Origin of the sequence: Anabaena azotica SJ-1 (assembly GCF_047275885.1) — a bacterium.
GTDB lineage: Bacteria > Cyanobacteriota > Cyanobacteriia > Cyanobacteriales > Nostocaceae > Trichormus_B > Trichormus_B azotica_A.
This window is the reverse complement of the sequence record NZ_CP178454.1, coordinates 115,343-173,013: the sequence shown is the minus strand read 5'-3', so window position 1 is coordinate 173,013 and position 57,671 is coordinate 115,343. Positions and strand designations below refer to the sequence as shown.

The following is a 57,671-nucleotide window of genomic DNA, read 5'->3' as shown; positions in this document are numbered from 1 at the left end:
GTAATTATGATATTGAATCTGGGGATGATGGCATTATGACTGACTTAGGATCTTACGAAGCGAAAGTATTTGTCTGGCAGTAAGATAGCGATTTTAAAAATTAATTCCGCCCTTCTTCTGACTCCTGAATTCTTACAAAAAGGTTTTAGTATGACTCTTATTGCTTGGATCGTATTAGGTTTAATTTCAGGTGCGATCGCTAAAGCGATTGACCCGGCTGCCAGAGGAAGTGGTATTCTGGGAACTCTAGTTCTAGGTATCATCGGTGCATTTGTTGGCGGTACGCTAACCACTCTGATCACGACTGGAAAGTTTGTACTGGTTAGTTCTGATCTCAGCCCTTCTGGTATTTTCATTGCCGTTATAGGTGCTGTTATCGCTGTATTTGTTTGGCACAGAATTAATAGCAGATATTCTTCCTAGACTCAATTAGTAAGTTTAAGTCCCAATTGTCGGGGATCAGGAACACTAGGCACAGGAGAGGTTTTGAAATTAAAAATCCCCAGCCTAATAGGCATGGGGACTGGCAAGAATAAGTTTAAATCAGTGGTTGATTAGGCAGCCAAATTTGCAGCGGCAAATTCCCAGTTAACCAATTGATCTAAGAAATTCTTGATGAATGCTGGACGAGCATTTCTGTAGTCGATGTAGTAGGCGTGTTCCCAAACATCCAAGGTGAGAAGTGCCTTTTTACCATGAGCTAAAGGGTTTTCTGCGTTTGGTGTTTTGATGACCTTGAGTGTGCCACCATCATCAATCAACCAAGCCCAACCGCTACCAAACTGGGTTGCAGCCGCAGTGGAAAATTCTTCTTTGAATTTGTCAAAGCTACCAAAATCTTTGTCAATTCTAGCAGCCAGTTCACCTGTGGGTGCGCCACCACCAGCGGGTTTCAAAGAGTTCCAAAAGAAGGTGTGATTCCAAACTTGAGCCGCGTTGTTGAAGATACCAGCTTTAGAGGAGTCTTTGAAGGAAATTTGGATTACTTCTTCGAGGGACTTATCAGCAAGTTCTGTACCATCGGTGAGTTTGTTGAGGTTATCTACATAAGCTTTGTGATGCTTACCATAGTGATATTCAAAGGTTTCACCTTTCATGCCATAAGGCTCTAGAGCATTAAAGTCGAAGGGTAGTGGAAGTTGTGAAAATGCCATGTTTTTAAATCCTCTCTTTACTGTTTTCCAGTTAAGACTTTTGCCGAAACTCAGGAAATTACAGGTTTTGTATTCAGCAGTTTTACATCCTTAATGCTGGGATATAAAACTTAACATGGTTATTCTACTACTAAATTGAACCACCTCAATCTAAAATCTCAATACCAATTAAAAATTAAAAATTGAGAAAGTACGATTTCATCAGGGTTTGCGGTTTTTTATCTGCGGCTTTCTTTTTTTCAACTAGGATAAAATCCAAAATTGGTACGTTTAATTAGCTTTTTGCTGAATATTATTCATAAATAATAATTCCCAAAAATGCACGTATCCAGTATAATCACTTTTTCCCAAGCATAGGTTAAAAATGAATTAAAGAGCAGAAGCACATTCTTGTTATTTGGGAATTTTACTAACTTTAGTAAGGATTTGAATGTGGGTTGATAGTTAATTTCAATTTATATGATGGAGAGTTATTTATAGTTGCTGATTTGGGTATTTTTTTCATCTATCTTTGGTTAGATGAAGGATAATTTAAACTGTTTGTATTGTTGAATACAACACTTAATTTATAGGCTATTGAATATTTTAAATTTTCACCTGATATATCCATAACAGGGAGCAGGAAATAGGGAACAATTCAAAATTCCTGCTTCCTGCCTATTCAAATTTTAGCAACAAGAAATTATTACAATTCCTGTATCGGCGGTTATTCTACCTGAAACAATTGAATTATACCAAAAAGCCGTCCTATAAAGACGGGGCTTTAAACCCAGTTTTTTGGTAATAATTAACAATTTGCATTGCTACTTCACCAGGTGTAAGTCCATCGGTTTCAACTTCTACTGCATCTGCTGCTTTTTGCAAGGGAGAAATTTTGCGAGTGCTATCTTTGTAGTCGCGTTCTGCAATATCTCGTTCGAGTTGTTCTAAACTCACTTCAGGTTGACCTTGTTTTGTAAAGTCTTGCTGACGACGACGTGCGCGTTCCCCAACAGAAGCTGTTAAGAAGATTTTGACTTCTGCATCAGGGAAAACATGAGTACCAATGTCCCGGCCTTCAGCTACTAAACCACCTCGTTTACCCCAGCTTTGCTGTTGTTTTACCAGTGCTTTGCGGACTGCACTTTGAGCAGCGATCGCAGATACTTGTGATGTTACCTCAATGGTGCGAATTTCTTGAGTCACATCTGTATCATTAATCCACACTCGCACAGGAGTTTCCAAATTATGACTGGGAGTAAGTTCAATTTTACACTGGTTGGCTAATTCAGCGATCGCACATTCATCATCAACAGCAATGCCTTTTTGCAGCACCAGCCAGGTGATAGCACGGTACATAGCACCCGTATCTAAATACACTAAACCTAACTGGGTTGCCACTTGACGAGCTACCGTAGATTTGCCAGCACCAGCTGGCCCATCAATAGCGATGATAGGTTGGCGTAGCCCGTCGTAGACATCGCACAAAATGGTATTATCAATTAACCGTGTAGAACCTAGACGAGCTGCGATCGCCAGCATTCCTTCCTCCTCAACTGTTGCTAAAAACATCAATGTATTCGGTTCAACCAATTCAATATATTCAACATAGATAGTGCTGACCTTTGCAATTTCTTGCCACACCAATGCCATCAGCTGGCTGCTGTTGCGATCGCCAGCACGAAACGCCGCTTCAGCTTGCTGCAAGCCTTTATATAACACTGTTGCCTGCTCTTTTTCTGTTGCAGTCAAATATTGATTACGAGAACTCAAAGCCAAGCCAGACGCTTCCCGCACCGTTGGACAAGCAACAATCTCAACTGGCAAATTTAAATCAGCCACCAGACGCTTAATAATTGCCAATTGCTGGCCATCTTTTTGACCAAAGTAGGCTCGGTCAGGCTGTACCAAATTGAAAAGCTTGGTGACAATTGTCGCCACACCTTGAAAATGACCCGGCCGATATCTACCACACAAGCTACTTATCATACCAGATGGAGGGATTACTTGTGTAACTTGAGTTTCTTGTATATTCTTCTGAGGAATTCCCATTTCTTCCGGAGTAGGGGCAAAAATCGCATCAACTCCAGCTTTTACACACAATTCTTGGTCTTGCTCTAGAGTCCGGGGATAGCGTTGATAATCCTCCTTCGGGCCAAATTGCAGGGGATTAACAAAAATACTCACAATCACCGTAGAATTCTCTTGCCTAGCCTTATCAATCAGACTAAGATGACCTTGATGTAACCCTCCCATAGTCGGCACTAAACCAATCTCTGAGGGATACCAAGTAGTCTGATCATCAAATAATAATTCGTCTGAAAGCTTGAGATTGCTCTCCCAACGACGTTGATTTAAATAACAGCGTAAAGCTGCAACTGTAGTCAGCAGGCGCACAAAATACCCCTAGTTCTTGATCCTCTCACCCGTTAGTTTATATCTGAAACTGGGTTTAGGGATTAATCAACTAGGGGTATTTAAGTGAAAAGCGAAAAAAGAGTAGAGATTGTAGAAGGGTACGGGGAGATAGGGGAGATGAGGGAGATGGGGGAGATGAGGGAGATAGATAATAATCTATTCTTCCTGAACTCCTGATAGCGATCGCCATACTCCTGATAGCGCAGCTTGGCGCAAGTCATACCCCTAAAGATTATCTTCCCAACACCTCAAGCCGCACTGGCGCAATACCACTGCCAATCATCCCTAAAAGTCGGGCTGCACCCGCAGAAAGATCAATAATTCGACCACCAATGTATGGACCTCGGTCATTAATTCGCACAACTACCGAGCGGCCATTACGAGTGTTAATAACACGCACCTTTGTACCCAAAGGTAAACTGCGATGGGCTGCTGTCATCGCTTCGGGATTGAATCTCTCACCACTAGCAGTTTTATTCCCAGACCAATCATAGCCATACCAAGAAGCCATGCCTTTGAAGTTAATTTTCACTCCACCGATAGCAATTTGTTGGGACGGCTTGGGTATAGATCCTGATGTAGTTTCTGGTAAATTAGCAATTTCGCTGATGGGAGAGGCATTACCTATCAGTCTCCGCAGACGATTGGTTGCCTGTAGGGCATCTTGGGCAAGATTTTGGGTAGTATCTGCTAATCGCGTACCTTCATTGACTTCCACCAATTCTTTACCGTCAATTTTGATGGTGTAGCGATCTAATTGCTGTACAACAGAGAAGCCTTTATCCTGGGCTTTATTGTTGACTGAAGATTTTTCCTCTGTTTTCCAGCTGACGGTAATTTGGTTTGCGTCTGCGTTTTCGCGAATCAGCTGATTAATTCTAGAGGCTACTACGCTGGCTCTTTGAACTGGATCATTGGCAATGGGGCTGGAAAATTTGCCCACATCCATAACATTTCCCATGCTTGCAGCTTTTGCTGAATTACTAGCAACAAGGGCATAAGATTTTACGCCTCCAGCTTTTCCAATTGCTCCCATTTTTGTATCTGTGTTAGCAACTGGGGTAGAACTCAGAAAAGTAAGAACGGGAATATCCCGGATGTAAAGGGTTGCCGCCTGATGGCCTTTAACGCTGTGAGGAAGAATTTCTGTCTTCACAGCATCCAAGGTAGGTTTCTGTTCAGGGGATTGGTACTCTCCTACTTTCACTGCATCAGCCATAACAGATGCTTGGGAAGCGGGAGGGTTGTCCTTAGCGGTTTGAGTACGACCCACTGAAGGTAAACCTGAAATAGCCACAGACAGGGCGACAATAGTCCACAAATGTCTTTGATTCATGCGTCCGATTTTTAAAGCGACTGTAGAACTTAAGTTTTATAATGTGTGGGTTTTTCACTAGTCATAGTGATAGCCCGGAAAACTCGAACTCGTTCCGCTTTCACTTTTTGTTTATAACTGCAACAGAGTAACACGAACCATTTGGGTTGGGGATCAGGGTTTTAGCGTACGTCTTGAGTCAGGCTCTCAAATTTCCATTCGCCTTTCTAGGGTCAAACCTTTTTCAAATCAGGTTTCTGGCTTTGTAACATTTTTTTTCGGGATATCAATAATTTTTTATGAAGGTTTAATATAAAGTCAGATTTATCCAAGCTGAGTAATATCTTGATCTTTACGTAAGAAAATTCACTTAGCTTGTGATTAATTTAACTTGCGCTTGATGCTCGTTTTGGTCAAAATTAACTTTATTAATTCCAATTTTCCGATTTCAGAGAGTTAAAAAATATTTATTAAAATTCCCATAATCATCATTTTTAATTGATTTATGAGCAAAATTATCCAATTTTACAAGTATTGATTTTTGAATAAGTTGAATTTAGTTAGGTTGATGAAGGTCACGCAAACGTATTGCTATAAAATAATACTTTTTATTATAGTATTTATTCTCTTGCTAAATTAGCATTTATACCCATTAGTATTTTATTTCTTCACAAAAAAATAATTCATGAGACAATAAAAAAGGCTCGCAAACTTGAAAAAGCTATTTTTATTCGTATAAAAATATATCAGTAGCCTTTTTTGCCCCCACTAATCAATCAAGTATGCTATTTATTAGCAAGTTATCAGCTTCATGATAAACGCAGGAAATTTAGACATAGTTTCACCACCATTTTCAGAAGTTCTCACAGATTTGCATTCCCAGTACAAATCTCTGCAAGCTGGTACAGTAGCGAATTACATTCCTGAACTGGCTAAGGTAAACCCCAATTTATTTAGCATCTGTATTGTTACTGTAGATGGTCAAATTTACGAAGTTGGCGATTATGAACAACTATTTACAATTCAGTCAATTTCCAAAGTATTTGTCTATGGACAAGCTTTAGAGGATCATGGACGGGACTATGTTTTAACTAGAGTGGGGGTAGAGCCGACAGGAGACGCATTTAACGCCATTATTCTTGATGAACAATCAAAACGCCCATATAATCCAATGGTAAATGCTGGTGCTATAGCTATTACCAGCTTAATCAAAGGTTCGGGTCCTACTGAGCGTCTGAATCGGTTATTAGATATGTATCGGCGCTATATTGGTCGGGATGTATTTGTGGATATTTCGGTATTTACTTCCGAACGCAGTACAGGACACCGTAACCGTGCTACAGCCCATCTGATGCTGAATTTTGGCATGATTGACCAAAATATAGAAGAATCATTAGATTTATATTTTCAACAATGCTCTGTAATGGTTAATTGTCGAGACTTGGCAGTTATGGCAGCTACACTAGCTAATAAAGGTATTAATCCCATTACAAAAGAAAAAGCGGTAGATAATTGTTATATCAAAGATATATTGAGTGTGATGTACACCTGTGGTATGTATAACTTTGCTGGTGAATGGGCTTATAAAGTGGGAATTCCAGCAAAAAGCGGCGTTTGTGGGGGAATTATTGCTGTTGTTCCTGGACAGATGGGGATTGGTGTGTTCTCACCACCACTAGATGCGCGGGGTAATAGTGTGCGGGGGGTGAAGGTGTGTGAGGAACTGTCGCAACGGTTGGGGTTACATCTGTTTGACTGTTCTAAGGGGTGAAGGGGAAATTACATCATATATATATAGATGGGGGTTGGATAATTGGGGTAATGGGGGCGATCGCTGCGGTAAGCTATCTCTATTCCTTCGGAACGCTATGCAAATGAGACGCTACGCGAACGCGGACGCTTTTTCGCGTTTTTGGTGTTGAGTACATAATATAGATAAGTAGGTCAACAGAAAAAATTAAAGGTATGTGAAGAAAAGTAAAATCGCTCAAAACTCTCTTCCTGTTCCCTGTTCCCTGTTCCCTGTTCCCTGTTCCCTTGCCCCAACGACAATTTTTAACGCCCACCTACTTATATCTGTCGTATTATGTTGTCAGTCAAGTTTATTTAACGAACCACGAAGACGCGAAGAGCGCGAAGGAAGAAGAAAAGAAGAAAACCAGTATATAAAAAAGTTATAAAACTGAGTAGATGGCAAAAAACATTTGCTTTGAACCAGGAGATAGATTAAGTTTAATTACAGGTGATAACGGACTGGGTAAAACTTTTCTGCTTGAGTGTTCTTGGTGGGCTTTAACAGGACATTGGGCAGGTTTGCCAGCATATCCAAATCAGATTTTTACTAAATATTTTTCTAACATCAACCGCACTTTTTCAATACGAATAGGCTTAGAAAGGTAATCATTCATCCCGGCTTGTAAACAAGATTGCCTGTCTTCTTCTTCTTCACTAGCTGTCATAGCAATAATGACAGGACGTTCATGAGGTTGCCAATATTTACAAATTTGGCGTGTTGCTTCTAAGCCATCCATTTCTGGCATTTGCAAATCCATGAATACTAAAGTGTAAGATTGCTGATTTAATGCTGATATTGCTTCTTTACCATTGCTGACAACATCAGCAGAGTATCCTAATGTTTGCAAAATACGCACAGCAACTTTTTGATTAACAAGATTATCTTCTGCTATGAGAATTTTTACTTGAGATGATGTGTTAAGCAAGGAAGGTGGAAGTTGTTTTTTTAGTTTAATATCATCATCGCTGTAAAGATATCTTACTTGCAAAAATTCTGCTAATTTGTCAAAAATGATTTGTGGTTGCAATGGTTTATGTACCATATCATCACAGCCAACTGCTTTAATTTCTACTCGTTCTTGTTCAAAAACGCTGGCAGTTAAGGCGATAATAATAATTGGAATATTCTGTTTTTGACTAAGTTGGCGAATTATTTTAGTAGCTTCATATCCGTCTATTTCTGGCATTCGCATATCCATCCAAATTAGATGCGGTTGCCATTCTTGCCATAATTTTATTGCTTCTTTGCCATTTTTGGCTTCTCTAATTTCAAAACCAAGGGGTTGGAGTAATTTAACTAACAACTGACGATTATTTTCAATGTCATCAGCAATCATAATCCGATAATTAGGCTGATCAGGTATTAAACCAATAATTTTTCGCGTTGATAGTGGGGAAGAAATTGCATCTATTAAAACTGAGCGGAAGCGAATTGTAAACTCAAATTTACTGCCCTTTGTTAAAGTGCTTTCAACTTGAATATTTCCTCCCATCAGTTGTATGAATTTACGACTGATGACTAAACCTAATCCTGTTCCTTGATGAGATTTGCGACCAGATGAGGTTTGGACAAAGGGACTAAAAAGGTGAGCCAATTCTTCGGGAGCTATACCTATTCCTGTGTCTATGACTGCAAATTTTAGAGTGTTTTTTTCTTGATTTTCTACTTTTAGTGTGACACTTCCCTGATGGGTAAATTTAATGGCATTACTGAGGAGATTCAGGATAATTTGCCGCAGTTTACCCTTGTCTGTGCGAATAAATTGGGGTAAATCTGGGGATAAATCAAAGCAAAGTTTAATTCCTTTTTCTGAGGCTTTAAGTTGTAACATTGCTTGAAGGGAATCAAGCAGCGGCAGAAGATGAAAATTAGTTTTATTAAATGTGATTTTTCCTGCTTCAATTTTCGACATTTCTAAAACATCATTAATTAAAGACAGCAAATGTTCGCCACTGGCAATAATAATATCTAAATTCTCTTGTTGTTCAGTATTAATAGTCTGAGATCCTTGCATTAATTGAGTGAATCCCAAAATGGCGTTCAGGGGTGTTCGCAATTCATGACTCATATTTGCTAAAAATTCACTTTTAGCACGGTTGGCGGCTTCTGCTGCTTGTTTTGCCTGTGCTAGTTCCAGTTCTGCTTGTTTACGTTGAGTGATATCTAAACAAGTTCCATGCCAACAAATATCGCCATTTTCTCGACGTTCCGGTTGCGATGTTGCCTGCAACCATTTCAATTTATTTGAAGGTGTAATTATGCGCCATTCATGACTAAAGGTTTTCAATGTAATAGCACTATTTTTAACTGCTTGCATATATCTGGAAACATCTTCGGGATGAAACTGATTGAATACAAATGTTGCATCTTGGAGGATGTCCTCAATTTTGACTTCATGAATATCTACAATTGCTTTATTTACATACTCAAAGGACATAAAACCATCAGCACGTATGAGTAGAGAATATATTACTACTGGTGAAGCGGTGGCTAGGTGTTCTAGTTGGGCTTTAGAACGGCGTAAAGCTTCTTCTGCTTGTTTCCGGGCTGTGATATCCCGTACCATAACTAAAACTTCATTGTCATTAAGGGGGGTAATACGGGTTTCTTCATATTGAATTTTTCCCTCTACCAAAAGTTCCTGTTCGTAGGTTTGGAGTTGACCTGTTTGTAGAGATTTTTCTACATAAAACATTCGCTCTTTTGCTCTGTCAGGGGGTAAGATATCAAAGATATTTTTCCCGTCTCGACTGCGTTGAGGATGGATAGGTTGAAATTCGTTTCCTATAAAGATATTCATGTAATTACCATGACGATCTAAACGCAAAAGTAAGTCTGGGATAGCAGCAATTAAAGCGCGGGTAGTTTGTTCATTTTGACGAAGAGAAGCTTCAATTTGTTTGCGTTCAGTGATGTCTTTGGCAATAATTATGGCACATCGCTGTCCATTAAGTTCAATCACTTCTACTGAACTCAATAGGGTTCTAATTTCCCCTGATTTTATGCGGAAGTTAAATTCCCAGTTGTGGATGAAACCATCAGTTTGTATGGCTTGGATATAGCGATCGCGTTCTTGGAGATTTATCCATAAGTTCAGTTCTATGGAAGTTTTACCAATCACTTCTTCTCGGCTATATCCCGAAACTTCTAGAAAACTTTGATTAACTTCTAAATAACGTCCTTTGTCTAAAGTTGCGATCGCCATCGGATCAGGACTAGTACCAAACACTGTAGTAAATTTTACTTCTGATTCTTCTAAAACATCTGCTAGCTTTGTAAAAGCTTGATGCAGTTGGTCAGACATTTGATTAAATGATTTTGCCAACTGTGATAATTCATCAATAGGCGAATTTTCGGGGATATGTTGCTTAATATTGGTCTTGGCGATCGCCCTACTCATAATACTCAAACGTCGCAATGGTCGGCTAATCCAAGCAGACATAATTGTTGCTAGTGCGATCGCTCCTAAAATTAAACCCACACAGAGGATAATGGTTGTGTGGCGACTAGCATTTATTTCTCCCATAAAATCATTTTCTGGGACAACTGTTACCACCAACCAATCTAAGCCATACTTATCTTGATAAGGTTGAATTTCTACAAACTTCTGTTCTCCTGCTTGGGAAAATATCAACTGTTGGGACTTTTTTATTTCTCCTAAATTTTCAAATTTCTGCTTTATTTCTTTTGCTATTTGTTGGGTCAATGGGTTTTTACTATTTATCGCAGCAACCCGAATAAATTTTTTATTACTCTGGCTGTATGGTGTTTCTAAAGTTGAACTTGCCACTAAATCACCAGACCGTTCTATAATAAAAATTTGTCCATTTACAGAAGGTTTTAAATCTTTTAAAAAAGTGCTGATATTCTGTAATTTCAAATGAACAGCTAACATAGCTTGCAGCTTTCCTTCCCTATCATATACGGGGGTACTAGTAGCAATGCCAGCAGCTGGATAACTAACCCATTGAAAAATGGGAGTCCAAGCCGATTTTTTGGCAACTTTACCTACTTGATACCAAGGACGCTGACGAGAATCTAAACTTCTCACCAAAAATATGTCACGGGGGTTTCCTTGCTTATCTACTTTATAAGCCGTATTTTTTTTACCTTCTGAACCCTTCTGAATTATTAAAAAATACTGACCAAGTTCTCTGACATAACCTATAGAATTTCCTTGTTCATCACCGTAGAGTATCACGTTGACAGACTCAAAAAGTTTGATTTGTTCCCAAAATTGATGTTTAACTTGATCAAAATCTTGTATATTCAACTGACCTAGTTTCACAGCATTTAAATTCAAGTTATTAATTAGATGTGGCGTGCTTAAGTAGGCGTTAAGACGAGATTTAACTTGGTCATTGGTACGTTCCATGACCTGAACTGCAATATCTGTGACTGCTTGTTTTCCGCTGCTAAAGGACAAATACCCGGTTACACTTACTGCAACGACAATCAATAGCACAAAGGGAATTATCAATACTAGTTGTAGTGGGATTTTGTGCCGGTGGCAAGTAAATAGAGACCAATGGTGGATTAAGCGCATTTGAGCAGGCAACAAGAATTACCAAAAACAAGACAGTAAGATTTATTAAGTTAGCTTAGTTTTACTAATAGCCTTGAGTGTATACGCTACACAGTTTGGAGAGTTGTCTGGATTTTAGCCGTTCAGTAATATACCATCTTTACTAAGTTGTGTGATTGAAAATGTAATGAGACTTGCTGAAAACTTAACAATTAATTGGGTTTTAATAAAGACCTGTTTACAGTTTGCTACTTGGGGATTTTGTTCACTGTTACTTGCAGAAATCCTCAGAGATACCTATCATGCATTGTGTCACCAGATCAATTGGCTGGCTAAATGGCATAATAAACATCATGCGGCCTATCGGCGGGATTTAACTTTAGTTTCCCAACAAGCTTATTTAGATTCTCAGTTGTATCACGACATAGTTGAGTCGGCCATACTAGTGGTTTTATTAACAATAGTAGCCTTAGTTGTTCAGCAATGGGGCTTGTGGTTGGGAGTCATCTATGCTGTTACTTTTTTGTATGGTGCATCTGTGCGCTATTTCCAAGGGACAATTGAGACAGACTATAACCATTTACCAGGGCCATTGGAAACGATTCCCTCCGTTTGGTTTGTGAATAGAACCTATCATTGGCGACATCATTTTGATGATGTTGATGCTTATTATAGTGGTGTCTTTTCTTTGGTGGATAAAATACTAGGAACAGGACTGTCTCTCAAAGGTAAAACTGTTGCTGTAACTGGTGCTTCAGGGACATTAGGACAAGCATTAGTAGCAGAATTACTCAAGAATAATGCCAAAGTGATTGCATTAAGCACGAATCCTGATCAAATACAGGCACAAACTAGATTAAAAGTGCTTTCCTGGGAATTAGGGAATGAAGAAGACCTGCAAGAAAGCCTCAAGAAAGTTGATATTTTAATTATCAATCATGGCGTGAATGTTTATAGCGATCGCACTCCAGACGCAATTAACAATTCTTATCAAGTTAACACTTTTTCTGCTTTGCGCTTAATAGATATATTCTCTACAACTGTCACAGGACCTGATGCAAAAGCAACGAAAGAAATTTGGGTTAACACCTCAGAAGCAGAAGTTTCTCCCGCATTTAGCCCTTTGTATGAACTCAGTAAAAGAACTTTAGGTGATCTTATTACCCTCAAGCGTTTAGATGGAGTTTGTGTAATTCGTAAATTAATTTTAGGTCCATTCAAGAGTCAATTAAATCCTTATGGTGTAATGTCAGCATCGCAAGTTGCACGCGGAATTTTGTTTTTAGCTAAACGGGATTTTAGAAATATTATTGTGACGATAAACCCACTCACTTATTTATTTTTTCCCATCAAAGAATTTAGTAATTGGTTGTACTATCGCATTTTTAGTAAGTCAGTAAAAAGCAAATAATGGTCTAGGGTGGGCATTGCCCACCATTTTCTCTACATGACTGTGTAAAATGTCTTTTGGTATCTAGGTTTTATTGCTGATTGCTGAATGCTTGAGGAATTAGCTAAAAATACATTGCTTTTGAAATTCAGTGAGATTTGGCGCTAGTAAAAGTAAATTTTCATAAGGCAAAGATGATACCCCATAAAATGAATACTTTTTTTGACTAGGAGTGTAATCAAAAAATATGCTCAATCTATCGGCAATCACAGGAATTTTACCACGATGAAAGACACTATTAGTGGCAGCAAAAATTACTGTTCCAGCAACACCAAGACATGATTTGTAATTGCTAATGGCTGTAAATTCCCTCATAGTTTTATCCAGAATGTAGCCAGATTTGTATTTACGAGCTTTGGCTATTTCTGAGGTTAAGGACTGGGAAATATATTGAAATGGTCCATGACCTTCATCTATATCATGTAAATAAACGATAATTTTAATTATCCTTCTAGCTTCCTTATCTATATGCCATAATCTTGAGCCTTTTTCTAATTGATTTGCAATATCTCTGCGAAAATATACACCATGATAAGCTACAGGCAGACCAATAAAATTTTCAGCAATATTGAGTAATCTTTCTTCTAGTCCCCACAAAAAAATGTCTGGATACTCCATAATCTGCTGAGAACTGGCATGAATAATAAATTGATGATTATGGACACCAATAGATTTAGGTATTTTGGGTATCAGATCTTGTGCTGCTTGGATAAATTGAGGAGTAGATGCAATTTCTAAATCTGCCAATGAAGTAATGACCACACCTTCCTGTTTAATTCTCTCGACCAAATCTAAGTCATTTTTTGTAAGATTTGGTAAATTGGGAATATATTTTTCTACCTCTGCTTGATAAGCAAGTTCTCTTTGATTGTTTATAAGGGGAATTGTGTCAATAGTTTTTAAAATTTTGTTTCCTATTTTTTGCAACAAAAAATTATACCTCATAGGATTGTTGATCATCATCAAGAAGTATATATTTTTCTAATATCTACTATTGAATTTGATCTGTATTACAATACCTACTTCAAGAATTTTCCACAATCTTTCTCTAGATATAATTTTCGGCATGATGATAATTTAAGCATAGAATGAGAACAGACATTTATAGCAGAAGGCAAAAGTAAAACCCTTGTCATCATTAAGTTTTAGCTTTTCAGAATGTTCTCATCGTCTTGTCGGCTATATCATAAAATATGGCTTACGCGACGCTGTGCTAAAGGTAAGAATTCAGGAGTCAGGAGTCAGAATGCTGATGAAATGAAGAATAGTCCAGAAGTGAGATTTTATCAAAATCATCAAAGTTGACTAAAAAAGTCTTTATTCTCCTGACGTGGAGTATTGTCTATCCTGAATACTTACTGCTAAAGACAGTGAAAAACTTTCAACTGTATAATCTGTCATCTACTATGTGGAGGATAATGTGTTCTTAAAAATTCTTCTGCTTCAATTCTATTTTTAATCACTCCATCCACAGTAGCAGTAAGCAAATGATCCAGTATAATTTTAAATAGGGGGCTTGGTTTATAACCCATTGTTTTTAAATCATTACCATTTAATAAAGGTTGTATATTTGCCAAAGTAGTTAAAAAATACCTAATTTTGCGCCTAATTTTACGCGGACTTTTTAAAGCAATCAAAATTAAAGTTGTCCAATCATATTTTCTCAATAAATGGACACTTTGACTAGGAAGTATACAATTTGGCAAAGATGTTATGATCTCTGTTTGTGTTTCTGATAATTTCTTAAATCTAGCAATAATATCATCAGCTAATTGGAGATTTTTAGCTACCTTCACTTGATATTTTGGTTCTAAGTTGGCAATTAATACCTCTAAACGCATTTGCCAATCATGTAGATTATGTTGTTGACCAAATTTTCGTAAATAAATTTCTAATAAACGTAATTGTCGTAGAACTTCCCCATCTAATTTTAAGCTATGGTGAATACATCGCAATGCACCTAATTGATCTAATAATTGTAAGGCTGATTGCCAATAAGTGGCTGCAAGAATATTTTTTAATTCTGCTTTTAAACGAGTTTGTAAAGCAGGTGTTTTGGTATTTTCTTGAGAAGTGCGATCATAAACTCCGCTATTTATAGCATAGCGAATATATTCTTCAGTTCTCTGTTCAATTTGAAATCCAAACCGCACAGCAAAACGGACACCACGATAAATCCGGGTAGGATCTTCAATAAAACTGTTAGCGTGTAAAATGCGAATTTGCTTGGCTTGTAAATCTAATAAACCACCAAAAAAATCTAATAATTCACCACTACGGGGAGATGTTAACCTTAAGGCCATTGCATTGATAGTAAAATCTCTTCTATATAAATCTTGACGAATAGAACTAGCTTCAACTTCTGGATTTGCTGCGGGATAAGGATAAAATTCAGTTCTAGAAGTGGCAATATCTACCCATAATGAATCTAATTCTGGGTCTTTGTGCCATAGTAAAGCAGCGGTTTGAAATGCACCATGAATTTCTAAACGGGCATTTTGATAAATTTGCTGGAGTGCTTTTGCTAATTCTACACCTGCACCCACATCTGCTGCTTGATGAAAACCATCAACTACTAAATCAATATCATTAATCATTAATGTGCCAGTTTGAGCTTCTGCTAACAGCAAATCTCGTACTGCACCACCAACTAAATAAAGATGCCAACCGCGTTTTTCTGCTGCTTGAGATGCTATATTTAATAATTGCCAAAGTTGAGGATTTAATTTATTTTTTAATTGCGGTAAACTAATATTTGTTTCACTGTTTGTTTCTATTTTTCCACCGACTATATCAGCTTGATGTAATTCTCTTAAAACATCGGTGCGAGTGACAATACCCACTAAATTTTCATTTGCTAAAACTGGTAATCTGCCAATATCATAAGTCACCATTAAAGATTCAATTTGGGGTAGGATAGTATCTGGTGTAATTGTTTTTAAATTAGTAGTCATATAACCTTTAACTGGTGCATGACTAAAGCCGTGATGTAAAGCAATATCTAAATCACGTCGGGAAATAATACCCACTATTTTATCTTGCTCATTCACAACAGATAAACCAGAATGTCCGTAACGGAGTAAAATTCTTTGAGCTTCAGCAATAGTGGTTTCTGGTCGAATAGTACGCACAGGAGAAGACATTAAATCTCTGGCTGTGGGAGGATGGGGAATTTGTGCTTTTAATCCATCTAATAGTTGTTGTAAAATTGCTTGTGAGTCGTTGGTGCGAATATTTAAAGATGCGGCTTGGGAATGTCCACCACCACCAAAAGACTGCAATAAGAGATGAAGATTTGTATGGGGAATTTGCGATCGCCCAATTACAGTTAATCGCCATTCATTTTCACCCAAAGGATGTTCATTTGCCAAAATTAGGGCATCAATTTCTGTCAACTCCACCAGTTCTGATGCTAAAGCTGATAACCCTGGCACAAAATCATCAGTTCTCAATGTCACCCAAGCAATAGTATATCCACGCAGACAAAGATATTCTAAATTTTCCAGCGCCTCAGTTAATAATTGTTGCAACTGTGGTGATAAACCTGGATCACGGTAGGTTGAAATTACAGATAAACTTGCCCCCTGTTGCATCAACCAAGCCAAAGCTAAAGCATCTCTAGGTGTAGATTGGTTGTACGTTAAAGAACCAGTATCAACGTGAATACCCAAGGCCATGACAGTTGCTTGAGCAGGTGTTAAAGAAATATGGCGTTTTTGTAGTTCTTCCACCATTAAAGTCGTCGTTGCACCCACACTGTCAACATATAATTGCGTCGTGGGAATATCACTATCTTGTCCGAGATGATGATCGTAAACTAAAACTTCCTGCACATTAGGTAAATCTAACCATTCAGCAGCTTTACCCAAGCGATCGCGCTGTTGAGTATCCACTATCATCAAAGAACGGATTTTTTCAGGATTAACAGAACGCCTTTCAATCAGCGAATATTCATCCCGATGCAACGCCAAAAAATCCCGTACCGGTGGATGCGCTCCCCCAGTCAAGACAATCTTACTTCCTGCCTTGAGGCAAGTTAACCCCACAGCCGCCCCTAAAGCGTCAAAATCAGCAGTTGTGTGACAAAGAATGATATCCATAAGAAGTAATGGGGAGCAGGGGGCAGGGGGCAGGGGAGCAGGGGAGCAGGGGAGCAGGGGAGATGGGGGGCAGAGGAGAATAATGTATTGATCACCTATTCCCTATTCCCTTCTTACTGTCACCTGTCACCTGTCACCTGTTCCCTAATCACTGAAATTGAGCAACTGTTACAAACCAGAAGTAAAATATTAATTGATCAGGGGATACCAAGTGAGTTCACAAGGGTCACTGAGCAACCCAGTCTGTCCATTTTATAGTGACAGCCTGGAGAAACGTTACGATTTCGCTGTGTTGGGAAAAGTAAAAATGAGCATAGTATTCCAATTTGCTTTAGTATCTCTAGTTCTGATGTCCTTCGTCCTAGTTGTTGGTGTTCCTGTTGCTTACGCAACTCCTCAAAACTGGGTTGAATCTAAAAAGCTGCTGTGGGTTGGTTCTGGTGTTTGGATTGCCTTAGTGCTTTTAGTTGGTTTATTAAACTTTTTTGTGGTGTAGACGACGGCTGCAAACAGACGTTGACACATAACATAAAAACCAGAGGAGCAGAAAAGCTGGGTTTACAGGAAAGGGAAGCAAAAATATCTTTGTTCTTTTTCTATGTTGACATTGCTTTCCTGCTCCTCTATTTCCATCCAGAAAAGAGTATTGGCTAAGAATTTATAGTTATAAGAGGCAGTCATGGCAGTTTTTGAGGGAACATTTACTCAAACAGAGCCTTTAAAGTTTGCGTTGGTGATTGGTCGATTCAATGACTTGGTTACTGTCAAGCTTTTAGAAGGATGTCAAGATTGTCTGAAGCGTCACGGTATAAATCCCGACCCTCAAGGCAATCAAGTAGATTATGTATGGGTTCCAGGAAGTTTTGAAGTTCCCACCGTAGCTCGCCAGTTGGCACTCTCCCATCGTTATGATGCCATAATTTGCTTGGGCGCGGTGATTAAGGGACAAACGCCCCATTTCGATTATGTATCTTCTGAAGTGGCTAAAGGTATTGCTGCTGCAAGTTTTCAAACAGGAGTACCTGTGATTTTTGGCATTTTGACAACAGATACCATGCAGCAAGCATTGGAACGAGCAGGGATTAAAAGTAATCACGGCTGGGATTATGCCATGAATGCTATAGAAATGGCCAGTTTGATGCGTCAGTTACGTTCTAATCTAGCAGAACCATACAGTCGTAATGCTCAGTCTTTACCAGCATCACTACAAAATCCTGTGGAGTCAGAGGTGGTTTAGAAGAGGGGTGTGGGGGATGAGGGGGAGCAGGGGAGCAGAGGAGCAGAGGAGCAGATTAAAAATTAATTCTTTTTTCTTCCTGAAATTCTGCCTCCTGCCTTCTGCCTCCTGCCTTCTGCCTCCTGCCTCCTGCCTCCTGCCTTCTGCCTCCTCTTCAAAAAAAAATAAATTTAGGGGTTGACAAACCAGAATAAATCTGACAAACTGATATTAGTCTGAAATTTGCGGGTATAGCTCAGTGGTAGAGCGCAACCTTGCCAAGGTTGATGTCGCGCGTTCGAATCGCGTTACCCGCTTTTGAATTAATGTTAATATCTTGTTATATCAAGAATTGTTATCGGGTTTGTGTAATCGCTACTAAATCTCCAGGGTTGATATTTATTCATGCCTGGATTCAAACCTAGCGGATAACTACTAAGAGCTATCTCGATGGGTATTTTGTGGGATTGAAAATAGCGGCTGCAATGCTGGCAGAAATATACTAGAACTAGAACACCGATTCATTAATCGTAAGGGCGAAGCATTCGGACAGAATATCAATGGTTTCAGTGATAAGTAATCACCCTAATGCTTCGCCCCTACTGAATCGACGCTCTATTGCTAAGAGTGGAAATATCCCCACTAACTGTTAACAAAAACACGCCCAAGTTATTTAGACTGCTTGTGCCATCTCAAAAACCTGAAAAAATAGATTTAAATACGGACTATACTTGTCCTTGTCGTCGTCGGGGGCGGTTAATTCCGATCACTCTGACAGAAGCTTTTGGTTGCGATCGCTGTCAACAAATTTTCGTTGTCGAAGATAATGGTTATGTGCTGGAGCAACTTTCTACTACCTATCCCTATAAGCGTGCTTGGCGCTGGACGGGGAATAGTTGGAATGTGATCCAACCCCGGTTAGGAGAAAGTTATTTGCCGATAGCATTGGGCATTATTTTCGTGCTAGTGATTATATGGCTACCATTAGCATTACGCTTGGCGAATGGTTCAAGTATTATTGCTTGGGCTATAGTAGCGGTGCTATTGGCTATTCTGCCAGCAATTATGGTCTGGCTTACTTACAGACGTTAATTCAATGACCACCCCAGATTTATCTGTGGAATCAACCAAAAATTCCAAATCTCAGATTCTCAAACCCCGGATTTATCTGTGGAATCAATCCAAAATCCAAAATCTCAAATCCAAAATCGGATGACTGTTGAAGTTTTTGATGATTGTCCCGAACCCATGAACAGCGCCAAACGCGCTTACCAAGCTTCCCTTAAGTTAGGGATTACCAAAGGGGCAGACCGGAGTCGTGCTGTGCTGGCGATGGCACAGGCGTTAGAATATTCATTCGACGACATTCTCGAAGCCAATACGTTGGACTTAGAAGCCAGTCGAGAAATGGCGGTATCGGAATTAATTTTGGATTGGCTGAAGTTAACTCCTTCTAGGTTAGAGAATGCTGTGGCTATTCTCCAACGTTTGGGAGAATTATCAGATCCGCTGCGACGGGTGAGAACGGCTGATTATCAACAGGAAGATTCTCAGAGTTATACCCAGTTGATGCCTTTGGGTGTGATTGGATTTATTTATGAGGCTTTTCCGGATTTGGGGGCGATCGCAGCTGGTTTTTGCTTAAAAACTGGCAATAGCTTGATTCTCAAAGGTAGTACAGAGGCTAGTCATTCCAATGCGGCGATCGCTCAAGTTCTACAAAATGCTATTAGTGAAGTTGGTTTACCACCAGGCTGTATAGAATTGGTTACAGCTGAACATGGCGCTTCTGTGCGAGATTTAGTCACCCAAGACCAGTATTTAAGTTTAGTCATTCCCTACGGACGTTCTAGCTTAATTCAACAAGTAGTTAGACAAGCAACTTGTCCAGTTTTAAAGTCAGCGATGGGTAATTGTTACCTGTATTGGTCACTAAATAGCAGCTTAGAAATGGTGCGCTGGATGATTCTCGATAGCCATGAGAGTGAACCAGATCCGGTGAACGCGATTGAAAAAGTGCTGATCCATCGTCAAGCTTTACCATCGTCCTTATCTGTGTTGTGGAACAGCTTAAAAGAAAAAGGCTTTGAACTCAAAGCAGATGCGGAACTGGTAGAAGCCTTTCCCCAATTACAGTTAGCGAAAGATGGAGAATGGGGAACGCCCTATTTAACTAAGACAGTGGCTTTTAAATTGGTGGATAGTTTAGAGAGTGCGATCGCATGGATTAATCAATATAGTAGCGGTCATGCTGATTGTATCGTCACAGAATCCTACCAAGAAAGTCGGCAATTTGCTTTAGGAGTCAACAGCGCCTCCACCTACATCAACGCATCCCCGCGTTTTTCCCGCAACTCCTCACGGGGAGATGCAGTATTTTTGGGAATGTCCAATCAAAAAGGACATCGCCGAGGGTTTATGAGTTTGGAGACTTTAACGACGGTGAAGCATATAGTTCAGGGAAATGGACGGTTTTAGAAGTTACGAGTGAGAAGTAAAACTGTTATTCATTCTTAGAGGTCAAAAGTGCAAAGTTACTTCGGAGTGAGTTCTTAAAATGTTTAATAGCAGCTTGGGATGATGGTTTTTTAGAAACAGAAAGTTATGAAATTCATAATTTGCTAAAAATGACAAAAGAAAATAAAGGTATTATTGAAATAACTGGAGGAGGAAAAAACCAAAACCGACTTAGAGAAATTCCCCATTTTAAAAAATTTGATTGTTGCTGGTTTGATTTTGCAATTTTAGTGAATGAAAATATTAAACCTGCGGAAATCATTGCATTCGATTTTGAAATCAGATTTCTAGAAGAAAATCCAACAAAATTTTTACGTTTTGATCTGAACTTACCAGAACACAATAATGACGATAAAGGAAAACGATTTCATCTACATCCAGGTAATGATGACTTGATGATTCATGCTTCCCCTATGTCACCACTGGAAATTCTACATTTATTTTTATATGACTTAAAAATGCCTGAACGTCCCCGCACCTAACAACAAACAAAAAAATCTAAAAAATGTAGAGATATTGCATTATACCAATTCCATAAAAAATGCGACAGATGCGTAGGTTGGGTTGAACAAAGTGAAACCCAACATCCACAAAGTTTTGAAGCGTTGGGTTGAGGGAAGAAAACCGACCTACATCTATCTTTAATTCTTAATTACGAATTAGCTTTATTCCCCCAAATTAATCGCGGGATTCCTGCTAAAAAATCCCCTGGGCATCAGTTTAAAACTCACTTCATGTCTAGGCATGACAGGCCAATCTTCGGGACGAGGAACGTGAGTGATACCCATTGTATACCACACCACAATATCTTCATTTGCTAAAGATTCATTATCAGCAATATATTTAGGTAAACCTTCCCCTAATTTGCTTTGGTTAGGATAATCACCACCTGCATACATTTCACCATCTTTATATTTTGTCACCCAAAAATGATGAGTTGCAAAACTGGCTTTGTCTCTAATCTTTGCACCTTCTACAGCATACATGATTGTATTTCCTCCTGGGGTTAACATATATGCTGTAGGAACACCTAAATTATTCTTTTTGTCTGCATTAGTTATCATCCATTCTCGACTATGTTTGATGTCCGAATCTCGCACAGCATTTTTTTCTGTGGTTAATTGAGTATCGGCAACAGTAATAGCATTACCTAAAGGATTTTTATCACTAATTGGTAGAGAATTAACATTCATTTCCATGACTGAATTCTTCTGTCCATCAACATCTAAATCTAGGCGATAGTTAAAAAAGTGTTGATGATTTACACCAAGGATATTTTTAGCTAATAACCGCCCCAAGGCTTGATTTTCAGTTTGTGTGTTAACATTTGTTCCCTGTGGTAAATCAATTCCTGTTAATTCATTTTTAATTTCTAAAGTTCCATCTTGGTGAAATATCCAATTCAGGATGTAATCGTAATTATCAACTGTGGTGATCATTGATATTACTAATTCCCGATTACGCCGGACATAATTTTTTTGATTATGATAATTAAAATGTTTCCAAAGTACGCCGTTATCTTTTTCATAAATACCAATTACCCGTGGCATTATATAAGATTCTCCCTCACCGTTAGCAAATACAGCATCTAATAAAACGCCATTTTCAGGAATTTCTTTACCTAATTCTAGTTTATTTGCTAATAATCCAATGTTGTATTCTCCGACATCAAAGGCGTTACGAAATGACCAATTCGGATTTGGATCACCATAAGGAACTACCATTTCCGACAGACTACCACGATAAAGAATGGGTCTGGATTTTTCACCATCGTTATAATTAACAAGATATAAAACTAAACCTTCACGGGGATGCATTAAATAACGAAAATGCCAACCTTGCCAAGAAATTTCATTACCTTGAATTTTGAAAGTTGTTCCTTCCGGTTGAGTAATTTTTAATGGTTTTGGTGCGGGAATTAGTTTTTCAAAATAGGAAAGATCATAATCCCAGTTTTCTTGGGAAATAGCTACTACACCACGATCAACAAAACTATCAACTCTACCTTTATTTAAATTAATTGTAGCTACAACTCCTTCAATGGGATGAGCGAAATAATTACCATATTGACCTCGATAATAGGATAATGCGCGACAAATACGATTACCTTTTTTTTGTTCTGCTGATGTAAGTATTCCTGCTGCCCAACAACTGATTTGGACTTGATCGAAATCTTTGATTCCCCGTTTTTTCATGGCATTTTGCCAACGTGAATCTGCTTTAACTACTTCTTCTGCAAGTTGATAATCTAGAGGTAAAATGGCTGGTTGACTCTGGGGGATTTCTTGCCACTTAGTCAGGGTATTTTTATTTAAATCTACTATTCCTACAAAGGTTTTATTAAATTCACGTTCATAAATTTGTAAAAATACCTGGCGTGGAAATGGTTGACCAGGTTGAAAATTTAAAACTGTTTTTTTATCAGGTTCTTGTAAAGTAATCATGGAAAAAAATGCGGCTTCGCTTAATTTTTTTTCCCGTTGTAATACTTCTACTGCGGTGTTAATTTCTTGTTCTGTTAAGGGGTTGAGAGGATGAGGTGTGATGATGTTCTGAGCAAATGTAATCTGAGGAGAACTTAGCCAGAAATGAAAACACACAAAGATGGCGATCGCTAATCTAAAAAAACGATGTAAACTTTGAATCATACTGTTTAAGAACAAAATACATCTATTGATTTCAATGCTTTTGCTCAAAAACAGTAAAATTACAACAATAATCAGCGGTTAGTGGTAAAACCGTTACCTGCTATATGCTGTATATGGTATTGTTCTTACTTTTTGCGTTTCTGTAGCTCTGCATGAAACAAAATTGGATCTTTACGCAGATACTAAGCGCCGTAAAGATTCAGCACGACGTTTTGCTGTAGGGTTATTAGGAGCAAATTTTAATGCTTCTTCATACATTTCCAACGCCTGAGCAGATAATTTTTTCTTCTCGTAAGCATGACCGAGATTATTCAAGGCTACTACGTAGTCAGGCTTTAATTTCAGCGCCTCTTTATACTGACGAATAGCTAAATCATATTGTTCTTGGGCGAAGTAAACATAACCCAATCCGTTGTAAACTGGGGCAATATTTTCTTCTCCTTCTTCCTCAGCAGCTTTGAGAGCTTTTTGAAATAGGGGTATGGCTTGGGTAAAAACTTTTTTTTCGGAATAAATACTGGCTAATTCGTAATATTCTTGGGCGGTACCTTTTTCTTTTGTTAATTTGGTTTTTAACTTAGAAAGAGAGTTTTCCAGTTTACGAGTTTTGAAAATCTCGCGAAAAACACTCACCGCTGCAAATGCGAGTAAAATGACGAAAATTGAGAGATAAACAAGGACTAGGTTATTATCCATTGGCTGAAATATAGACTATTAAATGTTTCTTCTTGATCTATTTTGTCAGTTGTTGGTTGTCATCTGTCAGTTGTTAATGTTTTCTCCTGACTATTACCCAATCCCCAATACTGTGTACGTTCTTTGAGCCAACCTGTAGCTATGTAACGGGCGATCGCTTCATTGACCGATCTTCTGAACTCATCGTACTGCAAACCCTTGGCCATAACTACAGATAAGGGTTCGGTTGATAACTGGCTAGGTAAGATGTGATATTGGGGATATTCTTGTACCCAACCGCTAAGAACGCTTTTATCAGCCGCAAAAGCATCAACCGCATTACTTTCTATTTTTTCTTGTGCTTGGACATACGAGTTAACGCCTATTAACTCAGCGGTTGGTATAAAATATTTTACATCAGAAATAGTGCTAGAGTGATTGAGTACAGCGATTTTACGTTTATTTAAATCTTGTAACTGATTTATAGAAGTATCTTTAGTAACTATTGCAGCGCCATCATAATAATAAGGAACACTGAAACTAACAATACGAGAACGTGATTCAGTGGCTGTCACGTTAGCAATAGCCAGGTCAACTTTATTTTCGACAATGACAGGTAAGCGATCGCTATTCAGGACAGGTTGAAATCTCACAGCATCTGGTTTACCCAGCAAATCACCTGCTAAACGCTTGGCTAAATCTATTTCTAAGCCTTGTAAATCACCGTTATCATTCCTGAATCCCAAAGGACGTAGATTATCTTTCACCGCCACAGTCAAATAACCACGCTTTTGAATTTCTGGGAGAGTTGCAGCAGATGCTATTAAATCTGTCCCCAGGGAAAAAAAGCACAAAATCAAAATCAAGGTAGCGGATAATACCAGATGTAACCGATTCATAGTAGACCTTCGCTTTGCTCCAATTAAAAATTCAATCAAAAATCCAAACAAGTTGATCATTTTTAATGTTGAACTTTTAATTTTCAATTCTCCGCAAGAGGCATCTGTTACATCCGTTATTCATCCGTCGTCACCTTTATTGGTTAATTAACCTTTAACAGAGTTTGCCAGTTCTGCAACTTTAGCAAAGCTTGCAGGGTCAAGAACTGCCAATTGTGCCAACATTTTGCGGTTAAGTTCAACGTTAGCTTTTTTGAGATTACCAATTAACTGGCTATAGCTCAAACCATTTTGTCTAGAAGCCGCATTAATACGAGTAATCCACAGACGGCGAAAATCACGTTTTTTCTTTTTGCGATCGCGGTAAGCACTGCGAAGCGCCTTCATCACCTGTTGGTTAGCGGTTCTAAACAGAGTTGAGTGAGAACCACGAAAACCTTTAGCTAATTTTAGAATCTTATTGCGGCGTTTACGAGCTACATTACCGCGTTTTACCCGGGTCATATCTTACTACCTGAAGGATGTTTTACAAATAAGGAAGCATCAAGCGCACATTGTCTGCATCGCGTTCATCAACAATTGCCATTTTAGACATATTGCGCTTTTTGTCAGCAGACTTGTGTTCAAGAAGGTGGTTTTTGAAAGCCTTGCGACGGACGATTTTACCTGTACCTGTGGCACGAAATCGCTTTGCCGCTGCTTTACGAGTTTTGAGTTTAGGCATGGGGATGGCTTTGATTCGACACAATCCATCATTATATACTAAGAAAACCTAATTTAAACAATTGAGAGTTAAATTTTTAAAGTTGTGCTGGCTTTTGGATCTAAAACGATGCGTGAGCCGGTTCGGTCTACATGATAAATCCAAGACGCTTTATTGACTCTCAAAACCACTTCCCAACCGTTAATAGGGTCAAACTGTTGAGTACAGACTTCACCAAAGTTGAACACACAACCATTACTGAAAGTTTTTTGTGTAGAACGAATGATTTTTATAGCACGAGTTTGTAAATTAGAACGTTTATAAGCATCACTCAAAACTTTTTGGGCGATTTTTTCTGGTAGTTGAGAACCCTTAGAGGTAGCAATTTTTGGGTCAAGAACGATTTGGGAACCGGATTTATCTACATGATAAGTCCAAGATTCTCCTTTTAACTTGACAATTAGTTCCCAACCTTCTACGGGGTCAAACAATTGAGTACAGACTTCACCAAAATTAAACACACAAGAATTACTGAAAGTTTCTGTTGTAGAGCGAGTAATTTTGATAGCACTATTTGGTAAACCAGAACGGCTAGATGCATCTTGGATCACTTTATCAGCAATGCTTTCAGGCAGTTGGGAAACATCAGATATATTAATTTTAGGGTCAATCACAATTTGCGAAGATTGACTAACATGATAAGTCCAAGATTGTTCTTTCACCTTGACAACGACCACCCAACCTTGAATAGGTCTGTATTCCTTAGTACAAACTTCCTTAAACTCAAACATACAACGATTTCCAAAGGTTGTGGGTGTGACTTGAGAAATTTTCAAATCAGCCATTTTCACCCCAGAACGCAGGGAAGCATCCCGTAGCACAGCCGTAGAAATGTCTCTAGGTAAGGTATTTTGGGCGATTTGTATCTGTTCAGATCCGGGAATAGCTACAGATGTATTATTGTTAGCAACATCCACTCCACAAGCCAGCAGACTGCTTAAGACAAGAGTTAAAACAACGGATTGAGATAATTTAGCGTTATTTTTCAGATGAAATAACATAGATATTTTTTCCAGCTTTTGAGATAGATACAAACTTATTTACTATTTTTATCCTGATTTTGTTCCCGATATGGATAATTGGTAATTGGTATAAGTTACTTTATTTTTTATTTTCTATTGGTGTTTTTTTGCTGGCAATCTCTGTCGTCTGCATCTGGATAGACAATACAATAATCTTTATTGATACTATCCAGCAATTTTTTATTTTCTTGGATCAGTACATTAAATTCAGCAGAAAGTTTAACTGATTGCGCTATCAAATTCTGACATTCATTCAAATCAGGTTTAGCTTTTTTGACACATTCTTCGGTTTGTGCGGTAATTTTCTCGATTTCGGCTTTTTTCTGATTCGTCTGTTGCCTAAGTTGTTCGGATTGCTTAAAAGAATTTTCTAGACGTTCTCTTATTGGTCGCTTGGCTTTTTCTAAAGCTTGTTCTGCTTGATATTGGCGATATTGATATATATTGCCAAGGATACCGAGTAAGATCAACAACCAAGATAGATAGGGAAGATATTTTTTAACTCGTGATTTGATGTCCATAAAGTGAATTAACAATTAACAATTCAATCTACTGGAACTGGCGTTTTAATGCTGCAAACACAGGACAAGGGGCTGAAGCTTGTAAATTATCGGGTTTGTTCCAAGTAAAAGGTGCTTGTTGAGCCGCAGACATCCATAAAAGTTTTTTTGCTCTGGTCATAGCCACATACAATAGACGGTATTCTTCGGCCATTTTGAGGTATTTGGCTTGTTCCCAAGCTTGGCTGACATTGGGTATTGCAGCTGTTTGGTGATGAAGTCCAGCACGAATTTGGGCGCGTGCTACTTCTGATAAGGTAAAATCGCCTAAAAATTGGCTTTGGGGTGGAACCCAAAATTTACCAGGAATTAAGTTTTCATGCAAAAACGGTAGAAAAACATAATCCCAGTCCAACCCTTTGGCTTTGTGCATGGTGATAATTGTTAGTTGTCCTGTTTTGGTATATTGTGCTTCTGAATTTTCTGTGTCTACTGGTTCAAAGCGTTCAGAATTGACGATTTCACTTAAAGCCGACAGCATTGAACCCATAGAATTATTACCCCAATTTTGCAGGTTTACCCGTTCTGCAAGTTTGTCAGCGGTGGCTAATTCGGCTTGGTCGTAATTTAAGGTTAAGGCTAAAAACGGAATAATTTGATATATGGGTAGTTCTAAACGGGCATGAAGTAAACTGCGACACAAATGAGCCGCTTTTTGTACTATCTCTGTTTGAGGAGTGGCTAGGGGTCCAGGATATAAAAATTCTTCTGGGATACTGGCTAGGGAGTTGATGTCTTGGGTGGGAATTAGTTGACGTTGTACTAAAACCTGGAGGGTGGCTTTTAAATAATCAGGGGAATGGGGGCGATCGCAAAATTGCAATAATGATAAAATTTCTTGTGGAACATGAGAACGTCTTTCCATTTCTCCCACATCATAAAGTCTAATTTGATGTGCTTGACAAATAGGTTCTAAAGCCGATGTTAACCATCTCCCTTGACGGTTTTCCCTGACTAATACAGCCGCACAGGAATCAGGATTTTGAGTAAATAATTCAATTACTCTCTGGGAAAGCAACTCAACTGTATGATGAATATCACGAGGGCTGTACAATTCCAGACCTTGACCAACTGGTGCAGGATTAGCATTTGGTTGGGGGTCGTCCATATTAACAGCCGCAATTTTCTGGGAAAGAAATGGTGTTTGTTCGTTGTTAGTTGTGGTTGACCATTGACTATTTACCCACTCCAACGCAAAGTTAGCCGCATCAATAATAATTTTGCTACTGCGACCAGCTTGATTCATTGTTGCCAGTCGTTGATTAAGATCACAATTTTTACAAAACTCCCGAAAATAAATCGGGTCAGCAGGTGTAAAAGTTGAATTAATCGCCTGATTAGGATCACCAACTCTGACTAAATTGAGTCTTGATTGATCTGTAGAGACGTTGTATACAACGTCTCTACCAACAGAATTTTTCGCTTCCCCATCTACTTCACCAGCTAATATTTCTAAAAGCTGCGTTTGTAGTGGGCTAGAATCTTGGGCTTCATCTTCAAAAACTGCGAAAATTTGATTTTGTTCAATCCGTCTGGCGCTAGGATTTTCTAACACGCGCAAAGCGGCTAAAATCATATCATCGTAGTCAATGAAATCTTGGGAAGCCATTAATTTTTGATATTGTTCATACAATCCCGCCGCAACTTGTAAAATTTGATAGGTATCTTGGGTTTTTTGACTCCATTTATAAAGTGTTTCCGGTAATATTCCCGAACTTTTAGCTTCGTGAATCACTGTATAAGCTAAGTCTGGTAATACTTCTGTACGTAGCACTGACTGACGACGCAGCTTTTCTGTTTCTTCACCGTCAAATTTTTGACCTTCTAATAAGCGTCGATAAAGTTCAGGATGTTTTGTAATCCATTGTTCTACAGCTGCGCGGATGAAGCGATGAGTTTGATTAGGGGTGATTAATGTGACGTTTTCTAACTGCAACCCGGATAAATCAGGATGACGATTGGCTATATTTAAGGCTAAACCGTGGAGGGTATAAACAACAAAGCCTGTTTGTGGTAAGGATAGTTCTTTAAGTTGGTCGCGGATTTTTAATTTTAGGTTAGCAGCAGCAGAACGGGTAAAGGTGACAACTACTAACTGACGGCGATAACTATTACCTGTAGATAGGGAATATTGATATTGACGGGCTATTGCTATGGCCGCAGCAGCAGCCATTCCTGTAGATTTACCAGCACCTGGGACAGCAGATACAGCCAATGGGCCAGATTCCCAATCAGCCATTTGCTTTTGTCCAGGTCGCAGACTATGACGAATTTTGTCAATATTTTTTTGTAACTTAGCTGCTGGTGATAGCTGAATATCTTCTATTTCCAGGCTGTCTTGATTGACTATAACCGCAAAATTATCTTTTGACATATTAAAATTTTGACTTTTATTTTAATTATGACAGTAGAGAAATGAACAATATTGATTTATGATTTATCTTTGATTAATGTTCAATACTTGTTAGTTCAGAGGGGAAGGGACAAATTCAAACCTTAATGATCAATCGCAAACTATATCTACATTATCTGGGTTTAACTGGTGTTATTACACTGGGGGCTATTTTGCGCTTTTGGCATTTGGACTTGAAACCCCTGTGGTTAGATGAAATAATTACTGCTATTTTTAGTTTTGGTAAAAATTACCGTGATTTACCTTTATATGTAGTTTTTCCTCTCCACCAGCTACAGGAAGTTTTTACTTTTCAGCCTGGGGTTAGCTGTTCTCAAATTGCCGAAAATCTGGCCAGTTATTCTACCCATCCACCGCTGTTTTTCTGTGGTATGTACAGCTGGCTGGGATGGTTAAATCCTTTGGGTACAACAGATTGGGTAACAAAGTTGCGATCGCTCTCTGTTTTATTTGGTGTGGCTGCTATCATGGCCATTTATGGTGTTAATAGTATTGCCTTTTCTCCCGCTGCTGGCATCCTTGCCGCATTGTTCATGGCTTTATCCCCTTTTGCTGTGTATCTTTCTCAAGAAGCAAGGCACTACACTTTACCTATGCTTTTGATAATTTTATCATTATTCTTGCTCATTAAAATTCAGCAAGATATTTTTACCAAGCAGCGTGTTAGATTTGGTGTTTGGTTATTATGGTCAATTATTAATAGTCTTGGTCTTTATATTCACTACTTTTTTAGTATTGCTTTTAGTGCTGAAATTGCCACACTGTTACTAATAATTTATTACGGCAGAACCAAAATTATTAACCTGCGTCAAATTTGTTTATATTTAATTATCTCTACTTGCGGCGTTATTATTAGTTATATTCCTTGGCTATTGGCAGTATTCAGCCGTTTTCGCAGTTCAGATACTAATTGGTTGCCATCTCCTCATCATCTTGAACCCATATATCACACTTTGATTAATTGGGCATTAATGATCATTTCTCTCCCTGTAGAAAATCAACCTATAGGAATTGTGGTTATTTGTGGATTTTTAATGGTGGTGTTTACAATTTGGGTGGGAATACAAGTTTTTGCAAGTTTAAAATTACTATGGTCACAAAGTACAACTCATTTATCTACATTAATTCTTTTGAGTTTTACTTTTTTGGTTTTATTTCAATTTTTCATTATTGCATATTTACTAGGTAAAGATATTACGCTTGTGCCGCGTTATAGTTTTGTTTATTATCCTGGTTTTTGCGCCCTTTTAGCTGCAAGTTTAGAAAAAATCAGAACTACCAAATTCATTTTTTTAATAGTAGGTATTATTAGTTGTATTTTTGTTGTTAATAATTTATCCTTTCAAAAACCTTTTTTACCTGACATAGTTGCTAAAAATATGAATTTAGAAGCTGATATTCCCTTGATGTTGGTAATAAAGTACGACAATTATCAAGATGTAGCAGCAGGATTAAGTTTTGCTTTAGCATTGGAAAAACTAAGAAATCATGAAATTCAAAACGAATTCAATACATTAAATAAGGATAGTTTAGCTTTTGTATATAAATCTGCTGATTTATCCTCTCTTGGTAACAAAGTTACTAAATTTTATCAATTCCATAAGTCTCGGTTTAATGTATGGTTTGTAGGCTCAGGAATGAGAAAAAAAGATTACGCTGCTCAGTTAACAATTGCTGGGCAAATCAATTGTGATATAGAATCTACCCAGCATTATCGTATTGGTCAATTTCCCTATCAGCTTTATCGGTGTGAAAAGAGGGAACAGGTGACAGGTGACAGGTGACAGTAACAAGGGAATAGGGAATAGAAGAAGTAGTTCAATTACCAATCACCCATTACCAATATTTATTCGTCAATCTGCCAAGAGTCTTTGGTAAATTCTTCATCGAGAACTTTTTTAGGACGTAAAATGATGATTATTTTTCCTAATAAAGTGTTTTCTGGTGCTGTTTCAAACCATTGAAAATCAACTTCTCCAGAATTGTCAAATGCAAAGTAACTAGATGCATCCCATTCTCTTTGGGCGCGATCTATGACGACTATAACTGGTTCTACTTTGGTTTGTGTGGGGTTTGGGAAAATATCACTACTGGCAACAATTACTACTGGGTCTTCTGCTGACTGTAATACTTGCCAACCTGGTAAACTTACCCAAGCTTGTTCTCCGGCAAATTTGACAATGCGAAATGGTTCAATTTCTGTAATTATGGGTACGGAACGTACATCTTTTGGTGTTAATGGCAACTCACCCACCACAGGGACAATTCTGGGTAAGTCTTCATCAGATTCTAGACGGAAAAAGGGGAGAATGGGGGCTGGACGTTGGGCAACTACGGTAAAATCAGTAAGTAGTTGTTCGATTTGTTTTCTGGCTGTGGGTGAATTAACAAAACGTAACCCCTTAGCAATTAAACGCGATCGCTCTTGTAAGTCGGAGTTTTGTCTGGCTAATTTCCAAGCCTGATAAGCTACTGCATCCCCAGGATGCTTGGTAAAACCTTGTGGTGGTGTAGAGAAGCGAGAGAAATCTTTAATCGCTTTGGCTATCTCCCGCGCATCGTCTACGTCGAGTTTATGGAGAAAAATCAGGTCTGCGGCTGCGGCTCGATCTTCTTGAGTCAGTAAGCGTAGTTCGTAGAGAATGTCACTAGCTCTTGTCCCGTAGTATGCCCTTGTTGCTTCAGATGCGCCAAACTTTTCTAAAGCACTGTAAACTTGAGAACCAACAATCACTTGATTCTGTTGGATTGGCTCAAATCCAGTGGCTTCAAAGATGTCTTGGGGATTGTAACCATTTTTTTGGAGGTAGGCGATCGCCATCCCCCATTCTACCCAGTTACCTTGTTTTTGTCTTAACTTGACTAATAATTCTTGTGCTGTATCGTTAACAGTATGATCAGTATCTTGAGAGTTGGATTGTAATTCAGTCATAATTCTGATTTGTAAGCGTCAACTTAATATGGTGATAGTAATTTTTGCAGTTATGGACTTGGCTGCTGGCATCAGCTTTTAGTCTTTACTCCAGACTCTGATCTTATCTATCAAGGTGTAATTAAAATATGTTACATCTTAATCTGTGAAGCAAATCTTATTTTAATCTCTTAATGCCCACACAAAATTAATCCCTAGACAGAAAGGAAAAACCGCCAAATCCTATACAAATCTATATATCCAGCAACTCTACTAGTGAGGTTCTCTACATCCTACAGCCTATCCCCTATCCCCAGCTGATTGACATCAGTTGTCTACTCTATGTTGAATCACTGACAACAAAGATTTTCAACTCAGCCTTGTATGGAATATAACAAAATTGTGAAGATGATATAAAGCAAAATATGAATAACCCTAATGTCGAAGTTGATACAATTAGCCGTCCATTAAGTACCCGTGAACGGAATCAAAAGCTGAAAATCCTCGTAGTTGATGATGAACAAGATAATCTAGATTTGCTGTATCGCACCTTTCGCCGCGATTTTAATGTCCTCAAGGCTGATAGTGGTTTCAATGCGCTGCAACTGTTGGAAACAGAAGGTGAGGTAGCGGTAATTATCTCTGACCAGCGGATGCCAGAAATGAAAGGAACTGAATTTCTGAGCCGAACTGTACCACAATTTCCTGATACAGTCAGAATTATTCTTACTGGCTTTACTGATATTGAAGATTTGGTAGAGGCTATTAATGCTGGTCAAGTTTTCAAGTACATTACCAAACCTTGGGACTCTGGAGAACTGAAAGAAGTGGTGCAAAGAGCAGCAGCAACTTATGATTTACTAAAGCAACGCACAGAAGAGTTGCGCCGAGCTAATTCCCAAATGCAACTTTTGACTGTTTTAGTGGAAGTAACGCAAGCTGCGTCTAGTTTAGAAGCAACTCTAATTCCTATCGCTAAAGCCTTTAGTGAAACTTTTACTGCTGATGGCTGTATTGTACAACTTATAGAAGGAAATAATCTGACTCAAACTCAAGGGGCTTACAGTGATAAAGGAGTAATTGAAAATTGGCTCTTTGAAGATCCACTAGCCAAAAAAGCGATCGCCACGGGTGAAATTCAATCCTCCTTAAATATACCCAAAGACCCTGAACTCAACGGTCTTGCTCACTACCAAGCAACTGGAGTACAAGCACATTTAATTATCCCGATTATTTATCGACAGCAAATGTTGGGAGTATTATCACTACAGTGGCAACAACCTTGTTCTTTAAGAGCAGATGAACTGAAACTCATACATCTGTCAGTAGAATTAATAGCGATCGCCTTATCGAGTAGTTATAGGGGTATAGGGGTGTAAGCGTTTAGGGTGTGGAGAGGAAAAAATTCCAAATTCTACAGCCTCCGACTCCCGTAAATAATACACAATTAACTAACGTCTGTCTTCTGTCTGTTCCCTGTTCCCTGTTCCCTCTTATTCATGACTAACGAAATTCGTGACATTTTTAACCGTATTGCTCCCGTATATGACCAATTAAACGATTGGTTAAGTTTGGGACAACACCGGATATGGAAAGAAATGACCGTCAAATGGAGTGCAGCGAAACCAGGAGATACTTGCTTGGATTTGTGTTGTGGTAGTGGTGATTTAACTTTTCGACTAGCGCGATATGTAGGAATGACTGGAAAAGTATATGGTGTAGACTTTTCTTGTAACTTACTGGAAACTGCTCAACAGCGTTGCCAAATATATTACCCCCAACCAGCTATAGACTGGATAGAAGCTGATGTCCTAAACCTACCCTTTGAAAACAATCAATTTGATGCGATCACCATGGGCTATGGGTTGAGAAATGTTAAAGATATACCCCGTAGTCTTCAAGAAATACATCGTGTCCTCAAACCTGGTGGGAAAGCAGCAATATTAGACTTTCATCGCCCTGATAATCGCATATTTCGGGCTTTTCAGCAGTGGTATTTAGATAACCTGGTTGTTCCCCTAGCAACGAATTTGGGTGTCAAGGAAGAATATGCTTATATCAGTCCCAGCTTAGACCGCTTCCCCACAGGTAGACAGCAAGTGGAAATAGCTCATCAAGCGGGTTTTGCTAACGCCACACACTATCCCATCTCTAACGGTATGATGGGAGTGTTGGTAATTGGTAATGGGTAATGGGTAATTGGTAATTAGTAAAAGTATTTCCGAGTCCCCAGTCCCCAGTCCCCAATCCCCAGTCCTTTGTCCCTTATCCTTTTTTCCTAATCCAAAACACTGTGGATTGGTCTCATCTTTGGCTTTATGTATCACCCCCAATTCTGGGTGGAGTTATTGGCTATTTCACAAATGATATAGCCATAAAAATGCTATTTCGTCCTTATCGACCTATCTATATTCTTGGTCGAAGGGTGCCTTTTACTCCTGGATTAATACCTGCTAATCAGGAGCGTTTGGCGAAAAATATTTCTAATACCATTATGGGATCGTTGTTAACGCCAGACGAATTACAAAAGCTGGCGCGGCGACTCCTACAAACAGAACGAGTCCAAGGTGCGATTTCCTGGTTATTACAGTTAGCAGTTGAACAAATTCAAGGTGATAAAAATCAGAAAAGTATCAAAATTGTAGCGGGAATTCTACGGGATTTGTTGGGAGAATCCTTACCTCGGTTACTGAAGGTTTTGGCTCGTCAAGAGAATTTTTTAGAAGCGCAAATTAACCAGATTTTTGACCAAATATTACTAGAATTTCAACTAAGTGAAGAACAATCTACACGCTTGGCTGATTGGTTGTTACAAGTAGTTTTACCACCGGATGCGTTAAGACAAGCAATAGTTGATTTTTTAACAGACCGCACAATTCAAACTATTGATGATAGCTTCCGAGAAAAAACTAGTGGTACTTACTGGGTAGTTGCAAATCTGTTTGGTTTACGTAATACTTTAACTAGATTAAGGACATTTTGTTTAGATGAAAAAGAGGCTACTAATAAGCGATTGCAAGAATTAATTCAAGATTTGCAAATGCGCGATCGCCTCAAAAAATTATTACAAGATTTATCTTTACAAAACTTACCAGTTGGCACAGTCCGTCAACTTAGAAAAACCACCAGGGAAAGTGTTCATCATTACCTCCAAAATAGTGGTAGCACTTTGTTACAGGAATTAACGGAATCAGCAGACTGGGAAAATATTGCGAGTTTGTTATTAAAGCGTCTTGGTAATTCATCTGTTATTGGTACTTCTTTGGAAGTAGTGTCTCAAGAATTAGCTTTAATTTTAGAACGGTATTTAGAAAAAGATTTAGAAGCAATTGTCTCACAAGTAATCCCTATTTTGTCTATAGATCAAGTGATTATTGAGCGTGTAAAAGCAACTTCTCCTGCTGATTTAGAAGCCGGAATTGAAGGAATTGTTAAAAATGAATTACAAGCGATTGTGACTTTAGGTGGAATTTTGGGTTTTGTCGTCGGGTTGATGCAAGTAGGATTTCTATTTTTGAGCCGATATTAAGTAAATTGAGAGAATGGTAAGCATTAAGCCGTCAGCCATCAGCAAGAAAGAAGAAAACCATCAATTTTCAACTCTGTCACCTGTCACCTGTCACCTGTCACCTTGCACCTACTACAATTCAGAAAGATCCCGGCCAAGGCGAGGTGGGAGCGTCAGCGTCAACTGTCGATAAATGATCTGTAGAATAGTCTTGTGCTGAACCTATATTTACATCTTCATAAACTACTAACTTATTCAGATCCTCTAAAACTTGGTATGCCGAATTATATCGCTGTTGATGATCATCCAAAACCATTTTATTAATAATTGCTGCTAATTCTTCGCTCACTATTGCTTTGTCAAGCCATTTTACTTCTCCATTGGCATCTCTTTCTAATTCATGAGGAGATATACCAGTTAAGGCTTTAATAGCAATCATCCCCACAGCATAAATATCACTATTATATTTAGGACGACCGAAACATTGTTCATTAGGGGCATAACCTCTTGTCCCAATACCGATGGTAAAAGCGGTTGACTCAAAATTTTCGGTGATTTGGGTGCTAACTTCTTTAACAGCACCAAAGTCAATTAATACTAGTTTCCAATCGGAGTGACGACGGATAATATTGTTAGGTTTAATATCTCGGTGAATTACTCCATTCTCATGAACAAATCGTAATATTTGCAATAATTCTTTTAGCAGCGAGATTGTTAAGTTTTCTGTGATACACTTACCTGAGATTAATTCCTGGTTTAAAGGATGTCCTAGTATATACTCTTGGATTAAATAAAATTCTTCGTCTTCTTCAAAATATGCTAAAAGCTGAGGAATTTGGTTATGTGTTCCCAATTTTTCCAAAGTTTTCGCTTCTGCACCAAATAAACGCCTAGCAAGTGCTAAATTTTCTGATTTTGTGGTGGCTGGTTTTAGTTGCTTGACAACGCATTGAGGATTACCAGGACGTTGTATATCTTCTGCAATGTAAGTTTCACTAAATCCTCCTGCACCAAGAACTTTGATAATTTTGTATCGTCCGGCTAAAATTTTACCGTTCAATGCTAAATCCCTTTGTTGTATTAGGTCTTGCAGGTCATCTTGTTGATTAATAATTTCCTGAATCACAGGAGAAGATTTATATTTTTGAAAAATTAGTAATAAGTTATGTTTGTTGATTTTTTCCCTAGCTACTTCAGTGCCTAAATAAGAGAGTCCAGTTAAGGCGATCGCTATGATTGGTATTGTAGTAGGAAACATCAATTTACCATAAATAAAGCTGGTATAGCTAATTCCTCCCCACACACCAGCTAAGGCAATACTTAATAAAAATCGCTGGATACCCTGTTTTCTTCTCGTTACTACTATAGATGAACCACTTACCAACAGCAGTACAAATAGCCCTCGCCATAATGGACTTTTAATGCCTGTGGCAATGGATTTATTGTCCATTAAGGTGGCGATCGCATTGGCGTGAATTTCTACACCAGCCATTCTTTCGTTTGGTGAAATCGCTACTGGATGATAATCATTGCTTAATTTCGCTGTAGCGCCAATTAGCACGATCTTATTTTGGAAGAACTGTCCTTGTTGCAAATAATTATTCCAGTTTTCTGGATCAAACACATACCACAAAGGAATTGTCTTGAATGTCTCCCCATTCCCCCAAAAATAAATGCGATCGCCCCTGGGTTGGGAATAATTCACTTGTGCGGCTGCTAAAACAGCTTCCTCAAAAGAGGGCATTTTTGAATTAAAAACAGTGCTTGGCGCTGACAAAGACGAAAATTCACTGGATAAGCGATGAATTTTACCATCTACCTCCAGGGGAAAATTGACTGCACCTATTGACACCCCCCCAAAACGAAAAATAGGCTGTGGTTGGGTTAATTGCTGAAATGAACCTTGATGTGTCGTAAAATTTTCATACACTGCCGCTAAGGTAACTTTTCTACCATATTTTTGCAATGCTGCCTGTAATTGACGATCATCAGCTTCACCATAGCTACTTGGTTGATCAAAAACTATATCTAAAGCCACCGAACGCGCACCAGCATTAATTAACTTAGTTATTACCTGAGCATAAGCTGCACGTTGATAAGGAAAGGATTTTATTGGTTTTAAGTAGGCATACTGTTGAGGATCAGTCTTATAATACTGTTCAGGAATGGAGATAGATTGATCATCAATCGCCAAAATCACAATATCCTGTGGAGCTACTACCGTTCCACGCATTTGAAAAAAAGTAGTCACAGCTTGATTTTCTAGCAATTGCACCCTACTTCCATTAACCCCACTTAGTATTGCTGCCAAAAATGCAGAAATTCCAGTAAGTAGATGACCAAAACGCACCATCAGTTTAGACTGGTGTAATGGTGTTGTTAAACTCCCCTTTGTTAACTTACTTAAATGGCTCTTGGCAGCAGAGAGTGATTTGTCGGCTAAAGTGGGTGTAGGTTCTTCTGCCATATTGAGTTACTCGTTAATTTCAGTACAATACTGTGATTTGTTTACAAGCTGTGTTCTAGGCAACATTCTAAATAGCAATCAAACTTAAATGAGAATCTTATACATTTATCAAGTATGCTTCAATTATTACCGAAAATACATCAGTATATTTGCCTTTCAGGATTTCCTATCCAAATACAGACGAACTTTCTATCTCACGCAATATCTATCTGTAATTCTTGCATACATATTATCTAGAGGCTCTTCACCCAAGCATTTGACCGAAAACAGGGTGTAGGGTTGTAGGGAAAGATAGTTTGTCCCACACCCTAAAAGGTGCAAGCCTATCAATATTAATGGTGGAGAAGATAGAAATGTAGCTCCAGACGTGCAGTACCAGAAATACATATTCCTAATTTGAAACCTTTGATTTTAATGATGGGGTTTCCTACACCCTACACCCTCCTACACCCAATACCCTACCCCCTTTCATTAAGGTGAGTGTCTTTCCTGCATCCAGTAGTATGGCTTATACCACTCTTTGCTATCAAAAGTAAGATTATTTTTTCCCATCTCCCCTACTCGTTGGTAAAAAGCGTCCCAAACTTCTCATGACCACAACTAAATGTTATAACCAGTAACTTGGGTCTTTAATGGGTATCAGTATGGATCTTACCGCCAGCCTATACCATACCTCTTTAGGAGTAAACTTGATTGATATACAGATCAGAGTCCTGTTACTAAGTCAATTTTATTGGTAGATTTTGATCACAGCGGATTTGAGAAAGATTTGGAGGTTAGTAACTAGCTAATTATTTAATTGCTATCACTAACCATATCTGAACTAATGCTAAATAGCGTCAGATAGTGGGATAATCACAAGTATCAGTTTTACCAAAAATTGCCCAATCAAATTATCATGATGCTCATCTGGGTAAAAACCGAACTTAAATTAAATCACCAACAGCGCACAATGTTAGCCAAAACAGCAGACCAAACCAAAGTTACAAGTATCACAAATTTAATGTTTTAGCCAATTTTATGCTTTGACAGAGGTAAGATAAAAGCTATACATGAAAACCACCTTATAGACATTAGCAACCTTGCCAATTAAGAATTGCTATGATCTATTGTTCAATTTTACATTCTTATCTATTATTTAGGTGTAAATTTCTATGGGTTCTATGATGAATCGTCTGTCTATTTTTGTAGACGGAAACAATATGTTCTATGCTCAACAAAAAAATGGCTGGTTTTTTGACCCGCGACGAGTATTAGAATATTTCAAAAATGAGCAGCCAGAGACAACATTAATTAATGCTTTTTGGTACACAGGCTTAAAAGATCCACAAGATCAGCGCGGTTTTAGAGATGCACTCATTAGTTTGGGATATACAGTCCGCACTAAAATTCTCAAAGAATACTATGATGATGTCTCTGGTCGTTACTCGCAAAAAGCAAATTTAGATATTGAAATTGTTGTCGATATGTTTAATACGGTAGACCAATACGACCGAGTTGTTTTATTCAGCGGTGACGGAGATTTTGAGAGAGCGATCGAACTATTACGTTCAAAGAATACGCATATTACAGTTGTATCGACAGAAGGAATGATAGCCAGAGAATTACGTAATGCTACTGATAGGTATATAGACTTGAATGATATTAGAGACCAAATAGAAAAAACTGAAGCTTAGTAAAATTAACAATTATTTACAAAGCCAAGAGTTAAATCAAGGAACTCTTAACAGGGAACAGTAAAAAGGTTGATAACTGAATAACTGTTAAAAAATAAAGTTCAAGGTATTCTTAGTCCACAATTTCAAGCTAAAACAACCCAAAAAAATGAGCAATCAAGCAGACAGAATTATCATATTTGATACGACACTGCGAGATGGAGAACAGTGTCCAGGTGCGACTTTAAACATAGATGAAAAGCTAATTATTGCTAAACAGTTAGCGCGTTTGGGTGTAGATATAATTGAAGCAGGATTTGCTTTTGCTAGTCCAGGTGATTTTGAAGCAGTCCAGAAAATTGCCCAAACAGTAGGAACGGAAAATGGCCCTGTGATTTGTAGTTTGGCCAGAGCTAGGCATGATGATATCAAAGCCGCAGCAGAAGCGATTAAACCGGCAGCTAAGGGCAGAATTCATACTTTTATTGCCACTTCTGATATTCACCTGCAATATAAGCTGAAAAAAACCAAACCAGAAGTGATTGCTATTGCTGAGGAAATGGTAGCTTATGCCAAAAGTTTCACTGATGATGTGGAATTTTCTCCTGAAGATGCGGGACGATCTGATCCAGAATTTTTGTATCAGGTTTTGGAGAGAGCGATCGCAGCTGGTGCAACAACAGTTAACATTCCTGACACCGTAGGTTACACCACCCCCAGCGAATTTGGGGCGATCATTAAAGGCATTACAGAAAACGTCCCCAACATCGACAAAGCCATTATTTCCGTCCACGGCCATAATGATTTAGGTCTAGCTGTGGCCAACTTCTTAGAAGCCGTGAAAAATGGCGCAAGGCAACTAGAATGTACCATCAATGGTATTGGTGAACGAGCAGGAAACGCTGCACTAGAAGAATTAGTAATGGCACTGCACGTCCGTCGGCAATATTTTAACCCCTTCTTTGGTAGATCGGCTGATTCCCAAGAATCATTAACTAATATTGACACCAAACAAATTTATAAAACTTCACGTTTGGTTTCCAACTTGACAGGAATGTTGGTACAACCGAATAAGGCGATCGTTGGAGCAAATGCCTTTGCACACGAGTCAGGCATTCATCAAGACGGAGTTTTGAAAAACAAACTCACCTATGAGATAATGGATGCCCAATTGATTGGTTTAACAGACAATCAAATCGTCTTGGGTAAACATTCCGGTAGAAACGCCTTCCGCACTCGTTTAAAAGAATTGGGCTTTGAATTGTCTGAAAATGAGTTAAATAAAGCCTTCGTTCGATTCAAAGAAGTAGCAGACAAAAAGAAAGAAATCTCAGATTGGGATTTGGAAGCGATCGTTAACGACGAAATCCAACAAGCACCCGATTTATTTAAAGTAGAATTGGTACAGGTTTCCTGTGGTAGCAACGCTCAACCCACCGCTACAGTCACTCTCCGCACTCCCAACGGTGAAGAATTAACCGATGCAGCGATCGGTACAGGTCCAGTTGATGCAGTTTATAAAGCCATCAACCGAGTAGTGAATGTACCAAATGAGTTAATTGAATTTTCTGTGCAATCAGTTACAGGTGGAATTGATGCTTTAGGCGAAGTGACGATTCGCTTGCGTTATGAATCCCGTGTATTTTCTGGTCATGCAGCCAATACAGATATCATTGTGGCATCGGCTCAGGCTTATGTAAATGCACTTAATAGGCTGTATGCTGCATTGGAACAACAAGCCAAAGAAGAAGTAACAGCTTAGTCATAGAGTGGGTTAGTTATTTAGCTAACCCATTTGTAACAATTCCAGTACATAAATTAATATATATTTTTATTTCAATTTTTTGTTTTAGAACTGCTCACATATACCAATATGTAGTATAAAATATTCAAATTTTATCATCATAATTATATAAACACCAATGTTGGATAAAAACTTTGAGAATATTGATTTTGAAGGTATTGATTCTCAATTAAATATTAATAGTTTCAATTTTCCTACTTTTGAAGATTACATCAAATTTATCCTTAAATATACATTTGGGTTAGCAGGTATAACTTTAAAAGAAGTTAATTGTCAACAAGATTTTATTCATTATCAAGATGATCTATATTCTATTCAGTTGGAGTTAAAACCATTATTTTACCGAGGACATTGCTGTAATAAAAACATCCAATACACTGAGGGTTTACCATATTACCATAAACATAAAAATCGTATTCATCGTAAGGAGTGGCATGAAAAAAAAGATAATTTTGTAAAAGATATTAAAAGAATGATTCTCTCAATTTTAAGTATTGATAATAACAATAGGATTTTAGGTCTTGTTACTAAAACAAACTTTGAAAAAGGATATGGTTTTCTCAGGACTTACAATTGTTACAATAATTTTTTCTCTATAAATAAAATTCCAGATAATATTAAAAATCTTATCAAGCCAGGATGTTTATTAAAGTTTCGACAACGACACAATCCTATCAGGATCAAAAGTTTTGAATATGTTGAAGCTATAGACTTTGACTCCCAATATATTAAGTACGCTAGTATGATACCTTTGATTGAATTACCAGGATTTAACAATAAACTTGAAAAAATAATATTTTTGATTAAACATACTCAAAATATGGAATTGCAATTAAAGTATACTAAAGATATAGCACCAATTTTGTTTAATTTGCTTCAATATAGGAAACAAAATGAGTACATTGGCAAGAATTATATTGGTAAATGGGATAACCAAAGTAGAATTTTATCTTTACTAAATAAAAACACATCAAAAATTAAAATGTTAGCTCAAAAAAACGATTATTTTTTTGATAATTGGAATGGTATATATTTAACAGAACCATTTGAATATCTCAGTAAAGATGATATTGTAAACTTTCAAGAAATTAAAATTTACTTAGAAAATAAAGGTGTTAATTTTTCTCAAGTTTAGAAAAAATTTGTTTATTTATAATTTACGATTAATAAAATGAAAATACAACAACTTGAACTTCAAAATTTTCGATGCTTTGAGCATAAAGTTTTTGAGTTTTCCGATCAATTTAACGTTATTATCGGTGATAATGGTACTGGTAAAACTTCATTTTGTGACGCACTAAGATTGATAATTGGAGTATTGATATATCATCTTCCTGAAATTAGAGAGAACACATCTCATAATAAAAGTATAATCCAAAATTCAGATATTAGACAAGTTAGAAATCAGACAATTGAATTAAAATTTCCTGTCACATTATTTTGTAAATCTATAATTAATGATGTTCAAATTGAATGGTCTACTGCTTATATAAATTCAAGAATAAATCCTAGAAGCCAATCTCCAAATATTCTCCAATATGCAGATTCTCTAAGAGAAAAAGTGAACAATTCTCAAAACGTCAACCTTCCTTTAGTAGCATATTATGGAACAGGTAGGCTTTGGATCGATCAACAGGATGATCAAAAGTTAGAGGATATGAGAAATTCACCAACAAGACAATCCCGTTTTTGGGGATACACAGAGTGTTTTGATCCTAGATCAAGTTTAATTCTGAATTGGTTTCGATTTGAAATTATATTCGGGGAAGGATCTGTAATAACTCATCCAGCAATTTTAAATGCTTTATCTGCTTGTCAAATAGATAATTGGATTGACCTAAAATACGATGATCGTGAAGATAATTTAGTTGTTAGATCCCTGGATGGAAATTCCCAAATTTTTAATAAACTCAGCGATGGTGTAAGAAATATGGTTGGCATGGTTGCCGATATTGCCTATCGTGCAGCAGTTTTAAATCCTCAACTTGGTAGTGAAGCTGCGCGACTAACACCAGGTATTGTATTAATTGATGAAATTGATTTACACTTACATCCTAAATGGCAACGTCGAGTAGTTGAAGATTTAAAAAGAACATTTCCTAAGATTCAATTTTTCGCTACTACCCATTCACCATTAATTATTCAATCATTAAGAGAGGGAGAATTAATTGATCTAAATAATCCCGATTTAATCCCAGCAGCAGAATATGAAAATAAGTATCAGGAATATATTACAGAATATATTATGCACACGCCTAATACAAATAGAAATGAACGATATGAACAGATGATGAAAACGGCTGAAAGATATTATCAAATGTTAGAAAATGCTAATAATTATTCTTCTGAAGAATTGGAAAATTTAAAATCACAACTAGATGAATTAATAGAACCATATAGTAATGATATTGCCTATCATGCTTTTTTGAAAATGAAGCGTTTAGCAAAATTAGGAGAATAATCACAGTGCGTCCAGTTCAACGTGGAAGTATACCAAGTGATCCACAAACAGGTCAAAAAATTGTTTTCAGGAAATATCAAGATGCTAAAACACACTTGATTGATAAAATAGGACATTACTGCTGCTATTGCGAGAAACCAGTAACAAATGTTCGTGATGTGGAGCATATTTTACCAAAACAGCATTATCCAAGACTACAAACTATTTGGCATAATTTTTTGATTTCTTGTAGAGTTTGTAACGATATTAAAGGACGTTCTCTAATCAGGAGAAAAAACTTTTATTGGGCTGATATAGATAATACATTCCGAATTTTTGAATATAATCCTGTAAGCGGAAATGTAAAGGTAAATTCCTTGCTCTCTGATCCAGAAAAATCAATAGCAAAAAACACATTAGATTTAGTTGGTTTAGATAGAAAACCCGGACATCCTAACATTACTCCAGCAGATGAGCGTTGGAAAGAAAGATTTGAAACTTTGCAAGTTGCTCAAGAAGCATTTTCTGACTTACAAAATAATGATACTCCTGAAATGAGAAAACAAATTATTAGTAATGCAAAAGGTCGTGGTTTTTTCTCAGTGTGGATGACTGTATTTAAAGATGATCCTGAAATTCTAAAAAGATTTATTGCTGCGTTTCCGGGAACTTCTGGAGATTGTTTTGATCACCAAGGTAAGGCTATTCATCGTCCCAAGGGAAGAATATGAATCAACCCAATAATACATCCTTAGCCGAAGTCCGTACTGCATTAAAACAAATCTGGGGTTATGAAGATTTCCGTACACCACAGGGAGAAATTGTCAAGAGTTTATTATCACAAAAAGATGCTTTAATAATTATGCCTACAGGTGGGGGAAAGTCAATTTGTTTTCAACTTCCTGCATTATTAAAAACCGGATTAACTTTAGTAGTTTCTCCCTTGGTTGCATTGATGGAAAACCAAGTTGAAGAACTCAAACAACGAAATCAAAAAGCTGCACTTTTACATAGTGAATTATCTACATCCCAACGTCGTGCAACATTGCAAGCTTTAGAAAAACAACAATTAAGATTATTATATTTATCACCAGAAACGTTATTAAGTTCTCCAGTATGGGAAAGATTATCTCATCCCCAATTACAAATTAATGGAATTATCCTAGATGAAGCACATTGTTTAGTACAATGGGGTGATACATTTCGTCCAGCTTATCGACGTTTGGGTGCAGTTCGTCCAGCGTTATTAAAATCAAAACCATCAGGTACAAAAATTAGTTTAGCAGCTTTTACTGCTACGGCTGATCCTTCAGCACAAAAGATAATTGCTGATGTTTTACAATTACAAAAACCTGATATTTATAAACTCAATCCTTACCGAAATAATTTACATCTTAATGTGAAAATTGTTTGGACACCAAGAGGTAGAAAACAACAATTATTAAAGTTTATTCAAAAGCATCAAAATCAAGCAGGTTTGATTTATGTCAGAACTCGGAAAGATAGCGAAGAATTAGCAGCATGGTTAGCAGAAATTGGGTATAATACTGCTAGTTATCATGCGGGATTAGGTGCAACAGAAAGACGCGCAGTAGAAGCAAGTTGGTTAGGTGGAAAAATACCATTCGTGGTTTGTACCTGTGCTTTTGGGATGGGGATAAATAAATCTGACTGTCGCTGGGTTATCCATTTTCATGCACCACATTTATTATCTGAATATGTGCAAGAAATAGGACGTGCGGGAAGAGATGGAAAACCAGCGGAAGCATTAACTTTAATTAGTGAACCGACGGGTTTTTTAGATGCTGAAGATAAACAAAGACAGCACTTTTTCACAGAACAAATGTTAAAGCAACAACAAAAAGCGCAACAGTTAGCTAAAAAGTTACCCAAACAAGGAGAAGTAACATCAGTAATTAAACAATTTCCTGATGGTGCAAATGCGCTTTCTTTACTTCATAGTAGTGGACAATTGCAATGGCTTGATCCTTTTCATTATGCTATTTCTGGAAAGTCGGGAAATCAGCCACAAATGCAATTACAAGCTGCTAAACAAATGGGTGAATATTTGCATACTAAAAAGTGTCGTTGGCAGTTTTTGTTAAATGCTTTTGGTTTTGGGAAGGAAGCTGAAAATTGGAGTTGTGGACATTGTGATAATTGTCGAAAATAATTAAGTAGAAAGACGGGAAAAAACCAAAGTATGTAAAGAAAAGTAAATTATCCTAAAAACCTCTTCTCTCTTGCCTTTTACCTCTTGCCTCTTGCCTTGTGATAACGACAATTTTTAACGCCTACCTACTTATATTATTTTTGCATCAATTTCAAATTGACATTGAGTTGTGTGTACATTGTACACCTAAAATGCTATGATCTCAATTGAAGGTGTTCACTAAATAGCCAAGATGTTAGAAACCTCTTCTCCCAAAGACAATAGACTTGATTTAAGAGTTACACAAGAGCAAAAAGAACTCTTAGAACAAGCAGCAGCACTGAAAGGAGTTTCTTTGAGTGCTTATACTCTATCGCATCTGCTTCCCATTGCTAGACAGGAAATAGATGCCCATGAAAGGCTGGTTTTATCTAGTCGGGATAGAGATTTATTTATGTCTGTGATGGAAAATCCCCCAAAACTCAAGGGAAAACTCAAAACTACCTTGAAAAAGTTTAGGGATAAATATGACAAATAGTGAAGGAAGATGGAATTTTTTACCGATTGAGAAGAAATATAAAAAGGATTCTTTTGACTGTGGTTATCAGGTTCTCAATGATTACCTGAAAAAATATGCTCGACAAAACCATCAAAAAGGTATTGCTAAAACCTTTGTGGCGGTGAGAGAATCAGGAAGTATGAAAGTTGATGGTTACTATACACTGAACGCGAGTATTATTGAGTATGAATCTTTGCCTGAATCTTATCAAAAAAGAATACCTGCTTATCCGATTCCTGCTACTTTAATTGGTAAATTAGCAGTTGATAATACTGCAAAGGGACAAGGTTTAGGGGGAGAACTTTTAGCAGATGCTCTATATCGTATTGTTCGCGCTGCTCAAGAAATTGGTATTTTCGCAGTGAGAGTTGATGCTATAGATTTACAAGCTAGGGAATTTTATCTGAAACATGAGTTTATTCCTTTTTTAGATCGGGAATTATCTTTGTTTTTACCTATAGAAACAATTGCTAAAGAGTTTAATTTTTAAATTTAAAATATAATTATTATTCCCTAATTTCATATTTTTTGCCCTGAAATTGCTCAAATATGGCGCGATGGGATGAATAACCAAATTCATCATCACGCTCTGTGTATTGTTGAATCCAACTGTTTAAAAACTCAAAAGTTTCTGCTTGTGCTTGCGGTGATTTAAATTTGTGCGGTTCCCAAGGGCGATTTTGGTTATTTTCAAGACATTGAACTATACCGGGATTGAGAAAATAGATTTCAGTGGCAGATTCAAGAGCAATTTTAATTAGCGTACTGTAACAACCTTCAATTATCCAAGCAGTATTATTTTTTATGAAATCTCGCAGATCATTAGCTGCATCTTCCTGATCACGTCTGATGGCGATTTGATTTGGTTCCCACACAATAGTATCCAAATCAAGAATAGGAATATTTAACTCTTCTGCCAATTTCTTGGCAAGCGTGCTTTTTCCAGAACCAGAATTACCAAATATTAAAAGTCTATACATTGTCTTGTCATCTGTGGTCTATTTAACCTTATCAAGGACGGGGAAACCCCGCCCCTACATTAAAACTGCTTTAAAAAGCGCAAATCGCTATTATACAAACGGCGAATATCATCAATTTGATGTAACACCATTGCAAAACGTTCTACACCGAAACCGGCGGCAAAACCGCTATAAATTTCTGGGTCGTAACCTACAGATTTAAGTACATTTGGGTCAACCATACCACAACCCATTACCTCTAACCAGCGTCCATTCCACTGTAAATCTACTTCCGCAGAAGGTTCAGTAAAGGGAAAATAACTAGCGCGGAAACGAATGGGTAAATCACCAAACATCGCTTGCAAAAACATCTTCACAGTTCCTTTGAGGTCTGTAAAAGTTAGTCCTTCATCAACTGCTAATAATTCAATTTGATGAAAAACTGCGGAGTGGGTTGCATCTACATCATCTCTTCGGTAAACTCGACCTGGGGCAACGATGCGAAATGGTGGTTCTTCCTTTTCCATGTAGCGAATTTGCACAGATGAGGTGTGAGTCCGCAGTAAATTACCATCTGGTAAATAAAAGGTATCCTGCATATCACGGGCTGGATGGTCTTGAGGGGTGTTAAGAGCCTCAAAATTGTAGTAATCTGTTTCCATCTCTGACCCTTGGGCGACAGTGTAGCCCATGCCTACAAAGATATCTAGTGCCTGATCAATGATACCATTGAGAGGATGTATGCGACCTTGGGGGCGATAGATACCCGGCATGGTCACGTCTAATGTTTCAGCCTCTAGTTGTGCTTGAATTTGAGCAGATTCTAAAGCGGCGCGTTGCTGGTCAAGACTGTTTTGTAAAGCTTCTTTAACTGTGTTGGCGATCGCCCCAATTTTTGGACGCTCTTCCGCACTCATCTGTCCCATGCTGCGTAACAGCGCCCCTAATTGCCCTTTTTTGCCCAAATAGTTAATTCTGAGTTCTTCCAGGCGTTCTAGGGTATCAGCAGATGCGATCGCTGCTTCTCCTTCCTGCCGCAATGCTAAAAGTTGATCCTCTAAATTACTAGTCATTAGTTATTAGTCATTAGTTATTAGTCAGTGGTCAATGGCAAAATACAAACAACCAAAAACTGACAAAGGACGATTAACCTTAGCAATCTGCCATTAATTAAGTCAACGGCATTCGTTAAAGCCTCTCCTCTGTTTACCAGTTTAGAAGCGATCAAGCATGAGAAATTTTTTTCTTGCCTGTGTGACCAAAAACACTGACAACCAACACCCAGTTAATGGCTAATAACTAATGATCACTAAAATTTTAATGCCCAATGAACAGTAACAGATGAAATTACTAATTAGTAACGATGATGGTATTTCCGCTTTGGGTATCCGCACCTTAGCTAACACTCTAGCCGAAGCAGGCCATGATGTTAGTGTAGTTTGTCCAGATCGAGAGCGATCGGCAACAGGACATGGATTAACCTTACATCAACCAATTCGCGCTGAAATGGTTGAATCCCTGTTTCATCCTGCTATTAATGCTTGGGCTTGTGACGGGACACCATCCGACTGTGTAAAATTAGCTTTGTGGGCTTTACTCGATTCCCCTCCTGATTTAGTGTTATCTGGAATTAACCAAGGTGCCAATTTAGGAACAGAAATTCTTTACTCAGGAACTGTTTCCGCAGCAATGGAAGGTATAATAGAAGGCATTCCTAGTATTGCCCTCAGTCTAACCAGTCATACTCACAAAGACTTTGAACCAGCTGCCAAATTTGCCAAACTGCTAGTTGACCAACTGACAGCAGAACCATTACCAGATTTAATGTTACTTAACGTCAACATTCCTCCTATTCCCTGGGAAGAAATCGCTGGTGCTACTCTTACCCGTCAAGGAGTGCGTCGCTATGTAGATGTTTTTAACAAGCGAGTAGACCCCCGTGGTAAAACTTACTACTGGTTAACAGGAGAGGTTCTAGAAGATGTGCAACCACCAGCAGGTTTAAATCTGCCGTCAGACATCCCCACTGATGTAGAAGTCATCCGTAATAACTTCATTAGTATTACTCCATTGCAATACAATCTTACTTATGCCAATGGACTGCATCAACTGTCCACGTGGGAATTTAAATTTCCGTAAATTTTTTGGTATGAGGTTAAGGCTGGAGTGTCAATTAAATCTTTTACAATAAAACTTACCATATAAATTTAGGAGTTATATTGGGATAAATGATTACATAATAAATTATGGGGCATTGAGAGTTATACTCTATCAGCTTCACTCCGTATCTACTATCACAGAATGACACAAATCAGCCAACTCACAGCAAGACAAGAAAAGCCAGAAACAAATAATTTTTGACTTTTAGCTTTCTTGTAACGGTTATAGGGTATGATTTTTTACTAAAATACATATTATAACCAAGATGGTAAGACAGCATAAACTAAAAAACATAAGAAGCATTTTTTTGATTGATTACCCGCTCAGTCCAGCAACCAACACCCATGTCTAGGATAGAGAATCAATTTACAGTCCAATTTTGGGGCGTTAGGGGCAGCATCCCCTGTCCAGGTTCAAGCACAGTTCGCTATGGCGGTAATACCCCTTGCGTAGCCATGCAAGTCGGGGGTAAACGCTTAATCTTTGATTGTGGTACGGGAGTCCACGTTTTAGGTCAATCGCTATTGTCTCAAATGCCCGTAGAAGGTCATATCTTCTTCACGCACTCCCATTGGGATCATATGCAGGGGTTTCCTTTCTTTAGCCCAGCTTTTATCAAAGGTAATCAATTTAATATTTATGGAGCGATCGCTCCCGATGGCTCTACCATTGAGCAACGCCTCAATGACCAGATGCTTCATCCCAACTTCCCTGTACCCTTGCAGATTATGCAAGCCAATTTGAATTTTCACAACATTAAAGCAGGGCAACCCATCCACATTCATGACATTATTATAGAAACCAGACATTTAAACCATCCCGGTGAAGCGGTGGGATATAGAGTTAACTGGCATGGTGGAGCAGCTGCTTACATCACAGATACAGAACATTTCCCCGACAAATTGGACGAAAATGTTCTTTGGTTAGCTCGCGATGCCGACATCTTGATTTACGATTCCACCTATACCGATGATGAATACTATTCCCCAAAATCACCAAAAATGGGCTGGGGACATTCTACTTGGCAAGAAGCAGTGAAAGTAGCACAAGCAGCCAACGTCAAAACCCTGGTAATTTACCATCATGATCCTGGCCACAACGATGATTTCTTAGATAATGTAGGCAAACAAGTATTTGAGAAATTTCCTGGTGCAATCATGGCTAGAGAGGGATTAATACTCCAAGTTCCAGTTTTAGATCCTCTATCAGAATCAATGCCAATTGGCAAGTAAGTATCCAGAATTCAGACGAGGGATTTTTGAGGGGTAGGTAACTTTCCCCAGCAAAAATAGAAGTGACAGAGCTTGTTGCTGACAGCTAGAATAAACCTAAAATCCCAGAATCCACGTGCTAAATTTGTCTCAAAATGGGTGTTCCGTGTGGGTTGCTTCTTCAACTGAAGGAATACTAACACCAACTGCTGTTGCTCTTGGCAAATTTGATGGTGTTCATATTGGTCATAAAAGGGTAATTCAACCAATTTTACCCTTAGCCCAGGATCAAGAAAGACGGGAAGATGGGGATAACTTAGCTGAAAAATCATCCCGTCAAACCGCAAATCTAACACCCCTGGAATCACAAAAAGAGCGTATACATTCCACCGTAGTTACCTTTGATCCTCATCCACAGGAATTTTTTACAGGACAACCCCGTGCTTTGCTGACACCACTTGATGAAAAAGTTGAACAATTGCGATCGCTTGGGGTAGAACAACTGGTATTATTACCCTTCGATAAAGACCTATCAGCCCTCTCACCCCAAGACTTCGTAGCAAAAATACTTGTCCAACAACTCCAGTGTCAACAAATCAGTGTTGGCGAAGATTTCTGTTTTGGTAAAAAGCGCATGGGTACGGCACAAGATTTGCAAACACTCGCCGCCAAATTCAATATCCCCGTCACCATAGTTCCCATCCAAACTGATATACATGACTTGTCCACAAACAACAGTGACATCAACACCACACTGACCGAGGACAATCGGATTAGCACTTCATTAATTCGTCAAAGTTTGGAAACAGGAGATATTGAAAAAGCCAACCGCCTACTAGGAAGACCTTATACCCTCACCGGTGTAGTGATACCAGGACAAAAATTAGGTAGAACCATTGGCTTTCCCACAGCAAACCTGCAACTACCAAAAGACAAATTTTTACCCCGTCAAGGAGTTTACGCAGTACAGGTTCTCATCCACAGCCAAAACCCAGATGCGTCTCCTACTCAGAACTTAGGAGTGATGAATATCGGCAACCGCCCCACCGTTAATGGTACTAATTCATCTGTAGAAGTACATCTATTTGATTGGTCTGATGATTTATACAGTCAAAAACTAGTTGTTCAGCTAGTCAAATTTTTGCGCCCAGAACAAAAATTTCCTTCCCTAGAAGCCTTAAAAACCCAAATTCAACTGGACTGCACCATAGCCAGAGAAATTTTGGCATCACACTGAATTTGGATGATAACTAGGGAACACTGTATATATTGGTGATTGGTGATTGGTGATTGGTAATTGTTAGAAAGCAGTCCCTATTACCCATTACCCATTACTTTACCCATTACCCATTACCAAGTCAGCATGAGAGAAAAAATCGACGTTTTAACACAAAATCTGGCTCGTACCATCGTTGGTAAACATGAAGCTATCCGCTTGGTGGTGGTTGCTTTGCTTGGTGGTGGTCACGCTTTGTTAGAAGATGTGCCTGGAGTTGGTAAAACTCTCCTGGCCAAATCTTTAGCACGTTCTGTAGATGGCAGATTTCAACGGCTACAATGCACACCTGATTTACTTCCCACAGACATTACCGGCACAAATATTTGGAATCCTAAAAGCGGCGAATTTTCTTTTATGCCTGGGCCTATTTTTGCTAACGTCCTACTAGCTGATGAAATTAACCGCGCTACCCCTCGCACCCAGTCAGCTTTGCTGGAAGTCATGGAAGAACGTCAGGTAACAGTTGATGGTGTCTCTCGCACAGTTCCTCAGCCCTTTTTTGTGATTGCTACTCAAAACCCCATTGAGTACCAAGGGACTTTCCCTTTACCAGAAGCACAGATGGATCGATTTATGCTGTCTTTGAGTTTGGGTTATCCTTCGGAGTCAGATGAATTACAAATGCTGCAAAATCTAGACAATGGGATTCAATTAGCTGATTTGCAGCCTTGTATTACCTTGGATGAAGTAGCCCAATTACGCCAACTTTGCTCAAAGATAAAAGTAGAAACATCTTTGCAACAATACATATTGGAATTGGTGCGGACAACCAGACAGGATGAGGAAATTACTCTGGGTGTAAGTCCCCGTGGTACGGTGGCATTACAAAAAGCAACCCAAGCATTAGCTTTTATTTTAGGACGAGATTATGCTATCCCCGATGATGTGAAGTTTCTTGCACCTCATGTTCTTTGTCATCGCCTGATTCCGAGAGGGGGAAGGAATGCTAAAACTGTAGTTGATCGGATATTGCGATCGGTTGCTATTCCTTAATTTAAACATAGTGTGATCGCGCTACAATTAGTAATTGCAGCACCAAAGAAGCGATCGCACTAGAAAAAAACTAACCACAGACTTAAACCAAAATAATCTGTGGACTTTACAAAAATTAATTAAACAAAAAATTACAAATAATAATTATGGAAGACCTTTTAAGACTCAAAGAAAGAATTGAAATCGCTTTAGAATTAGGCGAGAGTTATTATCGTGAGTTTAAAAGTGCCTTACAGGGTGATCCTAATCACAAACAGCCACGAGAGCTAAAAGAAATCTGTGCTGATATAGCTAAAACACTAGTGGCATTTGCTAACGCTGATGGTGGAGAACTCTTTGTGGGTATAGAAGATAATAATACGGTAACAGGCTTACCTTTTACAGAAGAAAAAATAAACACTATTTTTAATGCCCCTGAAAACTATGTTTTAAGAGATACACCACTATCTATCAAGCGCAAAAATCTGATTGACTATGAAGGAAAAAAAATAGCTTACTTTTCTATTGATAAGGGTACTAAATTTGTCCACCAAACATCCAAAGGAGAATGTTTTCAGCGTAAAGACAGAGAAAGTGTACCAACATCTGCCGATAGTATTAGATTTTTGAGAGAAGAAGCAATTTCCAGAGAGTATGATAGACAATTTGTAGATTTAGCCAGTGTCAGAGATTTAGACTTAGAACTTGTGACAACAGTCGCACAAGAAATAACTAAACATAAATCTATGTCACCAGAAAAATTTTTACAATATGTGGAACTAGCAGAATTTGATGGTGATCGTTTAAGATTAAGACGGGCAGCTTTATTATTATTCGCCAAAAATCCTACTAAATGGCATCCTCGTTCACAAGTCAGAATATTAAGGGTAAATGGTACAGAAGAAAAACCCGCACCTGACTATAATGTAAACGAAGTAGCAGAAGTGACTGGGAATATATTTAAACTCATGCAAGAAAGTTGGGAAGCACTACGCCCAGCTTTAACTGAAACACGATATTCCAGTGATGGACTATTTAAAACCCAAGTAATTTATCCTGAACTAGCTTGCAAAGAAGCTTTGATTAATGCTATTACTCACAGAGATTATAGTATTGAAGGGCGCGGAATTGAAATTAGAAGATTTGACGATAGGTTAGAGGTGCTAAGTCCAGGAAAATTATTATCTAAATATACAATTAAAGATTTAAAAGAACTCAAAGGCGCACACGAAACTAGAAATACCTATATTGCCAGAGTTTTAAGAGAGTTTGGTTATATCCGCGAACTTGGTGAAGGTATTCGCAGAATGTTTGCATTAATGAAAAGTAATGAATTGGTTGAACCGGAAATTTCTTCACCTAATAAGTCTTTTATTGTCTCACTATTTTATAAATTTATCTACACCAAAGAAGAGAAAATTTGGTTAGATAATTTTGAACATTTACAACTTTCTAGAGAACAGAAAACTATAGTAAAGCTGGGAATAAATGGCAGATTAATTTCTCCTAAAGAAATTTTTGAAAATGTTGGTATTGTGGATACTGATTATTATCGTCAATTAGTAGAAAGTTTAAGAAAAATGGGTATTTTAGTTAGTAAAATTTCTTCTGTTGACGCACAGAGACTTGCAAAAGAGCAGGGTATTTCAAAAAAAAGCATTGCCAGATTTCAGATTATATTACCTTATAACATGATAGATAGTGCAAGAGTGTCTGAAAGTAATGATACTTCAGATTATGCGAAAATATTTATTGGTAATGTAGATTTTAATGCTAATGAGCAGGATTTAGAAACATTATTTAGTCAATTTGGGGAAATTTCGGATGTATATATTCCTAAAGATAGAATGTCTGGAAATAGTAGAGGTTTTGCGATTGTTGAGTTTGAGAAATTAGAATCAGCTAAAAAAGCTTTAGAAAGTACAAGACCTATATTTTTACGTAATAGAAAAGTTTATGTACAAAAGTATAAGGAAATGTAAATCTTTGTTTTTAATTTAACTTTAATGCCTAATGCCAGATTTATGTCAAATTTAATCACGCGCAAACCATCCCATCAACGAATGAAACGCCAACTGCTGATTGTCATGCTGGTGATTTTCGCTTGGAGTGTAGCTATGGGATTTATACTAGGTTTAGCCACCAGCGCCAACGCAGCTAACCCCGCTTCCTCAGTTGGTACAGTTGACGTAGTACCCGCAAATTACCAACTAGGGCAAGAATTATACATAGAAAATTGCTCTACCTGTCACATTGCTTTACCACCAGCGGTATTTCCCACCCAAACTTGGAAGAATCTCCTGGAAGACTCCCAGCATTATGGCGCACAGATTCAGCCTTTAGTCGATCCACAACGCATTTTGGTGTGGAAATATGTTTCTACTTTCTCCCGTGTGCAGCTTCAAGATGAAGAAATACCTTATCGTCTGAATAGATCCCGTTATTTTAAGGCTTTACATCCTGGTGTAAAATTACCAAACCCTGTAAACATGGACAGTTGTGTTAGTTGTCATTTAGGTGCAAGAGAGTTTAATTTCCGTAGCCTGACTCCAGAATGGGATAAATAAATTGGTGATTGGTAAACTTCCTTCTGTCACCTGTCACCTGTTCTCAGGGCAAAATGATACGATGAAGGAGTTTAAATATTAAGATAAGAATTAAAACCAATCGTCATATCAAGGTGATTGGGGTTTTTTAATTTGGTTTTTGAGTAAATTCTCGTTTCCTGGCCATCTATAACCAAAACGGCTGGGTTGTGTTAAGTGTCTATAATTATATAGCTATTAGCTAAAACCTTTAATTTCCATCCCCCTTGATTTAGTTCCATAAACTGCCATGCTAAAACTCTTGTTGGGCGATCCCAACGCTCGTAAACTTAAAAAATACCAGCCTTACATTACAGAAATTAACCTGTTAGAGGAAGAAATTAAAGCACTTTCTGATGATGAGTTAAAAGGTAAAACCGCTGAATTTAGACAACGACTGGCTAAGGGTGAAACTCTGGATGATATTTTACCGGAAGCTTTTGCTGTTGTGCGGGAGTCAGGACGGCGTGTTTTAGGGTTGCGACACTTTGATGTGCAATTATTAGGTGGGGTGATTCTCCACTCTGGGCAAATTGCGGAAATGAAAACTGGTGAAGGTAAAACCTTGGTGGCTACCTTACCGAGTTATTTAAATGCGCTAACAGGTCAAGGTGTTCACGTTATTACTGTGAATGATTACCTGGCACGTCGGGACGCAGAATGGATGGGTCAGGTACATCGGTTCTTGGGTTTAAGTGTGGGGCTGATTCAAGCTACTATGAACCCGACGGAACGGAAGAAAAACTATGACTGTGATATTACTTATGTAACTAACAGTGAGATAGGTTTTGATTACCTGCGGGATAATATGGCTACCTCTATGGCTGAGGTGGTGCAACGTCCCTTTAATTTCTGTGTTATTGACGAAGTAGATTCAATTTTAGTTGATGAAGCCCGGACTCCGTTGATTATTTCTGGTCAGGTGGAAAGACCGACAGAAAAATATTTGCAGGCGGCGGAAATTGCTTTTACTCTGCAAAAAGATGAACATTATGATGTGAATGAAAAGGATCGTAATGTTCTTTTAACTGATGAGGGTTTTGCAGAAGCGGAAAATCTGTTGGGTGTGACGGATTTGTTTGACCCGGAAAATCCTTGGGCGCATTTTGTCTTTAATGCGATTAAGGCTAAGGAATTGTTCCTCAAGGATGTGAATTATATTGTCCGCAATGATGAAGTGGTGATTGTGGATGAATTTACGGGTCGGGTACTACCGGGACGACGCTGGAGTGATGGTTTACACCAGGCGATTGAGGCGAAGGAACACGTAGAAATTCAGCCTGAAACTCAAACTTTGGCAACTATTACTTATCAAAATTTGTTTTTGCTTTATCCCAAGTTGGGGGGAATGACGGGAACTGCAAAAACGGAAGAGGTGGAGTTTGAAAAGATTTATAAACTGGAAGTCAGTGTTATTCCTACCAACCGGGTGAGAAGACGGGAAGACCTGTCTGATATGGTGTTTAAGACTGAACCTGGAAAATGGAGAGCGATCGCTAAAGAATGTGCAGAAATGCACGAAAATGGTAGACCTGTGTTAGTGGGTACAACCAGTGTCGA

General features: G+C 38.1%; 47 protein-coding genes and 1 tRNA gene (2 of these 48 running past the window's edge). 30 read left to right on the top strand and 18 right to left on the bottom strand.

From position 1 onward, the window contains the following. Positions 1 to 83: the final stretch of an alpha-amylase family glycosyl hydrolase gene (locus tag ACLLO5_RS00770; RefSeq protein ID WP_413173594.1), read on the top strand. It extends 1,570 nt beyond the left edge of the window; the window shows 83 of its 1,653 coding nt (coding positions 1,571-1,653); its start codon lies off the left edge, out of view; the stop codon is at positions 81 to 83. A gap of 67 nt (positions 84 to 150) precedes the next feature. Then, a complete protein-coding gene (locus tag ACLLO5_RS00765; protein WP_413173593.1) occupies positions 151 to 423 on the top strand; it encodes a GlsB/YeaQ/YmgE family stress response membrane protein in 273 nt (90 codons plus the stop codon). A 131-nt stretch (positions 424 to 554) separates the two neighbouring features. Here the strand turns inward: ACLLO5_RS00765 and ACLLO5_RS00760 are convergent, their stop codons facing one another. From ACLLO5_RS00760 to ACLLO5_RS00750, 3 genes are all read right to left on the bottom strand, one after another. Continuing rightward, on the bottom strand, positions 555 to 1,154 hold the full coding sequence (locus ACLLO5_RS00760) for a superoxide dismutase (protein WP_413173592.1): 600 nt from the start codon (positions 1,152 to 1,154) through the stop codon (positions 555 to 557). A gap of 747 nt (positions 1,155 to 1,901) precedes the next feature. Next, positions 1,902 to 3,530 (bottom strand): bifunctional pantoate--beta-alanine ligase/(d)CMP kinase, encoded by a 1,629-nt coding sequence (locus ACLLO5_RS00755; protein WP_413173591.1) that lies wholly within the window; start codon positions 3,528 to 3,530, stop codon positions 1,902 to 1,904. A 253-nt stretch (positions 3,531 to 3,783) separates the two neighbouring features. Further along, positions 3,784 to 4,887 carry a septal ring lytic transglycosylase RlpA family protein gene (locus ACLLO5_RS00750; RefSeq protein ID WP_413173590.1) on the bottom strand — a complete coding sequence of 368 codons (1,104 nt, stop codon included), beginning with the start codon at positions 4,885 to 4,887 and terminating at the stop codon, positions 3,784 to 3,786. A gap of 790 nt (positions 4,888 to 5,677) precedes the next feature. Here ACLLO5_RS00750 and glsA point away from each other — a divergent pair. Both glsA and ACLLO5_RS00740 read left to right on the top strand, forming a co-directional pair. Next, positions 5,678 to 6,637: a glutaminase A gene (gene glsA, locus ACLLO5_RS00745; RefSeq protein ID WP_413173589.1), complete on the top strand. Its 960-nt coding sequence runs from the start codon at positions 5,678 to 5,680 to the stop codon at positions 6,635 to 6,637. 419 nt (positions 6,638 to 7,056) lie between these two features. Further along, complete coding sequence (locus ACLLO5_RS00740; RefSeq protein WP_413173588.1) at positions 7,057 to 7,266, top strand: AAA family ATPase; 210 nt, start codon at positions 7,057 to 7,059, stop codon at positions 7,264 to 7,266. Here ACLLO5_RS00740 and ACLLO5_RS00735 read toward each other — a convergent pair. After that, positions 7,197 to 11,036, bottom strand: a complete 3,840-nt coding sequence (locus tag ACLLO5_RS00735) for a response regulator (protein WP_413173587.1) — start codon at positions 11,034 to 11,036, stop codon at positions 7,197 to 7,199. The genes ACLLO5_RS00740 and ACLLO5_RS00735 overlap by 70 nt on opposite strands. A gap of 337 nt (positions 11,037 to 11,373) precedes the next feature. On the opposite strand from ACLLO5_RS00735, the gene ACLLO5_RS00730 reads away from it, so the two are divergent. Beyond that, complete coding sequence (locus tag ACLLO5_RS00730) at positions 11,374 to 12,597, top strand: bifunctional sterol desaturase/short chain dehydrogenase (RefSeq protein ID WP_413173586.1); 1,224 nt, start codon at positions 11,374 to 11,376, stop codon at positions 12,595 to 12,597. A gap of 99 nt (positions 12,598 to 12,696) precedes the next feature. Here ACLLO5_RS00730 and ACLLO5_RS00725 read toward each other — a convergent pair whose 3' ends face one another. Both ACLLO5_RS00725 and ACLLO5_RS00720 read right to left on the bottom strand, forming a co-directional pair. Then, on the bottom strand, positions 12,697 to 13,566 hold the full coding sequence (locus ACLLO5_RS00725) for a 2OG-Fe(II) oxygenase (RefSeq protein WP_413173585.1): 870 nt from the start codon (positions 13,564 to 13,566) through the stop codon (positions 12,697 to 12,699). A gap of 467 nt (positions 13,567 to 14,033) precedes the next feature. Beyond that, the gene (locus ACLLO5_RS00720) at positions 14,034 to 16,736 is read right to left on the bottom strand and encodes a CBS domain-containing protein (protein WP_413173584.1); all 2,703 of its coding nucleotides are present in this window, start codon (positions 16,734 to 16,736) and stop codon (positions 14,034 to 14,036) included. 307 nt (positions 16,737 to 17,043) lie between these two features. On the opposite strand from ACLLO5_RS00720, the gene psbZ reads away from it, so the two are divergent. The 6 genes from psbZ to ACLLO5_RS00690 all read left to right on the top strand — a co-directional run bounded on the left by psbZ (position 17,044) and on the right by ACLLO5_RS00690 (position 20,951). Continuing rightward, the gene (gene psbZ / locus ACLLO5_RS00715; RefSeq protein WP_041643540.1) at positions 17,044 to 17,232 is read left to right on the top strand and encodes a photosystem II reaction center protein PsbZ; all 189 of its coding nucleotides are present in this window, start codon (positions 17,044 to 17,046) and stop codon (positions 17,230 to 17,232) included. Positions 17,233 to 17,415: 183 nt separating this feature from the next. Then, entirely contained in the window at positions 17,416 to 17,973 is a 558-nt protein-coding gene (gene ribH, locus ACLLO5_RS00710; RefSeq protein WP_413173583.1) for a 6,7-dimethyl-8-ribityllumazine synthase, read from the top strand. A 224-nt stretch (positions 17,974 to 18,197) separates the two neighbouring features. Continuing rightward, positions 18,198 to 18,269: transfer RNA gene (locus tag ACLLO5_RS00705), tRNA-Gly, on the top strand. A gap of 367 nt (positions 18,270 to 18,636) precedes the next feature. Continuing rightward, complete coding sequence (locus ACLLO5_RS00700) at positions 18,637 to 19,044, top strand: hypothetical protein (protein WP_413173582.1); 408 nt, start codon at positions 18,637 to 18,639, stop codon at positions 19,042 to 19,044. Between the two features lie 120 nt (positions 19,045 to 19,164). Next, the gene (locus tag ACLLO5_RS00695) at positions 19,165 to 20,430 is read left to right on the top strand and encodes a glutamate-5-semialdehyde dehydrogenase (RefSeq protein WP_413176207.1); all 1,266 of its coding nucleotides are present in this window, start codon (positions 19,165 to 19,167) and stop codon (positions 20,428 to 20,430) included. 149 nt (positions 20,431 to 20,579) lie between these two features. Then, complete coding sequence (locus ACLLO5_RS00690; RefSeq protein WP_413173581.1) at positions 20,580 to 20,951, top strand: hypothetical protein; 372 nt, start codon at positions 20,580 to 20,582, stop codon at positions 20,949 to 20,951. A gap of 183 nt (positions 20,952 to 21,134) precedes the next feature. On the opposite strand, the gene ACLLO5_RS00685 is transcribed toward ACLLO5_RS00690, so the two are convergent. The 8 genes from ACLLO5_RS00685 to ACLLO5_RS00650 all read right to left on the bottom strand — a co-directional run bounded on the left by ACLLO5_RS00685 (position 21,135) and on the right by ACLLO5_RS00650 (position 29,410). Continuing rightward, positions 21,135 to 23,117 carry a primary-amine oxidase gene (locus ACLLO5_RS00685; RefSeq protein ID WP_413173580.1) on the bottom strand — a complete coding sequence of 661 codons (1,983 nt, stop codon included), beginning with the start codon at positions 23,115 to 23,117 and terminating at the stop codon, positions 21,135 to 21,137. Positions 23,118 to 23,288: 171 nt separating this feature from the next. Then, the gene (locus tag ACLLO5_RS00680) at positions 23,289 to 23,813 is read right to left on the bottom strand and encodes a tetratricopeptide repeat protein (protein WP_413173579.1); all 525 of its coding nucleotides are present in this window, start codon (positions 23,811 to 23,813) and stop codon (positions 23,289 to 23,291) included. Between the two features lie 59 nt (positions 23,814 to 23,872). Then, a complete protein-coding gene (locus ACLLO5_RS00675; protein WP_413173578.1) occupies positions 23,873 to 24,691 on the bottom strand; it encodes a transporter substrate-binding domain-containing protein in 819 nt (272 codons plus the stop codon). Between the two features lie 147 nt (positions 24,692 to 24,838). Next, entirely contained in the window at positions 24,839 to 25,195 is a 357-nt protein-coding gene (gene rplT / locus ACLLO5_RS00670; protein ID WP_413173577.1) for a 50S ribosomal protein L20, read from the bottom strand. Between the two features lie 22 nt (positions 25,196 to 25,217). Continuing rightward, entirely contained in the window at positions 25,218 to 25,415 is a 198-nt protein-coding gene (rpmI, locus tag ACLLO5_RS00665) for a 50S ribosomal protein L35 (protein ID WP_413176206.1), read from the bottom strand. A 68-nt stretch (positions 25,416 to 25,483) separates the two neighbouring features. Then, entirely contained in the window at positions 25,484 to 26,455 is a 972-nt protein-coding gene (locus tag ACLLO5_RS00660) for a hypothetical protein (protein WP_413173576.1), read from the bottom strand. A gap of 107 nt (positions 26,456 to 26,562) precedes the next feature. Next, a complete protein-coding gene (locus ACLLO5_RS00655; protein ID WP_413173575.1) occupies positions 26,563 to 26,997 on the bottom strand; it encodes a hypothetical protein in 435 nt (144 codons plus the stop codon). A 28-nt stretch (positions 26,998 to 27,025) separates the two neighbouring features. Then, positions 27,026 to 29,410 (bottom strand): ATP-dependent helicase, encoded by a 2,385-nt coding sequence (locus ACLLO5_RS00650; RefSeq protein ID WP_413173574.1) that lies wholly within the window; start codon positions 29,408 to 29,410, stop codon positions 27,026 to 27,028. 125 nt (positions 29,411 to 29,535) lie between these two features. Between ACLLO5_RS00650 and ACLLO5_RS00645 the strand changes: the two genes are divergently transcribed. Next, entirely contained in the window at positions 29,536 to 31,233 is a 1,698-nt protein-coding gene (locus ACLLO5_RS00645; protein ID WP_413173573.1) for a hypothetical protein, read from the top strand. A gap of 62 nt (positions 31,234 to 31,295) precedes the next feature. Here the strand turns inward: ACLLO5_RS00645 and ACLLO5_RS00640 are convergent, their stop codons facing one another. Then, the gene (locus ACLLO5_RS00640; RefSeq protein WP_413173572.1) at positions 31,296 to 32,381 is read right to left on the bottom strand and encodes a RuBisCO accumulation factor 1; all 1,086 of its coding nucleotides are present in this window, start codon (positions 32,379 to 32,381) and stop codon (positions 31,296 to 31,298) included. 404 nt (positions 32,382 to 32,785) lie between these two features. Here ACLLO5_RS00640 and ACLLO5_RS00635 point away from each other — a divergent pair, with 404 nt between their 5' ends. From ACLLO5_RS00635 to ACLLO5_RS00625, 3 genes are all read left to right on the top strand, one after another. Next, entirely contained in the window at positions 32,786 to 33,739 is a 954-nt protein-coding gene (locus ACLLO5_RS00635) for a response regulator (protein ID WP_413173571.1), read from the top strand. A gap of 120 nt (positions 33,740 to 33,859) precedes the next feature. Further along, positions 33,860 to 34,552 carry a bifunctional demethylmenaquinone methyltransferase/2-methoxy-6-polyprenyl-1,4-benzoquinol methylase UbiE gene (gene ubiE / locus ACLLO5_RS00630; RefSeq protein WP_413173570.1) on the top strand — a complete coding sequence of 231 codons (693 nt, stop codon included), beginning with the start codon at positions 33,860 to 33,862 and terminating at the stop codon, positions 34,550 to 34,552. Positions 34,553 to 34,653: 101 nt separating this feature from the next. Further along, positions 34,654 to 35,889 (top strand): DUF445 domain-containing protein, encoded by a 1,236-nt coding sequence (locus ACLLO5_RS00625; protein WP_413173569.1) that lies wholly within the window; start codon positions 34,654 to 34,656, stop codon positions 35,887 to 35,889. 118 nt (positions 35,890 to 36,007) lie between these two features. On the opposite strand, the gene ACLLO5_RS00620 is transcribed toward ACLLO5_RS00625, so the two are convergent. Next, positions 36,008 to 38,335, bottom strand: coding sequence for a CHASE2 domain-containing protein (locus ACLLO5_RS00620; RefSeq protein WP_413173568.1), 2,328 nt, complete (start codon positions 38,333 to 38,335; stop codon positions 36,008 to 36,010). 1,154 nt (positions 38,336 to 39,489) lie between these two features. Here ACLLO5_RS00620 and ACLLO5_RS00615 point away from each other — a divergent pair. The 8 genes from ACLLO5_RS00615 (at position 39,490) to ACLLO5_RS00580 (ending at position 47,435) form a co-directional block, all read left to right on the top strand. Next, positions 39,490 to 40,011 (top strand): NYN domain-containing protein, encoded by a 522-nt coding sequence (locus ACLLO5_RS00615; protein WP_013192686.1) that lies wholly within the window; start codon positions 39,490 to 39,492, stop codon positions 40,009 to 40,011. A 148-nt stretch (positions 40,012 to 40,159) separates the two neighbouring features. Beyond that, the gene (locus ACLLO5_RS00610; protein WP_413173567.1) at positions 40,160 to 41,752 is read left to right on the top strand and encodes a 2-isopropylmalate synthase; all 1,593 of its coding nucleotides are present in this window, start codon (positions 40,160 to 40,162) and stop codon (positions 41,750 to 41,752) included. Between the two features lie 160 nt (positions 41,753 to 41,912). Further along, a complete protein-coding gene (locus tag ACLLO5_RS00605) occupies positions 41,913 to 42,929 on the top strand; it encodes a hypothetical protein (protein ID WP_413173566.1) in 1,017 nt (338 codons plus the stop codon). Positions 42,930 to 42,965: 36 nt separating this feature from the next. Continuing rightward, positions 42,966 to 44,255, top strand: a complete 1,290-nt coding sequence (locus ACLLO5_RS00600; RefSeq protein ID WP_413173565.1) for an AAA family ATPase — start codon at positions 42,966 to 42,968, stop codon at positions 44,253 to 44,255. Positions 44,256 to 44,260: 5 nt separating this feature from the next. Then, a complete protein-coding gene (locus ACLLO5_RS00595; protein WP_413173564.1) occupies positions 44,261 to 44,965 on the top strand; it encodes a hypothetical protein in 705 nt (234 codons plus the stop codon). Further along, positions 44,962 to 46,407, top strand: coding sequence for a RecQ family ATP-dependent DNA helicase (locus ACLLO5_RS00590; protein WP_413173563.1), 1,446 nt, complete (start codon positions 44,962 to 44,964; stop codon positions 46,405 to 46,407). The genes ACLLO5_RS00595 and ACLLO5_RS00590 overlap by 4 nt, the downstream gene beginning before the upstream one ends. 232 nt (positions 46,408 to 46,639) lie before the next feature. Continuing rightward, positions 46,640 to 46,924: a DUF1778 domain-containing protein gene (locus tag ACLLO5_RS00585; RefSeq protein ID WP_413173562.1), complete on the top strand. Its 285-nt coding sequence runs from the start codon at positions 46,640 to 46,642 to the stop codon at positions 46,922 to 46,924. Beyond that, positions 46,914 to 47,435, top strand: a complete 522-nt coding sequence (locus ACLLO5_RS00580; protein WP_413173561.1) for a GNAT family N-acetyltransferase — start codon at positions 46,914 to 46,916, stop codon at positions 47,433 to 47,435. Before ACLLO5_RS00585 ends, ACLLO5_RS00580 begins: the two co-directional genes overlap by 11 nt. Positions 47,436 to 47,451: 16 nt before the next feature. On the opposite strand, the gene ACLLO5_RS00575 is transcribed toward ACLLO5_RS00580, so the two are convergent. Both ACLLO5_RS00575 and pheS read right to left on the bottom strand, forming a co-directional pair. Beyond that, positions 47,452 to 47,925: an AAA family ATPase gene (locus ACLLO5_RS00575; RefSeq protein WP_413173560.1), complete on the bottom strand. Its 474-nt coding sequence runs from the start codon at positions 47,923 to 47,925 to the stop codon at positions 47,452 to 47,454. Between the two features lie 59 nt (positions 47,926 to 47,984). Continuing rightward, entirely contained in the window at positions 47,985 to 48,977 is a 993-nt protein-coding gene (gene pheS / locus ACLLO5_RS00570) for a phenylalanine--tRNA ligase subunit alpha (RefSeq protein WP_413173559.1), read from the bottom strand. Positions 48,978 to 49,245: 268 nt separating this feature from the next. On the opposite strand from pheS, the gene surE reads away from it, so the two are divergent. The 7 genes from surE to secA all read left to right on the top strand — a co-directional run. After that, a complete protein-coding gene (surE, locus tag ACLLO5_RS00565) occupies positions 49,246 to 50,043 on the top strand; it encodes a 5'/3'-nucleotidase SurE (RefSeq protein ID WP_413173558.1) in 798 nt (265 codons plus the stop codon). Positions 50,044 to 50,408: 365 nt separating this feature from the next. Continuing rightward, a complete protein-coding gene (locus ACLLO5_RS00560; protein WP_413173557.1) occupies positions 50,409 to 51,296 on the top strand; it encodes an MBL fold metallo-hydrolase in 888 nt (295 codons plus the stop codon). A 115-nt stretch (positions 51,297 to 51,411) separates the two neighbouring features. After that, positions 51,412 to 52,512, top strand: coding sequence for a bifunctional riboflavin kinase/FAD synthetase (locus tag ACLLO5_RS00555; RefSeq protein WP_413173556.1), 1,101 nt, complete (start codon positions 51,412 to 51,414; stop codon positions 52,510 to 52,512). A 126-nt stretch (positions 52,513 to 52,638) separates the two neighbouring features. Beyond that, positions 52,639 to 53,547 carry an AAA family ATPase gene (locus tag ACLLO5_RS00550; RefSeq protein WP_413176205.1) on the top strand — a complete coding sequence of 303 codons (909 nt, stop codon included), beginning with the start codon at positions 52,639 to 52,641 and terminating at the stop codon, positions 53,545 to 53,547. A 146-nt stretch (positions 53,548 to 53,693) separates the two neighbouring features. After that, a complete protein-coding gene (locus tag ACLLO5_RS00545) occupies positions 53,694 to 55,508 on the top strand; it encodes an ATP-binding protein (RefSeq protein ID WP_413173555.1) in 1,815 nt (604 codons plus the stop codon). Between the two features lie 42 nt (positions 55,509 to 55,550). Then, positions 55,551 to 56,093: a cytochrome C gene (locus tag ACLLO5_RS00540; protein WP_413173554.1), complete on the top strand. Its 543-nt coding sequence runs from the start codon at positions 55,551 to 55,553 to the stop codon at positions 56,091 to 56,093. 268 nt (positions 56,094 to 56,361) lie between these two features. Next, on the top strand, positions 56,362 to 57,671 hold the 5' end (the start) of the coding sequence (gene secA / locus ACLLO5_RS00535) for a preprotein translocase subunit SecA (protein ID WP_413173553.1). The gene runs 1,483 nt beyond the window's last position; only the first 1,310 of its 2,793 coding nucleotides appear in the window; the start codon lies at positions 56,362 to 56,364; the stop codon falls past the right edge of the window.

Excerpts from the sequence above, each read along its gene's own strand:
- surE (WP_413173558.1), top strand. The coding sequence starts at position 49,246 with ATGAAATTACTAATTAGTAACGATGATGGTATTTCCGCTTTGGGTATC.
- ACLLO5_RS00655 (WP_413173575.1), bottom strand. The coding sequence starts at position 26,997 with ATGGACATCAAATCACGAGTTAAAAAATATCTTCCCTATCTATCTTGG.
- ACLLO5_RS00545 (WP_413173555.1), top strand. The coding sequence starts at position 53,694 with ATGGAAGACCTTTTAAGACTCAAAGAAAGAATTGAAATCGCTTTAGAA.
- ACLLO5_RS00675 (WP_413173578.1), bottom strand. The coding sequence starts at position 24,691 with ATGAATCGGTTACATCTGGTATTATCCGCTACCTTGATTTTGATTTTG.
- ACLLO5_RS00560 (WP_413173557.1), top strand. The coding sequence starts at position 50,409 with ATGTCTAGGATAGAGAATCAATTTACAGTCCAATTTTGGGGCGTTAGG.
- ACLLO5_RS00540 (WP_413173554.1), top strand. The coding sequence starts at position 55,551 with ATGTCAAATTTAATCACGCGCAAACCATCCCATCAACGAATGAAACGC.
- ACLLO5_RS00550 (WP_413176205.1), top strand. The coding sequence starts at position 52,639 with ATGAGAGAAAAAATCGACGTTTTAACACAAAATCTGGCTCGTACCATC.
- ACLLO5_RS00575 (WP_413173560.1), bottom strand. The coding sequence starts at position 47,925 with ATGTATAGACTTTTAATATTTGGTAATTCTGGTTCTGGAAAAAGCACG.
- psbZ (WP_041643540.1), top strand. The coding sequence starts at position 17,044 with ATGAGCATAGTATTCCAATTTGCTTTAGTATCTCTAGTTCTGATGTCC.
- ACLLO5_RS00740 (WP_413173588.1), top strand. The coding sequence starts at position 7,057 with ATGGCAAAAAACATTTGCTTTGAACCAGGAGATAGATTAAGTTTAATT.
- ACLLO5_RS00640 (WP_413173572.1), bottom strand. The coding sequence starts at position 32,381 with ATGACTGAATTACAATCCAACTCTCAAGATACTGATCATACTGTTAAC.
- ACLLO5_RS00645 (WP_413173573.1), top strand. The coding sequence starts at position 29,536 with ATGATCAATCGCAAACTATATCTACATTATCTGGGTTTAACTGGTGTT.
- ACLLO5_RS00760 (WP_413173592.1), bottom strand. The coding sequence starts at position 1,154 with ATGGCATTTTCACAACTTCCACTACCCTTCGACTTTAATGCTCTAGAG.
- ACLLO5_RS00635 (WP_413173571.1), top strand. The coding sequence starts at position 32,786 with ATGAATAACCCTAATGTCGAAGTTGATACAATTAGCCGTCCATTAAGT.
- ACLLO5_RS00685 (WP_413173580.1), bottom strand. The coding sequence starts at position 23,117 with ATGATTCAAAGTTTACATCGTTTTTTTAGATTAGCGATCGCCATCTTT.
- ACLLO5_RS00735 (WP_413173587.1), bottom strand. The coding sequence starts at position 11,036 with ATGGAACGTACCAATGACCAAGTTAAATCTCGTCTTAACGCCTACTTA.
- ACLLO5_RS00680 (WP_413173579.1), bottom strand. The coding sequence starts at position 23,813 with ATGGATAATAACCTAGTCCTTGTTTATCTCTCAATTTTCGTCATTTTA.
- ACLLO5_RS00690 (WP_413173581.1), top strand. The coding sequence starts at position 20,580 with ATGACAAAAGAAAATAAAGGTATTATTGAAATAACTGGAGGAGGAAAA.
- ACLLO5_RS00650 (WP_413173574.1), bottom strand. The coding sequence starts at position 29,410 with ATGTCAAAAGATAATTTTGCGGTTATAGTCAATCAAGACAGCCTGGAA.
- ACLLO5_RS00600 (WP_413173565.1), top strand. The coding sequence starts at position 42,966 with ATGAAAATACAACAACTTGAACTTCAAAATTTTCGATGCTTTGAGCAT.
- ACLLO5_RS00720 (WP_413173584.1), bottom strand. The coding sequence starts at position 16,736 with ATGGATATCATTCTTTGTCACACAACTGCTGATTTTGACGCTTTAGGG.
- pheS (WP_413173559.1), bottom strand. The coding sequence starts at position 48,977 with ATGACTAGTAATTTAGAGGATCAACTTTTAGCATTGCGGCAGGAAGGA.
- ACLLO5_RS00585 (WP_413173562.1), top strand. The coding sequence starts at position 46,640 with ATGTTAGAAACCTCTTCTCCCAAAGACAATAGACTTGATTTAAGAGTT.
- rpmI (WP_413176206.1), bottom strand. The coding sequence starts at position 25,415 with ATGCCTAAACTCAAAACTCGTAAAGCAGCGGCAAAGCGATTTCGTGCC.
- ACLLO5_RS00750 (WP_413173590.1), bottom strand. The coding sequence starts at position 4,887 with ATGAATCAAAGACATTTGTGGACTATTGTCGCCCTGTCTGTGGCTATT.
- ACLLO5_RS00765 (WP_413173593.1), top strand. The coding sequence starts at position 151 with ATGACTCTTATTGCTTGGATCGTATTAGGTTTAATTTCAGGTGCGATC.
- ACLLO5_RS00590 (WP_413173563.1), top strand. The coding sequence starts at position 44,962 with ATGAATCAACCCAATAATACATCCTTAGCCGAAGTCCGTACTGCATTA.
- glsA (WP_413173589.1), top strand. The coding sequence starts at position 5,678 with ATGATAAACGCAGGAAATTTAGACATAGTTTCACCACCATTTTCAGAA.
- ACLLO5_RS00605 (WP_413173566.1), top strand. The coding sequence starts at position 41,913 with ATGTTGGATAAAAACTTTGAGAATATTGATTTTGAAGGTATTGATTCT.
- ACLLO5_RS00615 (WP_013192686.1), top strand. The coding sequence starts at position 39,490 with ATGGGTTCTATGATGAATCGTCTGTCTATTTTTGTAGACGGAAACAAT.
- rplT (WP_413173577.1), bottom strand. The coding sequence starts at position 25,195 with ATGACCCGGGTAAAACGCGGTAATGTAGCTCGTAAACGCCGCAATAAG.
- ACLLO5_RS00660 (WP_413173576.1), bottom strand. The coding sequence starts at position 26,455 with ATGTTATTTCATCTGAAAAATAACGCTAAATTATCTCAATCCGTTGTT.
- ACLLO5_RS00580 (WP_413173561.1), top strand. The coding sequence starts at position 46,914 with ATGACAAATAGTGAAGGAAGATGGAATTTTTTACCGATTGAGAAGAAA.
- ACLLO5_RS00610 (WP_413173567.1), top strand. The coding sequence starts at position 40,160 with ATGAGCAATCAAGCAGACAGAATTATCATATTTGATACGACACTGCGA.
- ACLLO5_RS00695 (WP_413176207.1), top strand. The coding sequence starts at position 19,165 with ATGACTGTTGAAGTTTTTGATGATTGTCCCGAACCCATGAACAGCGCC.
- ribH (WP_413173583.1), top strand. The coding sequence starts at position 17,416 with ATGGCAGTTTTTGAGGGAACATTTACTCAAACAGAGCCTTTAAAGTTT.
- ACLLO5_RS00730 (WP_413173586.1), top strand. The coding sequence starts at position 11,374 with ATGAGACTTGCTGAAAACTTAACAATTAATTGGGTTTTAATAAAGACC.
- ubiE (WP_413173570.1), top strand. The coding sequence starts at position 33,860 with ATGACTAACGAAATTCGTGACATTTTTAACCGTATTGCTCCCGTATAT.
- ACLLO5_RS00620 (WP_413173568.1), bottom strand. The coding sequence starts at position 38,335 with ATGGCAGAAGAACCTACACCCACTTTAGCCGACAAATCACTCTCTGCT.